Below are 57,671 nucleotides of genomic sequence, written 5' to 3' on the forward strand. Positions count from 1 at the left end.
TTTGCTGCACGTGCTCCTGAAGCGTACGAGTACTTCACTAAGCGTGGCTTTACTAACGCGAAAATGAACGAATTGCTAGCATGGATGGAAGACAATCAAGCTGATGGTGAAGAAGCGATGCAGTACTTCTTAACTGAATTCCCTGAAATTTGGCACCCTTGGGTTTCAAAAGAAGTGGCGATGAAAGTTGATGCGGCACTTTAGTTGATACCACTTTAAATAGCACAGTCTATTCATAATTGCAGTAACGCCACGGGATGTGGCGTTTAATTTAGGTATCAAGCTTTAAACATAGCTTGCTACAAAGGGATATAAAAATGGCTGACAGTAATTGGTTAACGAGCTTTCCAGAAATGGAGCGCACAGATTTAAGGGCAATAAAAAAAGCGTTAGATGGAGGGTATCGAGAGTTTTCCCGTGAATACGGTGAAATGATCGAGTCTTTCTTTGACCCTCTTCTTTCCTTCCTCGTTTGGTTTGAAAAACTTCTCATCTCTACCCCTTGGTTCATTGTACTTATCATCTGTACGGTGCTTGTGTATTTAGCAAGCCGTTCTTGGAAACTCGCACTGGGTTGTGTCGGTTCACTCTTGATGATCGGTTATTTTGGTATGTGGGAAGATACCATGCGAACCTTGAGCATCATTACTGTGTGTACCATGGTTTCCATTGTGCTCGGTATCCCAATTGGCATCGCGATGGCCCGTTCTAATCGGGTACAGTCCATTGTCACGCCTATGCTTGATATTATGCAAACGATGCCGGCGTTCGTGTACCTTATCCCGGTTGTTATGCTGCTTGGTATTGGTAAAATCCCAGGCTTGATTGCGGTTGTTATTTACGCCATTCCACCTGTTATTCGTTTGACTAACTTAGGCATTCGTTTAGTTGATAAAGAGGTACTCGAAGCGGCCACCGCATTTGGTGCCAATAAAGGTCAACGCTTGTGGGGTGTGCAGCTTCCATTGGCAATGCCAACGATCATGGCTGGTATTAACCAAACGATCATGATGGCGTTATCTATGGTTGTAATAGCGTCGATGATCGGTGTTAAAGGACTGGGTCAGCCAGTACTTAAATCGATTACTAACCAATATTTCACCTTAGGGCTAATGAATGGCTTTGCCATTGTCGCGCTGGCTATTTTGTTCGACAGAGCATCACAAGCTTACGCAAAACGTACTAATGCTCATCTAGGAGATTTCAAACATGACTAAGCCGTTGATTGAAATTAGTGGTCTGTATAAAGTTTTTGGCCGCAAACCTCAAGAAGTGATGAAGCGTGTCAAAGCCGGTGAAACCAAAGATCAAATTCTAGCGGAAACCGATCATACCGTTGGTCTTAAAGACATTAACCTATCGATAGAGAAAGGTGAGATCTTCGTGATCATGGGGCTATCTGGCTCTGGTAAGTCGACTCTTATCCGTCACTTTAACCGTCTGATTGACCCGACAGAGGGGAAAATCATGGTTGAAGGCATTGATGTGATGAGCCTGAATACGAAAGAGCTGGAAGAGTTTAGACGTAACAAAATGTCGATGGTATTCCAGCGCTTTGGCTTGATGCCGCATCGTACCGTTATAGAAAACGTTGCTTACGGCCTTGAAATTAAGGGCATGCCAAAAGACGAAAGACTGGAAAAAGCGAATGAGTGGCTTGAAACCGTAGGCCTCAATGGCTATGGCTCTCAATATCCAGCTCAGCTTTCTGGTGGTCAGCAACAACGCGTAGGGTTAAGCCGTGCATTATGTACGGATGCGGAAATTCTACTGATGGATGAAGCGTTTTCTGCTCTTGATCCACTGATCCGTAGTGAAATGCAAGATCAGCTCATTGAGCTGCAAGAAAAGCTGCACAAGACGATTGTTTTCATTACTCATGATCTCGATGAAGCACTGCGTATTGGCGATCGAATTGCCATTCTAAAAGACGGACTTCTTGTTCAACAAGGTACGCCGCATGAAATTTTGCTCAACCCAGCCGATGATTATGTAGAAGCGTTTGTAAAAGACGTGAACCGAGCTCGAGCACTAACGGTAGAAACGGTGATGAAGCCACCTGCGCTGCGTATTACCGCTGAAACTATCGAAGGTGCACTCGCCGAGATGAAGAAATCAAAGCATGACTACGGCTACCATGTGACTGAAGACGGTTATCAAGGCTTGGTAACGCAAGAGAGCCTACAAGATGCAGTTGAAGATGTAACGGTTCATGATTTCAGTGATGAAATGTATGAAGAAGTCCCTGCAGTCCTACCTGATGCGGTGATTGAAGAAATCATTCCAGAGACGATGTCTTCAGAGTATTCACTTCCTGTTGTCGATGAAGAGGGTAACCTTAAAGGTGAACTTGAACGTAGTGCAGTAGCGGATATCTTTACTGAGGGCAATGAAGCGCCTTCGGAAGAGGAAGAGCCACAGGCAAAGATGGTCGATAAAGCCTCTTAAGCAACGGATACTTGTAACGGCACTTAGACTTTCAAACCTGATTCCGCTGGATTAGGTTTAAGCTCAGTGCCGTTTTTCGTCATATTCCCTCAGCATTTTCTATCGAGTCCTTCAACCATCATTTAGTCCTTAATTGATGACGTTAAGTCCTTTCTGTTTTCCAATGTAAGAATATTCAATTTGCATAATATGAAGCTTTATTAATAGAGTGCAATTGCCTACGTATGATGTTTGAATGGTACTATGAATGATTCGGTCGTATTAATGTTTGAAATGGAGTGTGTTTGATGTTGAAGAAGCTAATAGCGTTAATGACAGGGCAGTCTGGCGTATATTTTATTATCAATGGCTTAACAGCATTGGCTTTCGCATTTTTAATGCCAATTATGAGCTTGTTTTTGGTTACCGCTTTAAAAACAGAACCTATTTTTCTAGGTTTGTATACCGCGACAGTTTCATTGATGACAATTTTCATTAGCCAAAAATTGACTGGCATGATCGACAAAGGCGTGTCGAGCAAAAAGTTATTTTTAATGTCACTGTCAGGCATTGTTGCTGCTTCATTTGGCTTTTCTCTTGCGACTGAATTCTGGCATGCATTGGTCGTTGGGGCGTTACTGATGCCCTTTGCTTCTTCATCCATTCCTTTGATCTTAACAATGATACGAAATTATGCAGATTCGACAGGAAAAGACAGCGCGAAAATAAACTCTCAGATGCGTTCATCCGTCTCCTTGTTGTGGATTTTTGGCCCTCCTTTGGCGTTCTTATCGGTAGATACGTTTGGATTTGATATCAATTTCTATCTTTCAATGGGGATCGCTAGCCTCGTGATGGTTATCGTCGCAACAAAGCTTCAAGTTGAAGGGAGTAAGAATAAAACTCAGTCTGAAGATAAGGGAAAAAGTATCATCCCCACAGAAGTATGGGTTCTGTGCGCCATTATGATGATTGCCAATATGGCCAATGCAATTTATATCAATTCTATGCCTCTGTTTGTTACCAATGATTTGAAATTTCCGACGTCGTATCCGGGTCTTATGTTAGGCATTACGGCTGCAATCGAGATTCCAGTCATGCTCCTTGCTGTTAAGTGGTCAAAGCGATGGGGAAAGACAGGAGTCATGAAATTGGGCTTTGTCGCGGCGGCCACATTTTATATCGGCATGTTTTTCGCAGAAACGTTGCCTATGTTACTGGCCTTACAAATCCTCAATGGATTGTTCTTTGGCGTATTTGTCGGTTTGGGTATTACTATTGTTCAAGATTATGCGCCGAGTAGTATTGGCAGAGCGTCTGCTTTATATACTAACGCAATGCTAATTGGCACTATGCTTGGAACAAGCTCTATGGGATTGATTTCTCAGTACTACGGGTTTAAAGCGCCATTGCTCTTGAGTTTCATTGCGGTAATTACTGCCGGTATTGGCATGTGGGTACATGAGGCAAACTTAGCTAAGAAGACGAAAGCCAAAGAGGTTGTTACCGCTAAGTAAACCGAAGTATGGTTGGTTAAAGGCGTCATTTTGATGGATAAAAATAATAATGAATACTCGGCTAGTTGCCCCTTATAAAACGGCGTTGTATACGTTTTTGGCTTTGCTAGCGTTTGCCGGTAACTCTGTTCTTTGCCGTCTTGCATTAGGCAATGGTCAGATAGACGCGGCCAGTTTCACCGTTGTTCGTTTGCTGGCAGGTATCTTGGTGCTGTTTTGTTTGCTTGCGGTTAGCAGCGGTTCAGATTCGCCAAAGTCAAACTCAACGGGCAAAGGAAGCTGGTGGGCTGGGTTAATGTTATTTGTGTACGCCGTCGCCTTTTCTTTTGCTTACGTTACGTTAGAAACGGGCATAGGTGCGCTTATTTTGTTCAGTGCGGTGCAAATTACTATGATACTGGCCAGCCTCGTGAGCGGAAATAAATTGCACAAACGAGAGTGGGCAGGGATGCTTATGGCGTTCATTGGCTTTGTTTACTTGGTGCTGCCAACTCTGTCGGCTCCTTCTTGGTTCGGCTTCGTTTTGATGACACTATCCGGCGTTGCTTGGGCGTTTTACACATTGGCGGGGCGAGGTTCGACATTCCCTTTAAGAGATACCGCATTTAATTTTCTTCGTACCGTCCCTTTGATCGCAGTGTTACTGGTGACGACCATTTACACCTCAGCTTTAACTCATGAGGGGATCGTGCTAGCGGTTTTGTCTGGCAGTGTTGCTTCGGGCGTCGGTTATACACTTTGGTATAGTGCGCTGAAAGGGCTGTCGACCACACAAGCAGCCGTGGTTCAATTGCTGGTGCCGGTTATTGCCGCGATAGGTGGGGTGGTGTTTGTTGATGAACCGTTTTCTTTGCGCTTACTGATTTCCACGGCTCTGATTCTGGGAGGAATTTTAACGGTTGTCTTAAGTAAGCATCGTTCTTCCTAAACATTTCTTCTTGAGCGCTGTTCGGTATCCTTTTATTTTCTTGATTGAAATCATGAATTAATTAGAGGAATCTTGATCCTTTGACTCGAAGTATGCCTATACTTTAAGTACTGATTCCAGAAAACAGGCGTAGAAATGCCCCTGATCCCAATAGTATTAACCCCTATCATCGCCGTGTTGCTAACCTTGGTTAGTTTACCTGTACTGGCTTTGGAGCGGCTTACCTATCTGACCGAAGAATATCCACCTTATAATTTTTTAGATAACGGTGAACTGAAAGGGATCTCGATTGATCTCTTGCTTGCGGCTTCAACGTCAGTCGGTAGTCCTATAGAGAAGGGCCAGATCAGGCTGCAACCGTGGCCTAGAGGCTATCGTTCTATTCAGGCTGATAAGGATACCGTCTTATTTGCAATGGCTCGAACGCCGCAAAGAGAGGACAAATTCAAGTGGGCAGGTCCAATTGGGGATACTCGAATTGTGGTTCTCGCAAAGAAAAGCGCACGAGTAAAAATTACCAAAGGACAGGATTTAAAAAAATACAGCATAGGCGTGATTTCGGATGACGTCGGCCATCAACTCGTTTTAAAAGCCGGAGCCGGCGACGAGAACATTGAACGAGTAACGACAGCGATCGCGCTCGTTAAAATGCTCGATTTTGGACGTATTGACTTATGGGCCTATGAAGAGAACGTTGCGGCGTGGACAATGTCGAAGGTAGGAGTAGATAAAGATCAGTTTGAAGTGGTTTACGTGCTAAAAAACCTGTCAATGTACTACGCATTTAACGTCAATACCGATGACAAGTACATAAGCAAACTGCAACGCGGGTTAGATCTCATCAAGCAAAAAAACAACGCCGATACCAGTGAATACCAAAAGATAATGCAACGTTATTTGAGTAATTAGCTGGCGGTTCTAAACTGGCACTTTCCTAGCATTAAAGCGTTATTTCCCTCCAACTTCTCAGTTTTTCGTAGATTTACCTTACGATTTCGATTTATAGCCTACTATGTTTAATCATCATAGAAAATGGAATCGCTATGAAATTCTCCCATCGAATTAAGGTCTACCAAGCCTACATGAAAGCGCTTAAGCTTGCCGCAGCGGTGATCCCCATGCCCAAGCCCATCTTATTTCTTGGTCAAGATTCATCGTTAGAGTTGTGCCAAGCGATTGCTCATGTGGGTAAGCGTAAGGTTTTGATTGTGACTGATAGCATGCTCGCGGAACTCGGCTTGTTAGACGGTATTGTTCAGGTATTGAATCAAAACGGTGTTGAAAGCGTTATTTTTGATGGTGTGCTGCCAGACCCAACTTACGACCAAGTCGAGAAGGGATTAAGCATTTATCAAGAACACGCTTGTGATGGGGTTTTGGCTGTAGGTGGAGGATCGCCAATTGATGCCGCTAAGGTTATCGCTGCGAGAGCGACGAATTCTAGACCCATCCGTAAGTTAGCTGGCCTATTTAAAGTTTGGCGGACACCGGCGTCTCTTTTTGTTATTCCAACGACGGCCGGAACGGGGTCGGAAGTGACCATTGCGGCTGTTGTGTCGGATCCTATCAGCCATCAAAAAACACCGATCATTGACCCTAAATTAGTGCCGATGATGGCGGCATTAGACGCCAAATTAATGCAAGGTTTGCCTGCTCACGTTACCGCAGCAACCGGAATGGATGCGCTTACTCACGCCATTGAAGCCTATATCTCACGTAATGCCAGTCAAGAAACCAATGGCTACGCAATAGCAGCAATAAAGTTAATTATGCAAAACCTTGAAAAAGCAGTTGAACAAGGCAGTAACTTAGAAGCAAGGCAGAATATGGCGTTAGCGTCTTATTACGCGGGGCTCGCTTTTACTAAGGCGAGTTTGGGGTATGTACATGCAATCTCACATAATGTCGGTGCTAAATATGGCACGCCACATGGGCTTGCTAATGCCATCATATTGCCTTATGTACTTGAATATTCGAAGGATGCAGCAATAGATAAACTAGCAGAAATAGCGGTGATGTCGGGGTTGGATTCAACAGGTTCACAGCAAGTTAAAGTGGCAAGACTCATTGCGCATATTCGTGGCATGCTTGAACGGATGGGAATGCCTGAAAACTTGAAGGCTATTCAAAGCAGAGATATACCTAATTTAGCGCAGGCTGCGCTGAAAGAAGCGCATTGGAATTATCCTGTACCACTTTATATGGATCAAGGCGAGTGCGAGCGTCTTATCGCAAAAGTGGCAGGGAGTGAATAAAAGAAAACGTTGATGGGTCTTATTGCCAACGTTGTTTTTGATAAAGCATTGGTGACTAATGCTTTAATCACGTTAGCTATAAAAACCCATCTGTATGCTTAAACTTCGAAGCAGACTTGGTTACGCCCTCTAGCCTTCGCTCTATATAAGGCTTTATCTGCACGATAGAAGGTACGTTGAGTATTTTCGCCATCTCTATGATTGGTGACGCCAATACTTACTGTAAGCCCGCGTTCGCCAAGAATGTCATGCCAGCCGAATTGAAAGATACGCTCACGGTAATTTTCTGCGTGAAGCATCGCTTGATCAACGTTGGTGTTCTCCAGAATCACCAAGAACTCTTCACCACCAAAGCGCACACATGACGCGCCTCGGAAACGGAAGTGGGAGGCCAGTTCATGGGAGACGTTCACGATCGCTTTGTCGCCAACCAGGTGGCTTAACTCATCATTGATGGATTTAAAATGGTCAATATCAATGACTAATAAAGCAAAAGACGTTTCGTGTAGCAGAAGATCTTTAAGCTTTACATCCAGCCAACGCCGGTTGTGTAAGTTGGTTAACGGGTCGGTAAAGACATCTTGTTGCAGTTTCGCTACCGTGTCTTTTTGGTTTTCTGTTGTCTCTTTGAGTTCACGGTTTTCTTGCTCAGACATGATGAGTTTTAGCTGCAATTCAAAGCGAGAGAGTCGGCGCAATTGAAAACCCGCTAAGTCACTAATTGGGATGTTTTTAACAAGATCTGAGTTGAGTCGAAATGCGCGTTTTTCAAAATGCAGCGCTTGTTTATAGTCATTCTGAGCGGCTGATACATCGCTTAATGAATCAAATAGGCTTTTTAGTAATACTGGCGAATTAGTGGACTTGATTCGCTGTACCGCTGACGACAGCGTGTATTCCGCTAAGTCTGTACGGCCAATACCGTTTAAGCTACGTGCGAGTTCTAGTCGCACCATATTTGAAAGCCATATGGCACTGGTATTGTTGAGTGAATAGCGAGCTTTTGCGAGCGTAACGAGTGCATCGTGATAGAGCTTTTGTTTACGCTGAATGCGAGCGTGGTAGAGAATAATTTGGCCAGCTAAAATTTTGTCGCTGACTAAAATGCTCAGTTCTTCGCATTCGCTGAGTAACTCGTCGGCGTTGGTTAAACGACCCAATGAAATTAAACAAGCGACGAGATACAGTTTGTATCGTAGCCTTAACGATCGACTGGTAATCGCGTGATCAATACCATCAATTTTTTGATAGTACTTAAGCGCTCGCGAGAAGTCGCCGTAGGCATCGCACAAGTTGCCCATGCCGAGCACGGCGGTCGCATAAAAATCAATGCTGCCAAATTCTACTGATAGCGAAGATAATTCAACGAACTCTTTGAGTGCGAGTGCGTAATCACCATTATCAAATAGTCTGTCGCCCAAGGTTGCCTTTATATTTAGAATATCTTCAATATCGTTAGGCAAGGCTAATAAGTTAAGCGCCTCTCGGAGCTCATCAATGCTGGCTTTGGGCTGTTTTAATTTGGCTCTGTATTCAGAGCTGATCAAAAAACAGTGAGAACGCTCTTGATTGGTCGTGGCAATATGTTGCCTGACGTGATCCCAAAATATGATGGCGTTTTCGCCTTTCACCGAGGCTGGGTCAAGACCTGCTTCGGAAACTTTACTTAGTAGTGCTTCCATTGCCTAGCTCCAGTGGTTGATCGTCTAATTGATCGATGGTGTATGGGAATGTCAAAATATCATGTAAAGATAGAACCGGTGCATCGCCTTTCAGGCCTTTTCTTTCCCACGGATAAGATGCCATCATGTTCTGTAGGATATCGAATACTCGGCGGGCTCCGTCGTCTTTTTCTGAAATGATCATGCCTAGACGCTCTTGGTCAAGTTGAGATATAAGGTCATCTCGACCACAAAAGCAATGCGCTAGCTCGATAGAAACATCGAGGAAGTTATTGTCGGCGTGTCTAATAATGATCACTGCATGGTTAGACTTTTTCAGTTCAGATTTGTAGAGAACCAGTTGCTCCCACCAGTAGGTTTCAGAGACGGCATTTGAGAATCGCTTTTCACGATTGAACTCCATGTAACCGCGAATTCGGTTAATGAGCTTTCTCGCGCGTTGTTCTAATTGGCGTTTTGAGCCTCTGGCTTTATCCATGCCAATGCGGTTAGTTTGTTCTTTTTGCATCACGATGGAATAGCGACGGTATTTTTTAAACGCTTGTAGTGCTAATTCATAGTCTTGGCTTTCTTCGGCGACAACAGACTGCTGGAAACAAATTTGTGACAACAGTTCACCGTTATCAAACGGTTTGGCGGCTTCTTCCGCTTTTTGCAGAATATCACCCGCAGACGTGAAGTTTTTTCTAATGAGTTCTAGACGGGCGCGGCTGATAAATGAGTGCGCTTTCATCCATTTAAGATCGTGCTCAACGGCAAGGGTATGCGCTTCAAGTGTGGCGAGCTCTGCATCTTCTAAGCGCTCTAGGCCGATTAAAGCAAGGCCTCTAAAATCGAGTATTTCTGCTCGCCAGGTTGGGTCTTGGTGGTATTTTAGTGCTTCTTCCGCGCCATCGAGTACCGAGAGCATTTCAACGTAATTGTTGAGCAGGTAGTAGTCCCACGAAAGCAATATCCGAGCTTTACCTTCTAACCAGTCGATACGAGCATTGTTGGCAACTTTTACCGCCAACTCATGAGTCGACTTGGCCAAGTGAACGTCGCCGGTGATGCGCCAAACATTGCCTAACCCAATTAAAGACTCAATCTCAATCGTAGATTCGCCCACCAAGGCAGATTGCTCTAGGGCATTAATCCAAAATTGTTGAGCAGAATAGTATTTAGCTTGTCCCCAGTATTGGAGCGCGTGAACATGGAGTATTTCTGGCAGGTAGTTATCGTTGTCTTCACGTGATTGAATCGTATGGGCAAGCTTAATGGATTTCATGCCTTTTCGATAATCCATTAGGCTCCAATAACAGCGAGCAATAACAATATGAGCTTGGATTTCCCCTTCGTGGTGAAGGATTTGTTCTGCACGAGCTAGGCACTGCTGAGCCATAGGCAAAACATCGGATGGGTCCGACTCGCCCCGAGCTTTGAGCTGTTCTAGCTCATTTTCTATAACGATTTGGGCTTTATCCAATGTTCAATCCAAGTAGCTGAGTTATTTACTATTAACATATTTATTATAGGCCAGCATAACTCGATGTGGCACTAATAATATAATGATCATAGCCGCATTTTCTTGAATCGTTGCGAGACTTTATATTGGTTTAATCAATAAAGTGGGGCAATTGGTCGTGTTTGATTAAGAAAGCAACGATTTCAGTGTCAATGGTTTGTCAGTTAACCCGAGCTGTTGAGCAGGCGTTAACCCTGTCTTATCTTGGTAGCATAAATTGTGCCATGCTTTGAATATATCAAGCATAGGCAACAACCCGCCAGGACGCAATTTTCGTCTCGGCTCATTGATAAAACTCTCAAATAGTACTTGGAATCGTTGTTGGAAAAACGAAGCTTGGTATGTAGAGGCATGATCAATCCAATATTCCGGATCGATCTTGCTGCCTGCTAAGTGGCAAATACCCTTACTGGCGTTTGGATGGTTTTTGATGGCCCAGCGATCGCGCCACCAACCCATATGAACAATATCAACTTTTTGTTGATCGAACCCTTTGTTCCATGCCTTATCTTCTTCGACATAGACTAAATCAACATTGTCCTGTTGAATTCGTCGCTTACACACACTTAAAGCAGCCGAGCGTAATACGGGGTCTTGTGGCATAAATATGGTGACGTGTTTGTTGTCATCACACATTTCCAGTACGTGTAAGTAATGAGCATAGGTTGTATAGGGTGGGCGGATCAGTGCCCCTTTCGATGGATATTTAAATTGGGATAGGTTACCCATAGGATCTTCAACATTCCCACGAGCTAATATCTGTTGGTATTTGTTGTCAATTCTTTCGTGCAAGCTCAATTCTTTTTCAGAGGCAACCCGAGAAGAGTTAGGGTTACTGACGGATGAAAACCCATGTGGCCCAATACTTTCAGGCTCAAAGTTCTTAGGGACAAATCGAGCCGGTGTTTCATACGGGTTGTGGTCATCACTGCCATCGGCTTCTTCGTCGAAAGAGTAATTTACATGCTGAGTAAGCACATATCCGCTTTGTGCATCACAGGTGACAAACCAATAAACGGCATTATCACTTCTTGGTTGCAGGGATATGTAGTTAGAAGCAAACGTGTACGAACTTGCGTGTTTGGTCCAACGTGCATCAAACATAGCGAGTTTGCGGCGGCAGCGGCTTGAAATCTGCTCAACGTGATCGTAGAACGTTTTTGGATTAATGCTGAGTTTTCGGCAGATCTCTCTCACCGAGTAGCCAGTGAATAAATAGCCTAAAAGGGATTCTTGCACAGAAAGTTTGGCATTACTGCCGGACCATTTATCAACGAACGTCGATTGACAGCATTTGCAGCGGTATCGCTGTCGATCACCACTGAAGCCAAATGCATGATAGAGGTGTTTATGTGTGTGAACCGTTTTACCGAAATTATCGCAATCATTATTACGACAAGCAGGTAAACCATCACTGTGAACTTTGCGCAGGCGGCGAAGTTCGTTCAACACTTCTTGGTTGTTAAGTAAGGGGGGGAAAGCGCCACATTCACGACAAACCATCGCTGGACGTTTAGGGTTAGCATGTTGCAAAACGTAATGCTTTGCATCACTCAGTCCAAAGTTGTCACACGCCAATGTTTTACAAAAGTTGAGTTGTAACCCATCTGCGTCCTTTGGCAATTCGCCGTAAGACACGATCTCCCCCTCGGGATAAACTTGGGTCGCCAGAGCGATGATTAGAAAGCAAAATGCTTAAAAAGCTCATTGCTTAAAATCTAACGCATAAGGCGACGAATTATTCGATAACGCTAAATTACAGGTTTACTGCTGTTTCTAGAGCAACAGTCATCATTTCGTTGAATGATTTTTGACGCTCTTCTGAAGACAGTTTTTCGCCACGAATAATGTGGTCAGATACCGTAAGGATAGTTAGGGCTTTTGCACCTAAGTCTGCAGCTACGCCGTAGATACCAGCGGCTTCCATATCAACACCAAGGATGCCTAGCTTTTCCATTTTCTCGAACAGATCGGCTTCTGGTGTGTAGAAAAGGTCTGCTGAGAATACGTTACCGACTTTTACTTCAACTTCTTGAGCACGCGCTTGTTTTACTGCTTCTTCAAGAAGACCGAAATCTGCGATTGCTGCGAAGTCATGGTTAGCAAAACGAATGCGGTTTACTTTTGAGTCAGTCGACGCACCCATACCGATAACAACGTCCATCAATTTAACGTCATCACGTACTGCGCCACAGCTACCAACACGGATAACATTTTTAACGCCGTATTCAGCGATAAGTTCGTGTACGTAGATGCAGCAAGATGGGATACCCATACCGTGGCCCATCACAGAAACTTTCTTACCTTTATAAGTACCGGTGTAACCGAACATATTACGAACGTCACAAACTTGTACTACATCTTCAAGGAAAGTCTCGGCAATGTATTTAGCGCGAAGTGGGTCACCTGGCATTAGAACTGTTTCTGCAAAGTCACCTGGGTTAGCGTTAATGTGTGGGGTAGCCATATCGTCAAACTCCGAATTTTTTGGTAATAAAGTAATCAATTACCAATTCTGTTGAATTAAGTTGTTTTGTTGGGAGCAATATTAGCCTTGATTAACGGTAGTCCATGAGAGATAAGTCACAAAAAAACTCATAATGTACATATTTGCACGCATATATAACTAAATCTGTTGAAAGAGAGATGGCAATCGTTTCGTACGTAAATACACAGCATTAGTAAACGTTTGTATAGTGATGGAACACGCATTTTTCGCTACAAAAAATAGGGATTTGTGTAAACTCAATGAAAAATGACCTTCATTTCGTGAGTTCCGAAACAACAAAAAATGGTTTTTTCTGATGAATGTTGTGCCAATCGGCTTAAATGAGAGAACAAGCGTTGATCTGACCCTAACATAGGGCTTAGCCTTAACCATTACGCAGTCGTAGAGTGATAGATATGAAGATAAAGTGGAGTGGACTGATCATGACGGCATTGACGCTGTTTTGCCACGTCAGCACAGCGGCTACGTTCACATTACCCGAAGAAGGCAGTCGCTTAGCCGGTAAACTACAACGTTATATTGTTGAAGAAGGCGATACCTTTGCATTAATAGCAAAACGTTATGATGTCGGCTTCTTGTCTTTGATGGCAGCAAATAGAGGTATTGACCCATTTTTGCCAACTGCAGGATCAGTGCTGATCATCCCATCTCAGTTTGTTCTACCCGACGCACCATACGAAGGGATTGTGATTAATCTCCCCGAACTGCGCCTCTACTACTTTCCTAAAGACAGTGGCGTGGTCCATATTTTCCCTGTCGGCATTGGCCGAGTAGGGCGTGATACCCCGGAAATGCTGACTAGAATTTCAGTAAAAATTCCTAACCCCACCTGGACGCCACCAAAATCTATCCGCAAAGAGTACCTTGAAAAAGGCATAGAGCTTCCTGGTGTGGTACCCGCTGGACCCGATAATCCCTTGGGTAATTACGCACTTCGTTTGGCGTATGGGTCGGGTGAATACCTGATACATGGTACGAATAAAGAGTTTGGTATAGGGCTACGCGTTAGTGCCGGTTGTATCCGTATGGAACCAAAAGATATCGAGTGGTTGTTTAGCCAAGCCCATAAGGGTGAAAAAGTCCGAGTGATTAACCAACCGATTAAAATGACATTGGAGCCAGATAGAAGCGTGTTTATGGAAGTGCATGAACCTCTGACCAACAGCAAAGGAGTGCAGGAGCCCTTGGTTATGCCTTTAGAGTTAGGTTGGTGGTTAGACGAATTTGGAATGTCAGATGCGAAAGCACGAGCGGCAATACAGGTACAAAATGGCGTGCCAATCGAAATTGCCACGCCACCTAATCTTTGAGTTTATTTGCTTAACCTAGTTGGTATTTAAATGACTCAGTTTTACGTTATTTAGTGTATGACTGTGCGATGTTGTCAATACGGTCATTGGCACGACTGGCTTCTTGCTGAGCAGACATCGCTGCATCTTTTGCGCTCATAGCAGAAGACGCGGCTTCTTTCGCTTCCATTGTGGCCGTCGTTTGGCTGGTTTGAAGAGTCTGTACCTGCTGAGATAATTGCTCAACTTGGTTAGTCAGCTTATCAATTTTCATTTCAGTAGAGTCTGGGCTACCAGAACAACCGGCTAGAAAAACGACCGAAGAAACACCCGCTGCTAAAATTAACTTCTTATTCATCGTCACTCCTTGTTGAGGTAGAGCTACTATTAGGGACTACCTTATGATTACCTACTTCCGCATTGCATCGCATTTTGCGACGTGGTACGAACTATCTAATTACATAATATGGCACATTCCAGCACTATTATGTTGCATCTATAAGAAAACTGAACAAAAAAGTCTGCAACTTTATAGATAACTAACAAAGACAATATGCAATTCAAGGATATTTTTGTGTGATCTATACCCATTTTCAGTCAAAACAGGGTAGAATGACGGGCTAGATAAAATTTATCTAATGTCATTGTTTTTTATAACGGAGAATCCTTTGCAATTTAAAGAGTTAGGTCTTGATAACCGCTTATTGAAGAATCTTAAGCATTTTGGCTTTAATAAGGCTACTGACATTCAGAAGCAAGCTATCCCTGTAGCGATTGCCGGGAAAGACTTGATGGCATCGTCTAAAACCGGTTCTGGTAAGACGTTAGCTTTTGTTCTTCCGCTGTTGCACAAGACTTTAAAATCCAAAGGATTCTCAGCTAAAGATCCACGCGTAGTGATCTTAGCGCCAACACGTGAGTTGGCGAAGCAAGTGTATGGTGAATTACGCACTATGTTGGCTGGATTGTCTTACGACGCGACGCTGATCCTTGGCGGTGAAAACTTTAACGACCAAGTTAAAGCACTGAAAAAATATCCGAAATTTGTCGTCGCGACACCAGGACGCCTAGCCGATCACTTAGAACATCGTTCATTGTTTCTTGACGGCCTAGACACATTAATTCTTGATGAAGCAGACCGTATGCTTGATCTGGGTTTTGCTCCTGAACTGCGTAAAATTCACAAAGCAGCAAAACATCGTCGTCGCCAAACGTTAATGTTCTCGGCAACGATGGATCACGCTGAAGTGAACGACATTGCGAATGAAATGCTGAATGAACCAAAGCGTATTTCGGTTGGTGCATCGAACGAGCAACACAAAGACATTACGCAGCGTTTCCACTTGTGTGATCACCTAGATCATAAAGAAGCGATTCTTAAGCGTGTATTAGAAGAAGCAGAATACCGTCAGGTGATGATCTTCACCGCCACACGTGCTGATACCGATCGCTTAACAGAGATCTTGAACGAAAGTAAGTTAAAGGCGGTCGCTCTGAGCGGTAACCTAAACCAAACTCAGCGTAACGCGATCATGAGCCAGTTTGAGCGTCATGTTTACAAGATTTTGGTGACGACTGATGTTGCTTCTCGTGGTATCGATATTGCGGCAGTAACGCACGTAATTAACTTCGATATGCCAAAGCACACGGAAGAATACGTTCACCGCGTTGGCCGTACTGGCCGTGCGGGTAATAAAGGCGAAGCGATTTCTTTGGTTGGTCCAAAAGACTGGGACAGCTTTAAACGTGTAGAAACCTTTTTACAGCAAGACTTGCCATTTACCACCCTTGAAGGTTTGGTTGGTAAGTTCAAAGGCATTAAACCGCGTAAGCCTGCGTTTGTTAAAGGTAAGGCTCAAGCGAAGAAAAAGAAAGGCCCTCAAGGACCTAAAACGGCGAAGAAACCAGTTAAGCGTGATAAGACGTTCCACAAAACAGTTGCAGTGGGCGAGCAAGTATTCATGGTTAAGAAGAAAAAGCCAACCGCACCCGTTGAATCTTCTACTTCAGTAGATGCTTCCTCTGAAGATTAAGTTATTTCGCTGGGGTTATCATTGGTAGCCGCATCAAAATAGAAAGAAAAGCCCCAGCTATTATTTAGTTGGGGCTTTTTTTTAACATCGTGTTTTGAATGGTAGGTAGAAGCGTAACTTTTGTTAATAATATAAATACGGACGATAATGACTATCGTTAGTGGTTTGATAATAAACCTTGTGGTATAAGTTTTTCAGATTTAAGTCATCGAGCATTTGATGGCCAATACTTACCCTGAAAAATTAAGGTTATTTGACGTGTTATATATTAAAAAATCGCATTTCCTAATGATGGCGGCCATGTATGGCACGTCGGTTCATGCTACCCCACAGCATGACGAGGAAATTGTTATTGTTGGTCAGAAAAAAGGTTATCAAGCTGAAACGACGTCTTCGCTTAAGGTCGACCTCGATCCGTTGGATACTCCGGGCTCAGTAGCGATTTACGATGAGAGTTTGATGGACGAGCAAAATGTGTCGTCTCTAGGGCAAGTATTACAAAATGACGCCAGCGTATCAGCGGGTAATACGCGCCGAAATCGTGAACGTTTTTATATGCGCGGCTTCGAGTTAGAACCGGATCAAAGCTATATGAGAAATGGCCAATTTCATTTAGCCAACTATATGTTACCGATGGAGCTTTATGAGCGGGTGGAAGTGCTCAAAGGCCCAGCTTCTTTGCTGTACGGAAAATCCACACCTGGCGGCATGATTAACCTGACGACGAAACGCGCGCAAGCAGAATCCCACCTTTCTTTAAAGCAAACATTTGGCGCGAACAACGAACTTAAAAGCACAGTAGATATGGGGGGTGCTTTGAATAGTGCTGAGAGTATTCGTGCTAGGGTTATTGCCTCAAAAATGAGTAAAGAGAGCTGGCGTAGGCACAAAAATGGCGCGCCATTAAAAAGTGAGAAGTTGGTCGGAGCGTTAATCGTAGAGGCAGATCTCGGCTTTAATGGCACCGTTTCCTTCAACTATGACCGCACTGAAGACAACGGACACGTTGATCTGGGTTCGGCGTTTTTTGAAACCGGTGAGATTATTGGCCGTAAAGATTTTGTTTGGGATATGCCTTGGGCAAGACGCGACAGCCATATCGAAAATGCTGGTGTAAACATTAACTACTTACTTAATGATGCATGGGCAGTCGACATGGGCTACAACCAGCAATACGTGGAAAGACGCACGATCGAAAGTAACTGGGGGAAAATCTATAACGAATCTTCAAGTACTCCTAACTACGATCCTGCTACGGGCAACTGGAAGGTTCACGCTCGTGATACCTTTGACACTTTTCAAGTGAAGACGGCATTTTTAGATTTTAACGGCGATTTTTCACTAGGGCGCACCGAGCACAAATTACTGTTTGGTGTCAGTCATGTTGATTATCGTAAAACGGAACAACAGCACACCAAAATGAACGTCGGCACGGCGAATATTGGTGATACCACCATTGTTAATAAACCAAGCGATTTAGATTATAACAAGGGCGACGTGTCTGAGTTTTCTCGTCGTTCTGTTGGGCTTTATGTACAAGATTACATTGAATTCAGTCCACAATGGCACGCTCTAGCTGGGGTTCGTTTTGATCAAGAGAAAACACAACAAGCGACTCATAACAACGTATTGCCAAAACTGGCTCTAATCTATCACCCAAGTTCTGATTCATCCATTTACGCAACCTATTCACAGAGCTTTGAACCCAAAGATCCTGTAAAGAAAGGAGATGTTAATGAGGGGCAAATATTAGACGCAGAGAAAGGTGAATTGTATGAACTGGGCGTAAAGCGAGAGTTTTTGTCTGGTCGAGTACTGGCATCTGGTGCTCTGTTTAATATTGAAAAAAACAACAAAGTTGTAACCGACAATAATGAAACGACCCAAGGCGGTAAAGTTCGTCATACTGGGCTTGAAATGGCACTAGACGGCCGAGTATCGGATTCACTTAGCTTGATGTCTAATGTCATGTTATTGGATGCGCGTTACGTCTCTCACCCAACATTGGAGGGGAATCGTTCAAAAGATGCACCTAACTTTGCAATGGGTGTTTGGGCTAACTATAACCTGAACGACTTCAACAATTTCCACTTAGGCGCTCGTTACGAAGGGCAAAAATACGGAGATTCGATTGAATCATTTTCTAAACCCGCTCATACGCTGGTGGACTTAGGCTATAGTCATCGCGTGCCGGTAGATGGTGCGTTAAATGCGCTAGTCAGAGTGAACGTTAAAAACGTGTTTAACGAAGAATACCTGAGAGGCGGTTGTAGCCACAATGCCATGTATGGCGAAGGCAGAACGGTCAGTGCCACATTCCAACTGACATGGTAGCGTGACCCTCTAAAAAAAAAGCGGAATAGATACGTCTATTCCGCTTTTTTTATGTTTGCACTGTTCTGGTTTACAGAGCACGCTCTATATCAACACTAGGTGCTAAATACAGGTTCGCGCTGCCATTCATGTTAAATCTCAAAGAAGCTCAGTTGAGATTTTTGTTCTTCAGCAAGCTGAGAAAGCTCTTGGCTTGCCGCTGCTGATTGAGTAATACCGGCTACGTTTTGGCTGACAAGCTCATAGATATTGGTGATGTTGCGATTAATATCAGCCGTTACTTGGCTTTGTTCTTCAGCCGCCGTTGCCACTTGGGTATTGATCCCCGCCATGTTATCAACAGACTGAGCAATGCCTTCAATCGCATCGCTAACCTGAACAGACAGCTCTTGGTTAGTCATTAAAGTATTTAGGCTAGATTGCATGCTGTCGTTCGCCACACCAGATTGAGTTTGCAGCTCTTCAATGATGTTTTGAATTTCCTGAGTCGAGTCTTGAGTACGAGCTGCTAACATACGTACCTCATCCGCAACTACCGCAAATCCTCGACCACTTTCACCCGCACGTGCCGCCTCAATTGCAGCGTTTAATGCCAGTAAGTTGGTTTGCTCAGAAATGCTACGAATCGTCTCGATAACAGAGCCAATTTTTTCTGATTGAATTTGTAAACTGGTGACGACGGTTGCGGCTTCGTTCAGTTGAGAAGCGATTTGCAAGTTGGCCTGATCATTCTTCTCAAACATTTGAAGGCTTTGAGCCGCCATTTCGTTAGCTTGACGCGACGCGCTGTCTGCTTCAACCGCATTAACATTGACGTTTTCAGCGGTACTGGAAAGTTCAGTCACGGCAGAAGCGACTTGTTCCACTTCGTGTTTTTCTTGATCCGAATTGACGTTAGCTTGCGTCATGACTGCGGCAAGTTCAGTGGAGGCAGATGCCACATCGACACTGATACGTACCAAGGAATCAACGGTATCATGCAGTTTGTTTACGGTTGTGTTGACGTCCTGGCTGAGGGCTGAAATCTCGTCTTGGCCGCTAGTATCCGCTTTAACCAGTAAATTACCACTCGCGACTTCTCGCATGGTTTCTTGTAGGCGAGAAATAGGAGCAACGATCATACCCGCGATTAGCCAGCAGCTCACTAGTGCCAACCCAAGAAGGGCAAACATACCGATCGTTGAGCGGCTCAATACTTGATCATGACGTGCTTCGCTTACGGTAAGGCTTTGAGTTGTGAGCGTGTTCATTCGTGCCGAGAGCGAATCAATAGCAGCAATCATCGCTTCTCCCTTGGTACCAAACTGCGAAATTGCCTGATCGTATTGGCGCATAAAGTCGCGATCGGTCGGGTTTTCTTGTAAGTTTTTGCGAGCAGCAGGAACAACATATTGTTTAGCGTGGGTGATGTAATCCTTAATGACACTTTCTAATAGTCGTGTGTCTTTTTGTAAGTCTGAATGACTTAAAAGAGGACGTATTAGAGAATTGATGGTTTGTTGGCTCTGATCTAGGTGGCTAGGCAGTGTCTCAAGTTTTGATAACTCAGAAAGGCCGTAAACCGCGGCAATACGCATTCTAAAAGCAATGTCGTCGATATCTGAAATGATGTCTTTTTGTTCTGCTAACTCATCGGCCGAAACCGTGACTTTAACAAAGGCCTGTTTAAGTCCATTACTGCTTAACAACACACCAACGCTCATTACGATTAACGTCATGATCATTGGTATCATCACCTGGGTCTTCAAAGAGAAGCCTCTCAAATATGTGTTCATAGTTCACCCTGTTATTTTATAAATTATATATTTGGCTCAAGATCACTATTTTAATTATTTAATACTTTAATTTCAAAGGTTTATATTGATCAAATCTTGTGCGGAATGGTCAGGGAATCGTCAGGTCAATGGCTGTGGGATCTAACAAGCGCCATTTAAGTGTATCAATATGTAAAATTACTATTATTTTATAAAATATGAATATGAATATGAATATGAATATGAATGGGAAGGGAATCGGAGAAAAAGCACGTGCGGGGGCACGTGCTTGAAAGGTCGCGCTAAATTTTGAAAAAGCTCAGTTGAGTTCGTTGCTGTTCAGCGAGTTGAGAAAGCTCTTGGCTTGCGGTCGCTGATTGAGTAATCCCCGTTACGTTTTGGCTCACTAAGTCATATATATTTGAAATATTGCGGCTGATATCGTCGGTGACTTGGCTTTGCTCTTCAGCAGCAGTCGCAACCTGAGTGTTAATCCCTGCCATGTTATTGACAGACAGAGCGATACCTTCAAGTGCGCTACTGACTTGAGTAGAAAGCTCTTGGTTTTCAGTTAACGTTGTTAAGCTTGACTGCATACTGTCATTGGCAACACCAGACTGAACTTGCAACTCTTCGATGATATCTTGAATTTCTTGCGTTGACTCTTGCGTGCGTGCCGCTAGCAAACGCACTTCATCAGCTACCACAGCAAAGCCACGGCCAGTTTCACCCGCACGAGCGGCTTCAATGGCAGCATTTAATGCCAACAAGTTAGTTTGCTCTGAAATGGCACGAATAACTTCGATAACAGAACCAATTTTTTCTGATTGAACTTGAAGGGTGTTCACAACCTGAGCTGCATCGTTCAGTTGAGTTGCCATTTGATCGTTGGCACGTGCACTTTCTTCAAACATTTTCATGCTTTCATTTGCCATTTCGTCAGCTTGACGAGAAGCAGCGTCTGCATCTACGGCATTTTCATTGACGTTCGCGGCGGTGCTTGAAAGTTCGTTAACAGCAGACGCAACTTGTTCTATTTCGTGTTTTTCTTGATCTGAATTCGCGTTGGCTTGGGTCATGACCGCTGCAAGCTCAGTAGAAGCGGATGCCACATCAACACTGATACGTACCATTGAATCAACAACACCACGAAGGCCGTTTACGGTTGTGTTGACATCTTTAGACAATGCCGTGATTTCGTTATTACCGTCAATAGGCGCTTCAACAGTGAGGTTACCACCTGCGATTTCACGCATGATTTGTTGGAGGCGAATAATTGGCGCCACAATAAGGCCTGCAACGTAGTACGAGAATATCATTGCCGCTAATAGAATGATGGCCATACCAATCGTGGTGGAATCAAGTAGGCGGCTATGTTGTTCTTCGGTTCTTAATAGATCGGCATCCGCGATTCTGTTTAGCTCCTCAGAAAGCAGATCAATCATGTCAATCATGTGCTCGCCTTTGGCACGAAATGCACTAATGATCTGGTTGTATTCGTGGTTGCTGCTTGTATTTTCGTTCAAAAGGTTGTGCTTTGCAGCAGGGATGACGAATTGATTCGTGTAATTAACATAGTCGTTAAGAGAGTCTTCAAGGCTCGCGATTTCTTCTTTTAGCTCCGGCTCCTGTCGTAGCGGGCGAAGTAAATCCATGTTGTCTTGACGGCTTTTCTCTAATAGTCGAGATAGGTTGTTTAACTGTGACTCATCAAACAAGCTGTAAACAGAGGCGATACGCATACGAAATGTTACGTCATCCATTTCTGAAATTGCGTCTTTTTGATCAGCCAAATTGTGTACTGATACTGATACTGATACCTCGTTGAATGCTTTCTCTAATCCATTAGAACCATAAAACACACCTCCTGTGAGCAGAACTAAGATCGCGATAACAGGCACCATGATCTGAGTTTTGATAGATAGTCCGCTCATAAATTTGTACATACTTACTCTCTTTTCGTCTAAATATGAATTTATATTTGATGTCGTATTATATAGTTTGATATAAAACTCAATTGGAATTCATAACTTTGTGGAATGAATGGAAACGCTTAAGAGAAAGGGTAAGTTGCAATAAAAGGGGGGAGTCGTTAGAACGCCGATTTTTAGCCGCTAAAAATGGAATCTTGGGGGTGAACGTTTTTTGCGCTGTCATATAGGTTTCAAACTAGTGAAACATAACTGTCATATTAGCAGCCTAAAGTGAGCATCGTTCAAGTGAAACACAAAACACAACGGCAATAATGCCTCTTAAGGAAATTTGTGATGAAAAAGACAGTAATCGGTGCATTGGCTCTACTAGGCACACTAACAGTAACTCCAGTTTTGGCGAAAGAAACAATTTCTGCAGTTGGCTCTAGCAGCGTGACACCACTGATGGAAGTTTTCTCTGAAACATACATGAAGCAACACTCAAACGTATTTATTGAAGTACAAGGCCCGGGTTCTTCTGCTGGCGTAAAAGCGGCGAAAAACGGAAGTGCTGATTTGGGTATGTCTTCACGTAACCTAAAAGCGTCTGAAAAAGAGTCAACACTTAAGGAAGAAGTGGTTGCTCGTGACGGTATCGCAGTTGTTGTAAACCCAAAGAATGGTCTTAAAGGCCTTACTGCTGAACAAGTAACCGCTATCTACAAAGGCGAAGTGACTAACTGGAAACAAGTTGGTGGCGCAGACAAGCCTATCGTAGCAATCACTCGTGATACAGCGTCGGGTACTCGTGGTGCATTCGAAGACATCATGAAACTTAAAAAGAAAATTGGCGATGTGAAAGTATCTGCAATTTCACAGCGTGCGCAAGTTGCTAACGGTAACGGCGCTCTAAAAACGATGGTTGCAAGCAACCCATTTGCTATCGGCTACATCTCTCTAGGTACGGTTGATGAGTCAGTACACGCTCTATCAGTAGACGGTACGCCAGCAACAGTGGACAACGTTAAGAACGGCTCTTACAAAGTAGCGCGTCCTTTCCTAGTGCTTTACCGTGAAGGTAAGCCATCTGCTGAAACTCAAAAATTCCTAGACTGGATGCTTGAAGCAGACGCACAAGCACTAGTAGAGAAGAAAGGCTACATCTCAGTAAACTAAGTTAACTTTATCTTGCTCAGCCTGCGAAGGCTGAGCACTTTTCCATTTCGATTGCTGTCTTTAAATCAGCCTTTATTTCGATATGAGTATTTTATATGTCCATCGCGATTAATAGTGAATCTTCTATGAAGAGTGAAAATACCCAACAGCCACGTGGTCTTCGCCGTAAAAAAGGTGTCGACTGGAAAGAGCGTATCTTCCATTTCTTATTTCTAAGCAGTGCGGTTATTGGCATTGTTTCTCTCGCTACTATTGCTTACTTCATCGTTCTGGAGAGTATTCCAGCGTTTCGCGAAGTGGGTGTCTCTGGCATCGTATTAGGTCAGAATTGGTTACCGCCAGCCTTGTACGGCGTCGCAACCATGATTGTTGCTTCTGTGGTTTCTACGGTTGGAGCGGTGTTGGTTGGTGTACCTGTTGGTGTGTTAACTGCGATTTTTATTGCAGAAATTGCGCCCAAGCGTTTAGCCAATATCATTCGCCCAGCGGTCGAGCTTTTAGCGGGTATCCCATCGGTAGTTTATGGCTTCTTTGGCTTGGTTATCATCGTGCCATTGATTCAAAACGTTTTCCAAGTTCCTGCGGGTAACACGATTTTGGCCGGTATTATCGTATTGGGCGTCATGATTCTGCCAACGGTAATCACGGTATCAGAAACGTCGATTCGCGCTGTTCCGCATTCTTATAAAGAAGGCTCTTTAGCATTAGGTGCTTCTAAGATTTTCACCATCTTCAAGGTATTGGTTCCGGCGGCGCGTTCGGGGATCATGACGGGTGTTATCTTAGGTATTGCGCGTGCATTGGGTGAAACCATGGCAATCATCATGGTAATGGGTAACGCCCCAGCCATGCCAGAAGGCATTTTGGATTCAGCGCGTACGCTAACCGCCAACATCGCCATTGAAATGTCATACGCAAGTGGCATTCACGCCAATGCACTGTACGCGACAGGCGTAGTATTACTGGTATTTATTATGTCGTTGAATGCGATTCTACTATTTTTGAACCGTGAGAAGGCGAAGTAACCATGACTCAGTCAAACACGAATGCAATTAAGCTTAAAAAAGCGCGAGTAGTAAAAGATAACCTACTCAATGTATTTATTTGGGGCGCGGCCGCTCTAACGGTTGGTTTCTTATTTTGGATTATGTGGTACATCCTTTCGAACGGCTTACAGCACGTCGATTGGAACTTCATTACCGACGACTACACGAGAACAGGCGAAGAACACGGTATTTGGCCGATGATCGTCTCGACGGTTTACATGGTTATTGCCTCGATTTCTATCGCAGCACCACTGGGTATCATGACGGCAATCTACTTAACTGAATACGCCAAAGTAGGCAGTAAGTTAGTTAAAATCATCCGTTTTTGTACTGAATCGTTGGCGGGTATCCCATCGATTATCTTCGGTCTGTTTGGTATGACGTTCTTCGTTGCCATTCTTGGCCTTGGCTTCTCGATTCTGTCGGGTGCATTAACCTTGAGTATTCTTATTCTTCCGGTGATTATTCGTACCACTGAAGAAGCTTTGATGGCAGTACCACAAACATTCCGTGAAGGTTCTTACGGTTTGGGTGCTTCAAAAATCTACACTATCTGGCGCTTAATCTTGCCAAGCGCAATGCCAGGCATCTTAACTTCGGTCATTCTTAGTATTGGTCGTGTCATTGGTGAATCTGCTCCGGTATTCATGACCGCGGGTATGGTTGCACGTATTCCTGATTCGTTACTCGATTCTGGCCGTACGCTGACCGTTCACCTTTACAAACTAACCACCGAGCTGTTTACCATTGAAGAGTGGAATCAAGCGTATGGCACTGCCACGGTTTTGATAGTTGTTGTTCTGCTTATCAACACAGTAACCAAGTTGATTGCAGCGAAATTCAATACAGCGACTTACTAAGCGTTATACACGACAACGAATTTAAGAATTAAGAGAGTTTAAAAATGAACAAATTTTCAATCGAAAACCTAGATCTTTTCTACGGTGAAAACCAAGCACTTAAAAGCATCAACTTGCCAATACCTAAGCGCCAAGTTACCGCTCTTATCGGCCCGTCTGGTTGCGGTAAATCAACGCTGCTTCGCTGCTTAAACCGCATGAACGACTTGATTGAAGGTGTGAAGATCACCGGCCTAGTTTCAATGGACGGCGACGACATCTACGGCAACATCGATGTGTCTGATTTGCGTATTAAAGTGGGTATGGTTTTCCAAAAGGCGAATCCATTTCCAATGAGCATCTACGAAAATGTGGCTTATGGCTTGCGTGCTCAAGGCATGAAAGACAAAAAGAGCATTGATGCCATTGTTGAGAAATCACTGCGTGGCGCTGCGTTATGGGATGAAGTAAAAGATCGTCTTAAATCACACGCCTTCGGCCTTTCTGGTGGTCAGCAGCAACGTTTATGTATTGCGCGCACCATTGCAATGGAACCCGATGTGATTCTGATGGACGAACCAACGTCTGCGCTTGATCCTATCGCAACACACAAAATTGAAGAACTGATGGAAGACCTGAAAAAGGACTACACCATCGTTATCGTTACGCACTCAATGGCTCAGGCTCGCCGTATCTCAGACCGCACCGCATTCTTCTTGATGGGTGAACTGGTAGAGCACGACGATACCAGCGTCATCTTCAGCCAACCACGCGACGACCGCACTCAAGGTTACGTAAATGGCGACTTCGGCTAACCAACCAAATTCTATTAATAATTATAAGCGATGGTAATTCTTTGCCCCTCTAGCAGGGGCTTTTTTGTTTGCCCAGCGAAGCTGGCAAACCCATTAGGCTGAAAGAAGCCTAAATCACCCTGATTGAGGGGAAGATAATCCGAATCGCAAGGGCGTTGCTGGCCAACGGCAGGGTTTGAAGGAAGCGATAGGAAGTTAACAGTACACAACGAAAGTGAACCTGATTCGGCAATTTAGGTGGGTAAGCGTGCAAAATAGCGTGAAGCCCGATACTCAATCAGACCTAGATTGTGCTTGAGGGTGGCATTGTTAACAGGGGGCCAGTGCAGTAACTGGGGAAGCCTGACATCACATCCGAGCAAACGTCGGAAGCATAAACTCAAGGCGAGAGCCAAGATCTATGTTGGTGCGAGGTGGCAGATGAATCCGTAGTAGTGAGTAAAGCTCGGCCGGTGAAGCCCAGTAATGGTGTGGAGGATAAAACTGAGCTGACCATCAGTAACACGTCTGATGGGACAACATTTTGCCAAAAGCAATCTGGTGTTGCGAAGGGATGAAGTACATTTTAAGTCTGTGATGAGCAGATGTTTTTTTTTCAGTGGTATACAAGTTGATTAGCTATCGAGGTATTCCGTCTCGGTCTTTGTGAAAGCAAAGCACTGAAGCGAGAAACCGTACAAGGGAGTAACTCTGACTCACTCTAGTAAATTGCCATTGAGCTAGAAGGCTAGAGAGTGGAGTGAAATACACCAACACTGTGAGAGAGCATTTGTCCCCACACGGCACACAATCTAAAGGAAAAAGTTGAGAGTTTACTACAGTTTATATGGTCACTTGCTCCACAAAGAGCGACTCTATAAAGGATTTAAAAAAGTGTGGAAAGCGAAAGGCGCGGCCGGAATAGATAGGCAGAGCCTAAGCGACTACGCCCAAAATCTGAGTGATAACCTAGATCAACTTCTTCTGGAACTCAAAACCAAGCGATACACCCCTCAACCCGTCAGACGGGTAGAAATACCGAAAGATGATGGTGGGGTGCGATTACTTGGGATCCCAACAGTACGGGATAGAGTTGTCCAACAAGCTCTAAATGATCTATTAACCCCAATCTTCGAAGAGCAGTTTCACCCATCCAGCTTTGGGTATAGACTGAATCGAAGTTGTCACGATGCTATAAACAAAGCGACGATGTTCATCCGTCGATACGGAATGCAACACGTCGTAGATATGGACTTATCGAAGTGCTTCGATAAGCTCGATCATGAGCTTATTCTAAAAAGCATTAAGAAACGAGTCACAGACAGTAGCGTACTGGAGCTCATCAAACAGTTCCTGAAAAGTGGCGTAATGGTTGATGGAGAGTGGCAGCATACCGAGATAGGTAGTCCGCAAGGTGGAGTAATAAGCCCACTGATAGCGAACATCTATCTGGATGCGTTTGATCAAGAGATGCGAAAGCGAGGACATCGAATAGTCCGTTATGCCGACGACATACTGATCTTCTGTCGCAGCCGTAAAGGTGCAGAAAATGCGCAAGTACAGGCAACGAAGGTCCTGGAAAAACAGCTCAAGTTAACGGTGAACGAAACCAAATCACACATAGCGCACAGCGGCGAAGGTGTGAAATTCCTTGGAATAGAAATCGGTAGCCATTATAGCCGTATTCAGCCAAAGAAAATGTCGACGTTCAAAGGAAAGTTGAAGCGAGTGACAAGACGCAATGGCGGTAAGCCATTGTTAGAAGTCATTAAACAACTGAATCCACTTCTGAGAGGGTTCAGCCAGTACTTTCGAATAGCGAATGCGAACAGGGAGTTTAAGAAACTGGCCGCGTGGTTAAGGCGAAGACTTCGCAGCGTCCAATTACGATTATGGAAAAAACCGACCCGACTCCACCGCAGGCTAAGACAGCTAGGTTACGAAGGGTCATTCAGGTATATCTGTATGGATAGTTGGAGAAATGCTGCGAGTCCATTAGCCAGTTACTCGATGCCAAATCAATGGTTTAACGACCTTGGATTAGTGAATCTTGAACACGTTAGGACAGGATATGTGTTCAGCCATTATGCTGAATGGAAACGTGCATGAGCCGTATACGAGGTCCGTACGTACGGTTCTGTGAGAGGGATGAGGCGGAGACGCCTCACCCTACTCGATGTACCTGTAGAAAAGAGAAACCTCCAATAGGCAGCGTTCAGCTTTTTGATAGCAATGTATCCAAATAAGTAACTCTTGTTACTGACTTTGAGGTTATTTTGTTGATCTTATGTTGTGTTTTTAGCGAGTGCGTAACCCAAATAAAGCGATTACAGTTAGTAGCACGTTTGTTTCACCAAGATGGAAATAAAATGAAAGTACTCGTTCAATACATTCAAGCTGGTAAGTATAAAGACCAAGCATGGGAAGCGCTGACAATTAAAGTGAAAGGTGAGGTTCAAGCGGTCACCCCTTCATACGCAGTGCGACTGATAGAGCAAAATAAGGCCATTCTGGTTACCTCAGAAGATGAAGATATCATCATTCATGCCTAGCGTTTTTGTCGTTCTGGCTTGAAAAGCAACGTGAAGCGAAAGGTTTAGAATAGTATAGAAAGTGTCGATTGGGCTTTCTCATCAACAAAAAAGTGCGCCAATCTGCATTGGCGCACTTTTGTCATTTAGGTCATGTTATTCACACGACTATGTTCTGCCTTAGTTTATGGCCTGGTTGGATTTATCGTCATCGGCTCAAATGTAGCGACGGCGTTGCCGCCTGCTCCTAGATCTAGTGAGGACACACACCTAAAGTAATAAAGCCGGAGCTACAACGGTGGTTGTCTAAATCGAAGAATGGAGTGTATGTCCTTTTAATGCGTTCATTCTCTAGGTATGTACCTAAAATATTGCCTTTTTTTGACCATTTTTTGCTTAACTGAGCTTCCCTTGCTTTCTGATTGCTGTCACGAGAATAGCTGTTCAGCTCACCATGAGCTTGCCACGCTACACTACTGCACATACTTAAGCTTCGTAGCTCATCTGCGACTTACAAAAGATCAGAAGCTTGTGTTACTCCTGACGCGACAGCGCATAACAGAAGAAGGGTATGTTTTAAATTATTCCTAAAACTAGTCGCTAATAAATACAGGTATCGTCAATTGTAAGTACGACATGATATCATATTGGGCGCATTAGTAGGTGAGTCGGTACATAGCGCCTTGCTAAGGTGCGGCTAAATCGACGAAAATCAAGCTAGGCCACTGTAATCACTAAACTTAACCGAACCAAAAATGCCCAAAGTTAGCCATCACTCTTGAGAATTTGGTTATGTAACGTTATCGACTGAGTCACAACCCTTGTTACTTACATTTCTAGTAGTTAATAACTTTTATATCGAATATAATTCATAAAAAGGACACCATATTGGACACCACTAGGGAACAACATATATATTGTTATAGGGCAAGCATGCCTAGCAGGTAAACATGAACATAATCAAATCAATTTCAACAACTATCGTTGTTATCCTGTCAATTACTCTCTCGACTCCTATCCACGCGAAGAGCCAGAATTTTGATAAATGTGGTTACATTGAGCAAGTGCGCTCTACTAGCAATGCTCTATTTATTAACCTCGATGGTAAATACCCTGTACAAAGGTTAACAGGTGTAATGTTTAAATTTTCAGCATCTGATGCTTATTGCATGAAACAGTATATTGGTGATTATGCTTGCTTTACCGGCGACATCACTTACTACAAGGGAAAACCACAAATTGTCATCAATGATATTGACCAAATAGAGATTCCCCACTAATACACCGTAAGAACGTAGTAGGTAGCATTGTAGTGGCATAGTTAATTTGGCCACCTGATTAGAGGTGTTAAAGTACACCTCCTACACAACAGGTGACACTATGAACAAACGTACAAGAAGAACTTATAGTTCAAACCTACCACCACTAGAAAAGATTATTAAACACAATAATTATGAATGTATATAAGGTTTATCATGGATAAATTAGTATGGCTGTTGCCTGATTTTATGGCATTTAGCTCGTTATCTTTTGAGTCACAATTAAGTACTATCTTTGTAGGTGTGTTACTAGCGATCACATTCCTATTTTTGTTCAAGTCATTCTATTCCGGTGCTAAAGCGTGGAAGCGGATCAACTGGTTGAAAGACACTCTTACTGCTATTCGCGCAGAAGACATCGCAAGTAAAAGAGAATACTTATACTCTTTGGCTAAGGAAAAAAAAGACAGTGTTGGCCATTTATGGTTAGAGTTTGATGAAACGCTAATCGAAGAGCGAAAAGATAATAAAACGACCTTATATAACACGTTTGACGCAGCCTATTTTTTCAATACAACAACGCTAGCGAAAGGCGTGACTGAAAACCGTCTAATAGCTGCTGTACCTGGTTTTCTAACAGCAATTGGTGTAATTGGTACATTCGTTGGATTGCAAATAGGCCTGTCAGAAATGAATATATCAGCGGATGTATCTGTTGATGAAATGAAATCTGGTGTTGCTGCAGTCATCGGTGGGGCGAAAGTAGCATTTATGACATCTGTATGGGGTGTATTCTTGAGTGTTGTTTTTAACTTTATCGAGAAGCTACTTGAACAGGCTATTCGTCGAAAAGTTAACGATTTGCAAAAGACCATTGATGAAATATTTCCTCGATTGAGTGCAGAGTCTCAGTTACAGACAATCGCAGAGAGTAATGTTGAATCAAGAGACAGTTTACAGGGATTAGCAGAGCAAATCGGTGTGAAGATGCAAGAGTCGATGATGACGGCAACTCGAGGCATCAGTGAAGCATTAGAGTCTAGTTTAAATGAAATCATGGCTCCTGCTATCAATAAGCTTGTAGAAGATACCTCTGAAGGTAATCAAAAAGCACTTGAAGAACTACTGACAAAGTTTATGGATGGTTTTGGTGCTCAAGGTCAACAGCAAAGGCTGGCGATGGAGGGAGCGTCTGAACAGGTGAATGAATCTATCGCAGATATGAATAGAACGATGGAGTCATTTATAAATAAAATGGAATTTTCTCAGCAACAGTCTGGAGAAAGAGAAAGAGACTTGATGTCTTCAATCTCAGTTCAAGTAGGGCAACTTGTGGACCAAAGTAATCTACAAGTAACTCAAATGAATGAATTGATGAGCAGTCAATTAGCTAATTTGAATAAAAACTTTGAAAGCGGCCAGCACAATGCTGCTGAAAGAGAAAAACAGTTAATATCCGCAATATCTTCTCAAATATCCCAGTTAGTCACCCAAAATAGTAAACAAGTGAGTAAAACCACCGAGCTAATGGGGAGCCAGTTGGAAAGTCTTAACAATAGCTTTGATGAAGGTAAAAAATCTGCTGCACAACGTGAAGAAAAACTCATTGAAGCAATGTCAACGCAGGTGACTCACCTTGTAAACCAGGGGCATGAACAAGCCGAAAAAATGAATAACTTAATGGGTAGCCAGTTAACTCATTTAAGTAACAGTTTTGATGAAAGCAAAAAGTCTGCCGACCTACGAGAAGAAAAACTAATCGAATCAATCTCTGCACAAGTAACCTATCTCGTTAACCAAGGGCAGGCACAATCTGCGAAAATGAATGAGCTTGTTGAAAGCCAATTAAGCAGTATTAATGACGGCTTTGAAGCAAGGCAGGCTAGCGCTGCACAACGAGAAGAAAAATTAACCAGTAACATTGAGCAACAAATTGAAAGCCTTACTTCCGGGATTTCAGCGCAAAGTAATGTATTAACTGAATTTGTAAATAATCAAATGACCAATTTACAAAAGTCCTTTGAAGATAGGGACCAAAAGTCAGTACAAATAGCAGAACAACGAAATCAAGCGTTAGCACAGCAAACATCTTCTATTTCAAACACTACACAAGAGTTAGTTAAACAGATTGATGTGAGTATGAAAAATCAGCAAACCAGTTCAGAGCAGATAATACAGCAAGGTAAAGCACTTCAACAAAGTGTTGAGTCAACTATGCTCGCAAATGCTAAGGCGACGGATTGTATGAGGGAGTCAGCTTCTGAATTGAAATCGGCAGCAGATAGCATGAATGTGTTTGGTTCTCATGTTCGTGATGCGGGGAATAAATTATCAGGTGCTGTTACGGCAGCGGTTGAATCAACAAAAGACCTTGCTCAACAAAACCAATCTAGTGCGAAAATGATGGAAACACTAAGGGATAACATTGTTACAGAAGTCAACAAATTTAGTGACGTTACAGATAGCATGAACGGTATGGTGTTGAATGCTGGTAATACATTCACAGAGCTTAAGTCATCTCAAAGTGATTATTTACATCAGTTAAAGGGCAATGTTATCGAGCTATCTAAGCAGATGACTGAACTACTTTCTGAGTACTCCACACAAGCTAATGCACAAACAACTAACCATCTAAAAATTTGGGCTGAATCGTCGACACAATATGCTGAATCAATGAATAATGCAGCTAGAGCTTTATCTGGTGTTGTAGATGAAATACAAGACAAAGTGGGAGCTTAACCATGCGCTTTTCTCGTCATGCTCACCCCTCTGTTGATGAAGAAAATCCATACTGGATCTCTTTTTCTGATTTAATGTCTGCCATTCTAGTGATATTTATTTTGGCAACGCTAGCACTAATTATCGAGCTAACACAAAGAACAGAAAATATTGATGCGGGTATTGATCAATTAAAACAAGCTGAGCAAGCAAGGCAAGAAATTCTGCAAGAGGTGAAGTCTGAACTGGCGAAAATTAACATTAAAGTTGAAATTGCCGATAATGATACCGTTATTCGTATACCAGAATCGACACTGAGTTTCCGATCCGGTCAAGATACGATACCAGATAGTATGCTGAGTTCTGTAAAAAGTATAGGTGAAGTCTTACACTCAGCCATTACTAAAAATGAGCGTTTTAAGTATCTCGATACTGTTTTTATTGAAGGTCACACTGACAGCGTACCTATTGCATTTGGCAAATATAGAACTAAGGGGAATTGGGGGTTGAGTGCTGATAGAGCGATCACTGTGTGGAAGTTATGGAGTAATGAACTTAGCCTAATGCCGTCACTAAATGACTTAAAAAACCATACGCAGCAGAACTTATTTTCTGTGAGTGGTTATGCTGCAACACGTCGCGTGGAAGCAATAGAAGAAACTGCAACCCAACGAGCTAGAAATAGGCGTATAGATATTAGGTTTACCGTTAAGATGCCATCGATTGAAGACTTAGAGCAGATAAAGTCTTCCACGGATAATAAATGATGCAGGATTTTATTAAAATAAAATTAAATCGCTTAGCTGTTAATATTCCAGAGAGGCCATTTGGGAATAGTATCAATAACTTAGGGAAAATAACGGCTGACTTAAACCGTTTGTCCACTGAAGCGGGAACAGACAATGAAAAGTATAAAACAGCCTGGAAGCAAGTTATTACCACATTAAAGGTCAAACAATCACTGCTTGATGTTATTAAGAGTAAGCTAGAAATTCGTGCACTTAGCTTTGCACTTTCAAGTCCAATGAAAAGTGCTATAAAAGTAACGCCAGCTTTATTAGAAAGAATTGATCAAATAACCCACAATAAGCCCGGAAATTTGTTTATTGAATCACTATTTCAATACTATTTGAATGAATTCAATAGTATTTATGATCTGGAATTAGTTTCCAATTGGTTAGTCGATGCAAGAGAATTTCGAGATTTAAATAGCGCAAGCGATAGAGATCTAATCTCACCGTCTGGTCCTAAATGGTTAGCAGAATCAGCTATAAAAAGAGGACTAGACTTTGACCAACTGGTGAGTCATTTAAATCTAGACAAATTCAAATCTGGGCAGTTTATGGAGTTGGCGCAACGAACATATTATGTTGAGCAGCTAAAGACGATCCCCTTGAACGAGCCAAATGATTTATTAATTGAAGTGCAAAAGCCGGAAGTGTTCAATGCTCGGTTCAATGACACCGATTTACTTGGTCATCAAATTCTCAATATATTGATTGAGAGATCTCCTACGGACAATATCCATGAATCTTGGCTAAATGTTATTATGGCTATTGCCGGTGACCCTCGTATACCAACAACCCATCACAGATATATAAAGTGGTGGAGTAGAATAGCCAGCTCCCATATAGCTAGAGTGAGAGGCTGGTTATCACGGCTCGATTTAAAGTTATTTCTTGAAGCACTGGAAGATTTCTCAAATTCATCGTTTGACCCTGAAATGAAGCGTATGTACCCGTCAAGAAAACGTTTTTTAGAAGGTTTATACGATAAAAAATTGATTAGTAATACTCGCTTGTATATGAGTCGGCAGATGTCAGAGTACTTAAAAAGAAATTATAAAGCAGAGCATTTACCTAATTTTTCGATCATAAAGGACAATGATAAATCAATCATCTATGTTGATTTAGGTTCTGCGCACCTAGTAGAAGGAAGTCATAGTTGTTACTTGTGGGTATATGATTCATTAGACCCATCTGCAACTGTATACGACTACAATAAGAACCTAGAAACATATAGTGGCTTAACAGCGGGCTTAAATCGCAAAATGCAACTAATGGGTCATGGAGCAACAGCAAAAATTACTCATTCCCCTGCGAATTTTAGTTGGCAACGTAAAGCTATTGATGAACTGAATTATCTTGATGTTGATGTAAACATGAAAGATGTACTAATAAATAAAGATTATAGTCGTTACGTCAGAATGTTTGGAGTGGATTAATGGGTTTTACGAACTTTATCAGTCAATTTTTTAAAGACACAGATCGTTCTGTGTCATTTAAATTTATACCAGATGCGAACGAAGGTGGTTTTTTTTCAGTTGACAAAAAACAGTTTGAAAACATTTTATCTGGTACGGCAAGTGAATGGCTAACACACCAGTATGTCACGCTAAAAATGCTAGAAGAACAGGGAGAGGCCGAGAGTATACCTAATGGTTTTATCGTTTCTGCGGAAGTGCTTGCGCGATTAGGTGAAAACCTAAGAGAATCACTCGAGCTACCTGAACGATGGCAAGGGCAGATCACTGCTGATATTAAAGGTACAACCGGCCGTTCAAGCTTTGCTGTTGAGTTAGCTGTTACCGGACAAAGTGGACGTGATACGTATAGCTACAATGTAGAAGGAGCAGTACTACGTTTTGGTGACACAACTAGCTATTTGATGTCTCAACCGCAGTGGCTGGTATTTACTGCACAGCAAAAACATAATGAATCAAAAAAACAAGAGTTTGATAATTTAACGTATCTACACAACCTACAATTAGCACAACAAAATGGTGCTTCAATAAAACTAAGCCACTTTGACAAATTAAAAATACACAGTCCTGAAAAGATCTCTGTAGAAGCAGGCTTAGATGCAAGTGGAAACTTGATTTTAACGCCACATATGGGCCAAGAAGCAAGTCATGATGATATTCAGCGTGTACTAGGGCAAATGATGGCACCTAATGCTAATACATTAAAAATAGGTAAAGAGATCATTCTATTTACCGAGGAGAAAGTAAAAGCAGTTAAAGAGGTGCTGAACAATCGTGTTGTACCGAAAACCAAAGTAAAAGAGTTTTTAGAAAACCCAACCGCTTTTATTGATGCTTCTTTAGTTGACTTAGACCTTGGTTTCTCATTAAGGGTGCGTGGGGCAACGGCATTCAAACACGCGTATTTTGGTGAAACAGACGATTCAGGTGTAGATTGGTTTGGCAAGGATTTTACAGCCGAACAAGTTAATCCGATTTCTAAAGTTGTTGCCGATGTAAAAGATACAGAAACATTAATACAGTTAGAAAAGATCATATCAGATGCTAAACAAATAGGTGCTTCTGAGATAACTTTTGAAGGTAAAAACTACGATATTAATGATAGTGAAGTAGTCAGTAACACCATCGATAAAATTAAGAGTAATATCTCGCAAAATGGATCTCCTGATGAATTACCGGAAGAGCTTAAAGATAAAACCGCTGGTAAGGTTGACTTAGAATCAGACGAGACCATCGTTGTAGATATTGACTTAAATGATGAAGATTTATCAGAAAGTTCACCATTGATAGAATCTAAAATTCATGAAGTAAGCCGTAGTGGAGAGCTAGACTGGAGCAACCATATTAGAACACCATTTAAACACCAAGATGTTGGTGTGCGATGGATTTTAGGCTTGTTAGACCAAAGCTATCAAGATGAAAAAATCAATGGCGCGCTCTTAGCTGATGACATGGGGCTTGGCAAAACATTTATGGCGCTGTCTGCTGTAGAGCACCACTATCGAGAAGTTGTACAGTCTCAAGAGACGCAAAAGCCCACTCTTATCGTGGCTCCATTAAGCTTATTAGAGAATTGGAAAGATGAAGTCGCGAAAACCTTCGACAAGTCACCATTCCATGACATCGTTATTTTGCAATCTGACGGTGAATTAAAACGTTTTAAAAATGGTGGGGTAGAAATTAAAGCAAACTCCGTAGACGATGGTGAGTTTGAACCTCGATACTCATTAAATGTTGGTAAAGGTAGTGCAGATCGCTTGGATATGCCAGGACGTTTGGTAATTACAACTTACCAAACCCTAAGAGACTACCAATTCTCATTATGTTTAATAGATTGGGGAGTGGTTATCTTTGATGAAGCACAAAATACTAAAAATCCTAATGCACTGCAAACAAGGGCTGCTAAAGGGTTAAAATCCCAGTTTAAATTGGTTGCTACAGGTACGCCCGTTGAAAATAGCTTAGCTGATTTTTGGTGTTTAATGGATACTGCATGTCCAGGCTACTTGGGTGCATATCAGGACTTCAGGTCAAATTACATTACGCCAATCATACAAGCTGCTGGTGATGAAGTTGAAGAGATAAGAGGTAGAGTAGGGCGAGAATTACGCATTAAAGTTGGAGCGTTAATGTTGCGTAGAATTAAAGAGGACAACTTAGAAGGACTACCTGAGAAAAGAATGTATGTTGGCGTTCAAGATGAGCAATGGAAATATCTACCAGAGCTTGGTAAGACTATGGCTGGTTATCAATTAAAAGTTTACGATGGTGTGATTGAGCAATTAGAAGAGTCCGAAGAAAACCATGTATTAGGCACATTACAACGATTAAGAAATGGCTCTTTACACCCAAGGCTAGCTGATGGTGGTCGATTGGATGCACCGAAGTCGAAAAAAGAGTTGGAGAATATATTCAATGAGTCTGATAAATTTAAAAGTCTATTAGAATTATTAGATAGCATTAAGTTACGTCAAGAGAAGTGCATAATTTTTGCTGTTAATAAGCGGTTGCAAACATTCTTGAGTTTAGCTCTGGGGTTGAAGTATCAACTGGGTCCGTTGTCAGTGATTAATGGAGATGCTAAAGCGGTTGCCAAAAACAAAGCAACACCAACACGAAAAAGTATGATTTCAGACTTTGAAGCGAAAGATGGGTTCAACATTATTATCATGTCTCCTGTTGCTGCTGGCGTTGGTTTAACTGTGGTTGGTGCTAACAATGTTGTGCACTTCGAACGTCATTGGAATCCAGCCAAAGAAGCGCAAGCAACAGATCGGGTATTTCGTATAGGACAAACAAAAGATGTAAACATCTATATTCCTATGGCCCTGCACCCCAACATGGAATCTTTTGATGTTAACTTGCATCGTTTACTCAGCAAAAAAACGCAGTTGAAAGATGCTGTCGTCACGCCTGAAGATGTACTGCCTATGCCAAGTGGTATAGGAAAAAGCAGCCTTTTGGCATCAGATAAAATAATCACTCTAAAAGAAATAGAGAAGTTAAGCTGGCAACAGTTTGAGGCACTAACCGTAGAAGTAATAGCCAAAGAGTATAATGCTGAAAGCGCTTGGCTAACTGCAAACGGAGCAGATAAAGGCGCTGATGGTATTATTGATTCGGGCAATCAACTGATCTTGATTCAAGCTAAACACACTAAAGGCAGTTACGATGGTTATGCAGCTATTCAAGAAGTCGCTGGAGCAAAAACTCCTTACGAAAAAGTGATGAATAAAAAGGTGAATAGCTTGTTGTTTATGACTAATGCAAAAGTGTTGTCGAAAAGAACGAGAGAGATGGCAAAACTTTCAAATGTAGAGGTTATTCACGGGGAAGAATTAGCCAAATTAGTTAGTAAACACAAAATAGACTTTAAGCAGGTATTGCAACGTTTAGATAAAAGAAGAATGACGCTCTAAATAGCGGCTTTGTTACTGGGTTGTAAGTTATTATAGAATTAGTAGGTGAATAAATATTGTCACTAGAGGTTGATACAACTATCTATATATCATTTGTTAGTGATTGGAGAGGCGCAAACAAAAGTCGCTTCTACACTGAACCACAATAAAGCTAGCTTTAAAAAGTGCCACTTGTTCATGTCGATGGAACCTCTCATCATCGAAATGATGAACAAAGCCTTCGATGTGTAGTGGTCAACGTTCAGTTTTTTGACGGTAATGTATCCAATTAAGCAATCCTTGTTACCTCAGAAGATGAAGACATTATCATTCATGCCTAGCGTTTTCGTTGTTTTGGCTTGAAAAGCAACGTGAAGCGAAAGGTTTAGAATAGTCGAGAAAGTGTAGATTGGGCTTTCTCATCAACAAAAAAGTGCGCCAATCTGCATTGGCGCACTTTTGTCATCTAGGTCATGTTATTAACACGACTATGTTCTGGCTGGGTCTATGGCCTGGTTGGATTTATCGTCATCGGCTCAAATGTAGCGACGGCGTTGCCGCCTGCTCCTGGGTGATCGATGTAGGGTGTGTCTTGTTGCAAAGTGTAGAACACATCAACATGGTCATCATCGTTAACCAATACGCCATCAGGGATAGCTTGTATCAGCTTATTAGTGATCTGTGGGATCACAGCATAAGCTTGCACTTCTGGATCGGGGATCGCTTTTAGCACTTCTTCCGCTACCTGAACCAATAAAGAAGCCAGTTCTTTATAGTCGGTACCATCGTCTTGCTCCATTAGAATAATATCTGCGGCGCCCCAGCGATAACGTGCCCAGTGGATCATGATTTGGTTCGGGTAGTAATCTTTCTTATCATAATCAAGGTATGGCATCTCGACGAGATCGATGGTCGGCTTGTCACGGCTTGGGTTAACACCGGTGACAATCGCATAGACTTCTGCTTTACCAGAGATCCAAGGTTCTTGGTCGTCGGCCAGTCTAATTTTCTTTAACGCGGTCGTAGAAAGTGGGGCTGCGGGTGCCGACATGGTAGAAAAAGCGCTATTCATAGCCGCGACTTGCCCATCAGACGGAGATTCAAGCAGGGTATCTTGGCCTAAGCTCACCATTTGTGCACGCATTGCTTTAAGGCCCGCTTTTAGTTCTTTTTCGCTGTTGCTGTCTACCACCAGTACTGGCACATCTGGCATTTCATCAACGCTTAATTGATGCAGTTGTCCGTACACGTCGTACGCTTCTATATATAACCAAGATTCATCATCGCCTTTTGGCTCAAATGCAAACAGTGGGCTTTGACCGTCTTTCCAGTCTTTAACCATTGAACCATCGGCAAGCCTTAACTCTAATAGCTCATCGGCGAACTGTTCAATGCCTTTGATACTTCGAATTTCGGTATCTGCCATTGCCATTGTCTGACTGAACTCAGAGTTTGGCTCCGATACTAGCAAAGTAGACAAAGGAACATTGAGTTGTTGTTCAGAAATAGATGTTTTTAGTGTGCCTTCAATGTTGCTGTAGCTTTCACTCAGTTGCTTCGCGAGATCGCGTTTTGCCTGTGTGATGGCTTCTGCTTTCATGGCGGAGAAGCCGCTGGTGTTGGTATCGGTTTCAGATTGGCAGCCAATTAGCGCAAAATTTAGCATCAAAACCATGGGTATTATTTTTTTCATATTTTCACCCTTAACGTTGTTATCAATTAGCATAGAGTTATTGCTCTACCCTATCGATGGTAGCACTTAGTTTTGCTTCTATATATGGCTCAAAAATGGAATTTATAAAAAATGCTCAGAAGGTCAAATAACACGTTAGCAAGTCATAATTTACTAAAGGCTAAAGATAGACGCTGTTTATTGACGTTCGCAGGTGTCATTCATGTGAATAAAAGGGCGGGGGAGAGTTGTCTGTAAAGTTCATTTTTGTTCGTTATTTCAGACGTAAGCAGGCAATGAAACGGCGCGAGATTCATTGCCTTTCTACGCTACTTAATGACCTTAACCCGGCCTACATCACCGCTCTCAAGGCGAACTTTGATGCCATGAGGGTGAGTCGGGGACTTGGTTAAAAGATCTTTGACGATACCAGAAGTCAGCGTTCCTGTGCGTTGGTCTTTTTTAAGTACGATTTGCACTTCTAGCCCAGGGTGAATATCAGCTCTGTTGGTTCCACTCATGCTTTATTACCTTGCTGTTTAATGTAGCGAGAAGATACACGGTATCGAGTGTTTCGTCGAATACCATGAACCGAGTTACGCTGTTTTTTTCGCTATTACCAAACCGTGGTTACTTGACCCTAAAAGAGAGGGCTCGTCGCAGGTTTTTAAATGATATTGAAGCCATGTTTGATATTGCTCTTCAGTAAAATTGTTGATTCCTGACGAGAGGTAACGTCCAAAGCCGTCCGTGGAGACATGGCGAAGAGTGGTAAATTTATGTGCTTCGACCAGCTGTTCAATTTCAGACGGAGTTGCAAAATAGCCAACGTTAAAAAAGCTGTCGGCCAATTGACTTGGAACCAAACCAGATTCAAGTAGTGTGCTAAGCACTTCTGGTGTAATCAGTTCAGGTTCTTGCTGAGCAAACATCCCGGCAACAAAATACCGAGAGATATAGGCAATCGCTAAAATACCGTTAGGTTTTAAGACTCGATAAGCTTCTGTAAGCGCTTGATCACGTTGCTCTTGTGTTTGTAGGTGATAAAGCGGCCCCAAAATAACACAAACGTCCTGTGAATCACTTTCAACGAAGGGAACGGAACAGGCATCGCCTTGGTGAATCGAAAGTGTTAGGGCTTGCTGATTGGCTTTTTGTTTTAAAATATCTACTTGCTCGGGGGCTAATTCAACGGCGGTTGTGGTGCAGCCCATTTTGGCAAAATTCAGAGAGTATCGGCCTGTAGCTGCGCCTTGTTCTAGTACGTTGGCGTGTGGGTGTAGATACTCGGCCAATACGTGCATGGTGGTATCAAATTCTATTTGAGTAATACGTTGTCGAGTTAGGCGGTTGTCTTCATCAACACCCGTATATTGATCAATGAGTTCTTGCATTGCGATTTCTCTTTTTATGAAAATGAGCGTGTTAAGCTAATTTTTGTTTTAACTGTTCAACTTGTTTTCTGAATAGCGCTGCGTCTTTTTTGGAGTAGGATTTAGTGACATTTATCCACTGTATGCCTGTTTCATCAATGTGCCTAAATTCAATTTGCAATGCGAAGCGAGCGCATCTTAAAAGAGCAAAAATAAAGCCTAAACTGGTAAAACTATAAAGTATGACTTCCCACCAAAAAGGGAAGGAATCAAAGAGGGTGCTTGCCCACCAGAGCGCCCCTGAAAATACCACTAACCAAAATACGATTTGGAACAGGTTGTCTAGCAGCGAGAGGCTCTTTACTCGTATGTTATTGATCTTTGAGATTGGGTACGCGTCTTTCTTAAAGTGAAACTCATGCTGAGTAATCATGAAGTCAGATTCTTTTAACATGTTGTCCTCTGGTTTGGATGTCATGGCCTGAGAATTTAGTAGTATGCATACTAGCTCATTTGTAATGATGAATGTATAGGTGGTAAGTACATTCATCGTAGCAATGTGTGATTAAAGTATCATCCTGATAATTAACTGACGTTTTCTACTTACTCTCGTTTTTCTTATATTTAATTAACACTAAGTTGCTAATTTTAATGCGTAAATCAGATTTTTTAAGTTTGGTTAGGTGTTTGAAATGGAACTGTCGTGAAACTGTAGCGTGTTTGACATGTTATTAAACTAGTGTGTTCGCTTATAAAAAGTAGTTACTCATAAACTAACATCATAAAAAGTCAGATAAAGGAAAGCACTGTGAAGCTATTCAAAAGTGAAGATCAACGCACGCTCGATCAAGAACCTGAATTTAACCGTTTTGTAGAATCAGCCATGTCTCGTCGTAAGTTCCTAAAAGCCAGTGGCGCAGCAGGTACGGTTGGCTTTTTTGCGGCAAGCCCATTAAGCCAAGCGATGGCAAAAGGCATGGCGAGTCACTCTACTCTATTGGGGTTTGAAGCGCTTCCAATCTCGACGGCTGACACGGTGACTGTACCAAAAGGCTACCAAGCGGATGTGTTGATTTCTTGGGGTGATGCTGTATTAAAAAGCGCACCTGAATTTAACCAAAACAATAACTCATACGCTCAAGAACGACAGTTTGGCGACAACAACGATGGCATGACGTTTTTCCCTTTATCGAATGATAGAGCGGTGCTTGCGGTAAACAATGAATACACCAATAACGAATATCTGTATGCGCACCAAGGCGACAAGATCAATGCAGACGACGTTCGTAAAGCACAAGCGGCGCATGGTGTTTCGATCATTGAATTGAAGAAACAAAACGGCAAGTGGGAAACGAACATCGACGGTCGATTAAACCGCCGTATTACGGCTTACAGTCAAATGGAAATGACAGGGCCTGCTGCTGGTCATGATTTGTTAAAAACCGCAGAAGATCCATCAGGCAAGGCGATTTTGGGCACGTTTAATAACTGCGCAAATGGGTTAACACCATGGGGTACATACTTAACGTGTGAAGAAAATTTCAATGGGTATTTCGCGACTTCTAAAAACACTGAATTAGGTGAAACATATCAACGTTACGGGTTAGAACAGGAAGATCGTGGATACGATTGGTTCAAGCATGATGAGCGTTTTGATATGGCGAAGCACCCAAATGAACCACACCGTTTTGGCTGGGTCGTTGAAATTGACCCAATGAACCCAACATCTAAGCCGAAAAAACGCAGTGCGCTGGGTCGTTTCAAGCATGAGAATGCGGCATTACTGATTAATGGCGATGGTCACGCGGTTGTGTATCTTGGTGATGACGAACGTGGTGAACACCTTTATAAGTTTGTCTCTAAGAACAAATACGTTGCGGGTGCAGACTCTAACCGAGATTTACTCGAAGACGGCACTTTATTTGTCGCGAAATTTACGGGTACTGAGGGCGAAATCAGTGGCACTGGTGAGTGGTTGGAATTGTCTTGGGGCAAAAATGGTTTAACGCCTGAAAACGGCTTTAAAGACCAAGCGGCCGTGATGATTTTTGCTCGTCAAGCAGCGACACAAGTTGGCGCTACAACGATGGATCGCCCGGAGTGGGTCGCGGTACATCCAGACAATAAGTCAGTATTTTGTACCCTGACTAACAACAAATATCGCGGTGTTAAAGAGTCCCAACCGCTTAATCCAACCAACCCTCGCGTTAAAAACCCTTATGGCCATATTGTACGCTGGCGTCCGACGAATGCCGATCATAACAAGGCCACATTTGAGTGGGACATCTACGTTATGGCTGGCAACCCAGAAGTGCACAGTGGGTTGATGGCAGGAACAGACAACATCAATAAAGACAATATGTTCAACAGCCCAGACGGTATCGGATTTGATAGAGCAGGCCGCCTATGGATCCAAACGGACGGCAAATACTCGAATAAAGGGGACTTTGCAGGAATGGGTAACAACCAAATGTTATGCAGCGACCCTCAAACTGGCGAGATTCGCCGCTTCTTAACAGGCCCAGTTGCTTGTGAGATTACGGGGCTTACGTTCTCTGCGGATTACAAAACCATGTTCATTGGTGTGCAACACCCGGGTGAAGATCTGGCACCTTCTCATTTCCCTGATGGTGGAAACAAAATTCCACGCTCTTCGGTAATGATGATCACCCGTGAAGATGGCGGTGTGATTGGTGCGTAATGCATTGTATCATTAAGATAATAAAAGGCGCCTAGTGCGCCTTTTTTAGATCTTACTCTGGCAGCTGATTACATCTGTACTTTTCCGCGCATCTGCTTAGTTTGACCGCGCTGAGTTTTCTTATCCATGCGCTTACGCTGCGAGTTTCGGCTTGGTTTGGTGTCTCGGCGTTTTTTTTGCACTTGTGTCGCACCGACGATCAGCTCTCGTAAGCGGTTAAGAGCATCTTCTCGGTTTTGCTCCTGAGTTCTAAATTGCTGAGCTTTAATGATGATCACGCCTTCTTTTGTTACGCGCGAATCTTTTAGTGCCAATAAGCGTTCTTTATAGAAGTCGGGCAGGGTTGAATGGGCAATATCAAAGCGTAGATGAATGGCGCTCGATACTTTATTGACGTTTTGCCCGCCAGCACCTTGAGCACGAATTGCCGTTAGGGTGATTTCCCAGTCGGCGAGTTCTACGTTGTTTGAAATTTTCAGCATTAAGCCACTCATGATTTGCGATAAGGTTTTTCTGGGCGACACCTTACCTCATTACACTGAATTGAGAAAGTAACCCATGGCTTTGAATAGGCGAGAGTGGAAAATTGTGGCACTCTGGTCGGCGTTACCTACCATAATGGCCGTCGGCTCGATTTTAGGAGAAGCAGTTTGGATTTATCTCGTTACCAAGGTTTGATTTTTGATATGGATGGCACCTTAATCGATACGATGCCGTCTCACTTAGATGCATGGGCACAAGCGGCGGCTCACTTTGATATTCCGTTTGATCGGGAGTGGGTCCACAGCATGGGCGGGATGCCAAGTGGCAAAATCTTGCTAGAGATGAACAAACGTTATGGTCTGAATCACGATGCAAAAATCGTCGCGGCAAAGAAAATGGCAATCTTTGCAGGTATTGAAGATTTTGGTGAGTTGATCCCATCAACAAATGAAATCTTGAACCAATACCAGGGCAAAAAGAAGATAGCCGTTGGTACGGGCAGCATGAGCCGCAGTGCCTCCCGTTTACTCGAAGGGCGAAATTTAACGCCTCTGCTTGATGCCGTTGTGACCGCCTGCGATGTAGAAAACCATAAACCCGCACCTGATACCTTTTTACTAGCGGCAGAAAAACTTGGGCTCACTGCCAAGCAATGCGTTGTGTTTGAAGATACCGCGTTAGGGAAAAGTGCGGCACATGCTGCGGGCATGGACTGCATCATGGTAGAAGGCGACAAATTGGTGTTTTATCCAGTGTAGAGTGCCTACCTGCTGATATTTAAAAGCCCCTTAACGTTTTTCACGTTAAGGGGCTTTTTGCAATCCGTAGCTTTATGCTATTTTTCGATCTTTTGTCTTCTAGAACGAATAGGTTCTAAAGAGCGCCAGCCCAGAAAAGAGCATTGGTCAATGTTAGTCCAAACATGATAGAAAGCAGGACTAAAAAGCCAGCAGCAGCGCGAAGTTTCTCTATGATCATCGTAATTTACTTACAGTTGATTATTAATTCAGCGCTATTCTCGCTAAAAGTGTGATGGTGGTCAACTTTTATTGTTGGTTAATTTCATATATCCAAAAGTAGTTAAGTAAATGAAAGGATTTTAACCGTTACCGTACAATGTGAGTAAATTGACATTGCGCTAGGGTTAACTTTGCATTGCTTTACGTAAGGGTGACAGTACTTTACATAACGATTGGTAATATAAACCTCGTCGGAACACATAACTAAAAGCGAGATTATTATGAAAAAACTACTTATTATTGCAGCAACGGCACTTATCAGCTCAACGGCTTTCGCATCAACGAACAATTTGAATGGCAGCACTGATATAGCAACAGATGGCTATCAAACGAAAGATCAAGCCTACAGCGCTGGTTATTCCCAAGTTGAATCGGTCAATAAGATGAACTCTCAAGAGCAAGCGCTCAAACTTGGCCTAGTCAATACCGAGATCGTATACAACAGCGTTGGCGTTGACGAAATGGAAGTTAAAGTAGAAGAGTACTCTCCTGAGCGTGGCATTATTGCTTACCGAGCGATTGTGAATATCGACTATCACTACTCAGAAAGAGATAACGGCTAATAATTCGTATAACGAGCGGCTATTTACCGTAAGCGATCTTACGAATAGTGTATAGCGGCAAGCGTTCATTGGTGAAGATGGCCAAGGATGGTCATATTTTTCCTATAACAGAGAATAGCCGAAATAAACGGGGTAACTGAAGCCCTGAACATCGGTTTAATTTGAAATTTCATATTGATCACTATATGTTTGTTTTCTTTTCCAAATAAGCGCGTTCTGATACTTGCAACGCCGAAATGAATAAAGGATAACAAATGAACGTGATGCAGCTTTGTCGAGAGTCGTGGTACTTTTTCCGACAGAACCTTACCGCCATTTTTTCAGTCTTAATTCCATCCATTGCAATTGGCGAGACATTCACAGCCTTTGTGGACTTTGATTCCACCTCCCCCCTACAATCATTGTTGATCTGGGGGCCTTTGTTGTTACTGCCGATTTTCCAAGCCGCCTTAATCATGATGTTGAAATCTCAAGTAACAGGCGAACGTCTTTCCGTCTCTGACTGCTACCGACTGGGTGCGGCCGCTTACTTACGATTGGCGGCAATATACTTGTGCGCAGGGTTAGGCATTATGTTTGGTTTCATTTTATTGGTGATCCCAGGCCTAATCATCATGTCACGCTTGTGCATCGCTGAGTATTACTGTTTATTTGAAGGGAAAACGGCTATGGATTCGTTGCAGGCCAGTTGGCAGAAAACGAAAGAGTACCAGTGGCCAATTTTAGGTGGATATTTGCTTGTGATGATTGTGCAAGCATTACCGATTATTGCTATTGATCAACTACTAGAAATTACGCAGTTGATGAACCCAATAACTCGTTTTCTATCCGGTGCGTTTGAATCTGTTTTGATTTCGGTACTGACGGTATTTACCTTCAGGCTGTATTGCGAGTTCGAACAAAAGCCTGAAGCCAGCTCCCATGATGATTCTATCGTGAGCTAGCATTAGCAAAGTTTCGTGATTGAAACCGCCGAAAGGCGGTTTTTTTATGGGCAAAGCGAAAGAGATAGCAGCAACAGCGTCTAGGTGGGGCTCTTTATTACCGCAAATGTATGCATGTTTATTAGTAAAACCTGATTTGACTCCTACACTTTATCAAAAGAGAAATATAAAGAGCGACTCAGTTGATAAGGAAAATGCGATGCAATGGTTTAAAGATCTAGCGATTAGCCGAAAAGTGTTGGTGCTGATCACTATTATGCTGGCGCTATTAGCGATAACGGCAGGGTACGCTGTGTCCAAAATGAGCCTTGTGGGTCATGAAATAGAGGGTATTGCTAAAGAAAATATGCCGTTGGTACAAATCACCAGTGATATTACTATCAAGCAATTGGAAGCGGCATTGGTTTTAGAAAAAGCGTTACGTTACGCCCAGATTAGTGGCGACCATTCCCAAGATGAAATCAAGAAGCTTGAACAACAAAACCATCGATTGGGTGTCGAGGTTGAAAAAGAATTTAAGCAAGCAAAAGATATTTTAATCAAGGCAATGAGTCATGCATTAACACCAGAAATCTTAGCGGTTGAGCAAAAGTTGCTCAATGACCTAGATCGCCTCATACAAGAGCATAAAGATTACGAGCAGCATACGTTTCAGGTTTTAGAATCCATATCTCTTGGTGACACGGCATCCATTAATAGTGAAGTCGAGCAGTTAGAAGGTGAGCAAGATGAGTTGAACCATGAATTGACCTCATTTTTATTCGCGTTAGAAAAAGTGACTGAAGATTCTATTTTATTCACCCAACAGGAAGAAGAGATGGCCTTACAAGGAATGATGGTCATTGCCAGTATTTCAGCTTTGTTGGGCTTAGGATTCGGATTCTTACTGAGCCGAAGTTTGTCTGTTCCGCTTAAACAGGCGGCGAATTTGGCTGACTATATGGCGAATGGAGATTTTAGTCGTGATATTAAATCCACGAGTAAAGATGAAGTGGGTCAGTTGCTCAGTTCCATGAGTTCTATGACCGTGACTTTAAGAAAAACAATGCAAAATGTAACGCAGAGCGCAGAACAGATCACGGACTTGGTGGAAGAGGTCAATCAATTAACGGAAGCCAACAGTAAAGCAATTTACAGCCAGCAACAAAATACCGAGCAAGTCGCAACGGCAATGAGTGAAATGGCGGCGACGGTTAATGACGTCGCGTCTAGCGCAAATGGCGCGTCGACTGCGACAGATCAAGCGGATGATCAATTACAAAAAGGAAATTTAACGGTCGTCACCACGGAAACGGCGAATGACAAGCTGGCCAAAATATCGGTCGCATCTTCAGAGAAAATGGACACAGTAAAAGAAAGCACGGCGGAAATTGGCGGGATTGTACAAGTAATAAATAGCATTGCAGAGCAAACTAATTTATTAGCGCTTAATGCGGCGATTGAATCGGCTAGGGCGGGTGAGCAAGGGCGAGGTTTTGCTGTGGTAGCTGATGAAGTGAGAGCGTTAGCGGGGCGAACCCAAGATGCCACCCAAGAAATCCAAAAGTTAATTGGTGAATTGCAAGTGCACGCAACGTCTGCGGTCGAGTCGATCCAAGAGAGTACGGATTGTGTCGCTGAAAGTGTTAGTCATGCAGTAAAGACCAAAGAAGCCTTCGCCAATATTACCGATGTGGTGAGCGAAATTAGTAAAATGAACACTCAAATAGCGACTGCGAGTGAAGAGCAGTCCGTGGTGGCGGAGCAAATCAGTCAAAACCTTGAGGCGATTAAAGAATCCGGTGCGGAAGTCTTACATAGTTCGGAGGTGACATCACAGCGAACCGATAACTTAAGCGGTCATGCGAAAGATCTCAAGCAGTTGATGGGCCAGTTCACAGTCTAATTTATGATAACGTTTACACTTGGGTGGATTCCTAATCGGTACGATTACTTAATGCTTTATTAACAATATTCAGTGTAAAAAAAGGGTCTCATAATAACGCCTTAAATCACATCATAATCGAGTCATAGAGCGTAAAAAGGGCAACTCAATAGCTTAATGCCGATCGTTTAGCTACTTGAACGATCCTCCAGAGGCCTCATAATCGGTCGTAACGTAAGTTACGGCCGATTTTTTATGTCTGAGTTTTCAAAAGAGTTACAGGTTACCGCAGAGTTTTGCCACGAACGTCCAATCGATGTGTTTAATAAACACATTCCTTGGGAATGGGTTGAAGAAGCTGTTCAACAAACTGGACGAGTATCGCTCAGAAAGCGACGCCTCCCCGCAGAGCAAGCTGTTTGGTTAGTATTAGGGATTGGGCTCCAACGTAATCGCTCCATTCAAGATGTCTGCGACAAGTTGGAGTTAGCATTCCCTGATGTAGATGGTGAACTCACACCTATGGCAACAAGCAGTATTATCAAGGGGAAAGAACGCCTCGGCGATAAACCTATGCGTTACTTATTTAAAACTACAGCCCAACAGTGGGAGCAACAATCAGACTTTGACGAAGTTTGTGGCTTAAAGCTTCTTAGTGTCGATGGAACGTATTTCAAAACTCACAATACCGAAGAAAATCAGCATTTTGGGTTTGCTCAAAAAGGTGCATCATTTCCAAGCGTGTTGGCAGTAACATTAATGTCTACACGTAGCCACCTTGTGTCCGATGCTGCTTTTGGACCAGTAACAAACAGTGAAATATCATATGCCCAACAACTTGTGGGGTCAGCACCAGATGACTCATTAACACTTTTTGATAGAGGGTTCACTTCTGCGGAGTTATTTACCAGCTGGCAGGGTGCTAGCAGTAACAGCCACTGGTTAACACCAATCAAAACCAAAATGCGCTATGACATAATCGAGAGTTATACTGATTATGATCATCTCATTGAGATGCCTGTTTCACCACAAGCTCAAAAGCAGACTCCCTATCTTGGCAAGAGATGGCAAGCACGCCTTATTCTAATTCCAACCCCTAAAGGTGAAATCAAAGGCTTCATTACTTCGTGCTTATGCCCTGAGCGCTATCTGTTTGATGACTTAGTTAAAGTGTATTGGGAGCGTTGGGAAATCGAACGCAGTTACGGCGAACTAAAGCAGTATCAGTTACAAAACAAACCAACATTACGAAGTAAGAAAAAAGTCGGGATATATCAGGAGCTATGGGGAATATTAACCAGCTATAACATCGTGAGGCTGGAAATGGCTGAGATGGCTAAACAACATGAAGTTGAGCCTCTACGGATCAGCTTCATTAATGCCTTATTTTTGATTATGGATGAGATGATTTGGGCGAGCGACACTCGAAGTCCAGGAGCGATACCAAAAAACTTAAAAGCTCTCAGGGACAATGGGAAGCGGCTTATTCTCCCCAAGAAACGGAAAAGGAAACCATACCCCAGAGCGGTTTTAAAAAAGCCAGCCCGATACCCCAATAAACATGCCACTCGCTCTTAAGCGAGTGGCATTAAGCGCTAGGCTCCGATTTTTCTATCTGTGTTTTGCTCGTTAGAGACGGCGATGGTTAGGAGGTCGGGCACTTGTCTACAGAGACACGTCTTACCAATGTTGGAGAGAAAATCATCGGTTCTGGTTCTGGTGGATTACCTTGGGCTAACGCAAGGGCAAGGTTCGCTGCCTTTTCTGCCATCATTTTAATCGGGTAACGTATGGTGGTGAGTTTTGGATGAACATAGCGAGCGATTAAACCATCATCAAACCCGATAATCGACATTTGGCTAGGTACCTTAATGCCGTTTTCTTCCATGATCGAAAGAGCCCCCGCTGCAATATTATCGTTATAAGCCACGATGCCGGTAATCGGCAGTGATTTCGTCAATAAATTGGTCATTGCTGCTTCGCCACCTTCACTGTTTGGCTCTCCGTACTCTATATAGCTAGAAGACAGTGAAATATCGTTATCTTTCAATGCGGCTAAATAACCAGCAATACGTTCGTCAGCATCTTCTATTTTGTGAGAAGAGCCAATGCACGCGATTTGGCGATGACCGTTACGAATTAAGTACTCTGTCGCTAGATAAGCACCACGGTAGTTATCCAGAGAAATACAACGGTGTGCAAGCTCAGGAATGTGGCGATTAACTAAGACCAACCCTTTAACTTCATTGGCATAAGCGATGAGTTCTTCATCTGATAATGCTTTGGAGTGAATAATGAGTGCTTCGCAACGGCTGTTGATCAGCAGCTCAATGGCGCTACGCTCGTCGTTTTCATCGTGGTATCCGTTACCAATCAGAATGTGCTTACCTTGTGAGTGAGCAACTTCATCAACAGATTTTACCATGGTACCGAAAAAGGGATCAGAAACGTCACTGACGAGAACGCCCACGGTGTTGGTACTTTGGCTGACTAATGCACGTGCATTGGCGTTAGGGCGGTAACCAAGCAGTTTCATCGCTCGACTAACAGATTCGATGGATTTGACACTTGCTTTAGGAGATTTATTGATCACGCGAGACACGGTGGCAACAGATACCCCAGCTTCACGAGCCACATCTTTGATGGTAGCCATAATGTTCCTTATTCTAATACTCAATCTATTAAACTACGTAAATACGATGATAGCAATCGGCGTTACACTAATAGATGATAACTGACATTAAGTTATTATATTTTAAGTAATAAAATCAGTGTAAAGGTTTACCCAAAAACAAAAAAAGAGCGGACTGGCCGCTCTTTTCATTGTGAGATAACAAGCACTCCTATTAGGAACTAAACAAGTGGCCATTAATCATTAGGTGGGCGCCAATACTGACGAAATAACCGATGGCAATCACCGGGGTCCATTTTAGGTGGCCAAAGAAAGTGTATTTACCGTGCGCCGCGCCCATTAACGCGACACCCGCAGCGGAGCCAATGGATAATAAACTGCCCCCAACGCCTGCGGTGAGAGTGACCAATAACCAGTTACCTAAATCCATTTCTGGCTGCATGGTTAATACTGCAAACATCACGGGAATATTATCGACGATGGCGGATAAGATCCCGACAACGGTATTGGCTAAAATTGGGTCCCATTGAGTGTACATCACCTCAGAAATAACACTCAAATAGCCAATTAGGCTTAAACCGCCCACACACATCACAACGCCATAGAAAAACAGTAATGTGTCCCACTCGGCGCGAGACACCCTTTGAAATACATCGAATGGGACTACCGAACCAAGGCGTTTTAATGCGGCTTCGTCATGAATTGCTTCTGCCCGCGCTCGTTTCTTAGCAAGCGACCCTCCTAATGTCTTACGTAAGAAGTAACTAAAGAACTGCAAGTAAGCCAATCCCATCATCATGCCTATTACTGGCGGGAAGTGCAGTACGCCATGGAATGCGACAGCGGTGCCGATAGTGAGTAGGAACAAAAAGACAATTCTCTTCGCGCCACGTTTTAATTCAATGACTTCGCCTGAAGCGGATGGGTGTCCTTTGGGAATAAAAAACGACATGATCAAAGCTGGCACTAGGTAGTTAAGTACCGAAGGTAAAAACAGACTTAAGAATTGATTAAAGGTCACTAAGCCTGTTTGCCACACCATTAAGGTAGTGATGTCTCCAAATGGGCTAAATGCACCGCCAGCATTAGCTGCGATAACAATATTGACACAAGCTAAGTTGATGAAGCGGTCGTTGTCACCGCCGACTTTCATAACAACAGCACACATCAAAAGGGCGGTGGTTAGGTTATCGGCGATAGGGGATATAAAAAATGAAAGTATGCCGGTAATCCAAAATAATGAACGTAAATCGAACCCTTTGTTGACCATCCAAGCTTGTAAGGCATCAAATAATCTTCTCTCTTCCATGGCGTTGATGTAGGTCATCGCAACAAGTAGGAACAACAGCAGCTGAGCGTATTCCAATAGGTTGTGCTCAATCGCATGTTTGGCTACTTCTATTTGCCCTGCTTCTTGATAAGCAAAGCCAATGATCATCCAGATGAATCCAGCCGCTAGCAGGACGGGCTTAGACTTTTTCAGTTTGAGATATTCTTCACCCATGACCAATGTATAGGCAAGTGCAAAAATGATCAGTGCAGAATATCCAACCGGTGAGGTTGTGAAATCTAAAGATGGCTCGGAGGCAAAAACGGGCCCAGAGAAGAAGGCTAAACAGGATGCAAATAAGATTAAAACGACATTCATAATATGACTCAACTCCTTGAGAATATGAAAAGAATAGGGGTATTACAGTTGGAATTGTTAGTAATGGTTAAATTTTATTTAAAACTTTGATAAATAAACGTGAGCTATTGCATGTCTCGGTTGGTTTTCTTAACGGAAGAGAGTTTTTGCGAAGTAGGGAGCGTATAAAAGCCTCTGCGTATCGCTATTCAGAGGCTTAATTTTATAAGGTGACGTTAGTCTTGATTACTCAGGTGCTGATTCCGCTAGGTTCATCTCTGTTTTACGATTAAAGCTTATTGCGTATAAGCAAGGAATGACAAGTAACACGACGGGCAATGAAAACAGCAAGCCATAACCCAGCGTCAAGGACATTGGCCCCATATAAACGTCTGTGCCACCAATGCCATAGGCCAATGGCAACAGCCCCACAACGGTAGTAATAGAAGTTAACAAAATGGGCCTTAGGCGGCTTGTCGACGCGTTAATAACGGCGTCTAGTGTTGTTAACCCCTCTTGACGCAATTCGTTCATGCGGTTGATCAGCACTAAAGAATTATTTACCACAACCCCCGTCATGCCTAATACGCCAATCAGAGCAAATAAAGATAATGGCTGCATGTGGACAAACAACGCCATCAATGCCGCAACGACAGCAAACGGAATGACAGCCATGATCATCAAGGGTTGCAGGAGCGAGCCAAACATAATGGCGAGCACAAAGTAAATCCCAACCATGGCGGCAGGAAAGGCGACGAGGAACCCAGACATAGTTTCGTCGGTATTTTCTGCCTCGCCACCAATTTCTAAACGAACAGTATTGCCGACTTTGCTAGCCAGAGCGTCGGTTAGTTGGCTGCTCAATAAACCTGGGCTGAGATTATCATCAACTATCTGAGCACTAACCAAAACCTGACGATCGCCGCCATAATGCAGTATTTCTCGGGGCGCTTGCACTTCTTGTACTTTTGCAAGACGACTCAGTGGGACTTGCGCTCCACTTGGCGTTGATATTTTGGTGGTCTGTAGTTTCTCTAGGCTACGGTGCTGTTCGTCTAGCAATACACGAAGGTTGACTTCTTGGTCACCAATCCATGTTGATGTGACGTTTTCACCATCAAACGCGATACGAAGTGTGACCGCCAAGTCTTGCACTGTGAGGTTATAACGAGCTAACCATTCGTGCTGAGGCAAGATCTGCAATTGGGGGTCGGTAAGTGCTTCGTTATGTTTTACTTTATCTATGCTTGGCTGCTGCGCCATCCAGCCCGTCACCATCGCGAGTGCTTCGTTTCGCTCGGCATGGTTGTTGCTGATCACCCTGATTTCGACTGGTTCACCAGGGGGCGGCCCCCCTGCATCGACGGTGAATTTCACAAACGAAATAGCGTCTGTGGAACCCAGTTTAGCGTTGAGATCTTGAGCAATGTCATTGGCCGTGCGTTCTCTTTGTTTAAAGTTGGTCAGTGATATCAATCCATTACTGGCTGGATTTCCATAGGTCATTTGGAAGGCGGCCAGTTCATTTTCGCTCAGTGAAGCGACCGCTTTTTCCAGCTCGTCGTGGGCGTTACGAACGAGCTCTAGTGGTGTGCCGGGCGCAACCTCGGTGTATACCTCTATGTATTTTGCCGATTCACTTGGAAATAAATCTAACTTGATGGTGCTTAACAGCGTGGCGCTACCAAGTAAGGCCAGAATAGATAACGCAAGTACACTTTTCTTCCAGTTAAGGCACTGCGTTAATAACGCTTGATAGCGGCGAGTAACCGACTGGAAACGATCTTTTTTGTCCGTTTTGAGTGGCGCTTTTTCTAGTGACTTAGCAAGGTGAGCGGGTAGCGTAAATGTACATTCGGCTAATGAAAACAGCAGCGCTGCAATCACGGTTATCGGAATCACCATCACGGCTTTGCCCATTGACCCCGGAATAAAAAACATCGGGATGAACACTAAGGCTGTTGTAGTTAGGCTGGCGATGATTGGTATGATTACCTTTTGCACGCCTGACGTTGCAGCGTCTAGTGCCTTTTTGCCTTTTTCTTTTTCTTGGTAGATGCTCTCGGCAACAATGACAGAGTCATCCACAATGATGCCTATTACTAATAGGAGCGCCGCAAGGGTGATGCTGTCTAGGTTCATCCCCATCATAGGCAACACGGCCATCACCCCAAGCGCACAAAATGGAATCGAGACCGATACCCAAAAAGCGACCTGACGTTTTAACACCATGCTAAGAACGATCAATACCAATATTAGACCCACGCCGCCATTGGTGGTGACGATGGAAAATTTGTCGCTCATGTCATCTGCAAGGTTGAGTGATATAGGGAATGCAAACTCGCCACTTAAACGGGCTTCTTCGTTCTCTAATAGGGCTTTTATTCGGTCAATGGTGGCGATGATGTCGGCATTCGCGCTTTTTACAACGGAAAAAACAATGCCACTTTGCCCGTTTACCATGCCCAATTCGGTGGCTTTTTCAAAGGTATCCGAAACCGTGGCAACGTCGCCAATTCGAATGATTTCACCGGTAGGCAGTACATCAACAATGGTTTGCTCTAGCTCTTGCACGGAATGGATTTGAGTCAGTGTGACGATGCGTTGTTCGCTGTTCCACGATTCAACCACACCACCTGATAACGACAAATTGCGAGTGTTAATCGCGGAGGTAATATCGGAGAAAGTCAGTTGATAGCGAGAGACTTTACTCGGATCGACTTCAATCCAATACTCACGCTCTGTAAAGCCTGTCATGGTGACGTTGCCAACACCGGCGACACTACGCAGTCTTTTTTCAAGATCTCTTGCGTAGTTTTGTAGTGCGCTATTGTTATTGGCCATTTCAGCTTCGGTTAAGTCAACGTCGCTTACTGGCATCACAACACCAAAGGTCATCACTTCAAAAGAGGAGGTACTGCGCTGTGCAACTAAAGGGGGGTCGCTAATGTCTTTGGGTAGGCCTTTTACGCGATCGACGGCCTGTTGAATGTCAGCCAAGACTTTTACGGTATCGTAGCTTTCGTTGAGCTCAAGGCTTATTGAAGAGCGGCCGTCAGCGGAGGTAGAATTGTATTTTTTAATCCCCTCGACGGACTTAAGTTCCTTTTCTATCTTATTGGTGATATTAAGCTCAATATCTTGCGCCGATGCCCCCGGGTATTGCGTCGTAATGTCGACTTCTGCGAACGCCACGTCGGGCAGTTCTTGCATTTTCAAGGTGCTCATTGCGGCAAAGCCAATCAGCAACACCATTAAGGTGATAATGCGCGCTAAAAAGCTACGCTGGGCAAAGTAGGCCAATAGTGATTTCATGATAACCCTTACTTATTGGTTTCAAAGGTGGTGGTGGCGTGAATAGACATCCCTGACTTAAAACTGTGATTCTCATTATCAATGCTGACTTCGACAGGGTAGGCGTAGGTGTTTGGGTCGAGTTCAACGCCAATGCGCTTGATGTTGGTAAGGATTTTATTGTCCGGGTTGGATTCAGACCATATTTGAATCGGTTGACCTATTTGTAGAGACGCTAGGTCAAATTCACTCGCCAGTAAACGCACATTGAGTTTGTCGATATTGATAAGCTGGTAAAGCAAATCCCCTTGGTTAACCCAAGCTCCAGCTTCTACTGGCCTAGCCACCACATAGCCATCAATACTTGAAAAGATGGATGTGCTGTCTAAATCTAACTGCGCTTTTTCCAGCTCAATTTTGGCAAGCGATAACTGAGCATTCGCGGCATCGTAATCCGCTTTAGCGATGTCGAGTTCATTTTGCGACAAGCTATTTTTTTTGCGTAACTCGACATAGCGTTTGTACAAAGAGTGTTTAATAGAAAGATCGGCTTTAACCAAAGAAACGTTGGCTTGTTGCTTACGCACTTCAATTTGAAAATCGATAGGGTTAATTAACGCCAATGGGGCTCCGGCTGTGATGCTGTCGCCTGTGTACCAACCAACCTGTTTCAGCACTCCGCTAACCTCAGAAACGACATTGATCGGGTCGATGCTGGTGGTTTTACCGATTAAGTCGACGGAATAGGCGTGAGTCGAAACGACTTGCAGCAATGCCAGAGAAAGCAGAAGTGATTTGTTCATGAGAAATTCCTAAGTGTTCAAGTTGCTGTTAGTTTGAGCGAGGGCGTGTCGAGTTTTTGTCGAAACTAGATCGACAGGCACTTTATCGACAGGTACTTCATTGACAGAGCTTCAGAATTGGCGAGACATACGTTAAGGTTTTATATGACGTCGACTTTTTTTCGACAGAAAACTCGTAAGATGGAAAGGAAAGTGGCAATACAATAGAAACGAGTACAGGGGATTGGAATGCTAGCGGGCCGACAGATTTTAGTAGTAGAAGACAATGAAGAGCTGCAAGGCATACTGGCGGATTTCTTGGAAGTAAAAGGCGCCGAAGTCGATTTCGCCGATAATGGCGAACAAGGATTACAACTTGCCTTAGAGAATGAATTTGATGTGATCATTTTGGATGTGATGATGCCAAAGAAAAATGGCATGCAAATGGCGCAAGAACTCAGAGACAGCGGTTGTACCACGCCAATTCTCATGCTTACTGCATTGAACGGGCAGCAAGACTTGTTGACCGGTTTTGAAAGTGGCGTCGA

Annotated in this window: 44 protein-coding genes and 2 pseudogenes (2 of these 46 only partly in view); 28 read left to right on the top strand and 18 right to left on the bottom strand. The window is 43.2% G+C overall.

What is annotated here, in order from left to right; genetic code table 11:
- The 7 genes from VTAP4600_RS21210 to VTAP4600_RS21240 all read left to right on the top strand — a co-directional run.
- Positions 1–204, top strand: partial view of an ABC transporter substrate-binding protein gene (locus VTAP4600_RS21210; protein ID WP_102524747.1) — the final stretch only. 786 nt of this gene lie to the left of the window's left edge; the window shows 204 of its 990 coding nt (coding positions 787–990); its start codon lies beyond the left edge, outside the window; its stop codon occupies positions 202–204.
- Between the two features lie 113 nt (positions 205–317).
- Positions 318–1,217: an ABC transporter permease gene (locus tag VTAP4600_RS21215; RefSeq protein WP_102524748.1), complete on the top strand. Its 900-nt coding sequence runs from the start codon at positions 318–320 to the stop codon at positions 1,215–1,217.
- Positions 1,210–2,448: a quaternary amine ABC transporter ATP-binding protein gene (locus VTAP4600_RS21220; RefSeq protein ID WP_102524749.1), complete on the top strand. Its 1,239-nt coding sequence runs from the start codon at positions 1,210–1,212 to the stop codon at positions 2,446–2,448. Before VTAP4600_RS21215 ends, VTAP4600_RS21220 begins: the two co-directional genes overlap by 8 nt.
- 287 nt (positions 2,449–2,735) lie before the next feature.
- Entirely contained in the window at positions 2,736–3,944 is a 1,209-nt protein-coding gene (locus VTAP4600_RS21225) for a sugar efflux transporter (protein ID WP_231897991.1), read from the top strand.
- 49 nt (positions 3,945–3,993) lie between these two features.
- Positions 3,994–4,872 (top strand): DMT family transporter, encoded by an 879-nt coding sequence (locus tag VTAP4600_RS21230; RefSeq protein ID WP_172443199.1) that lies wholly within the window; start codon positions 3,994–3,996, stop codon positions 4,870–4,872.
- 135 nt (positions 4,873–5,007) lie between these two features.
- Positions 5,008–5,781, top strand: a complete 774-nt coding sequence (locus tag VTAP4600_RS21235; protein WP_102524750.1) for a substrate-binding periplasmic protein — start codon at positions 5,008–5,010, stop codon at positions 5,779–5,781.
- Between the two features lie 134 nt (positions 5,782–5,915).
- On the top strand, positions 5,916–7,127 hold the full coding sequence (locus VTAP4600_RS21240; RefSeq protein ID WP_102524751.1) for an iron-containing alcohol dehydrogenase: 1,212 nt from the start codon (positions 5,916–5,918) through the stop codon (positions 7,125–7,127).
- A gap of 98 nt (positions 7,128–7,225) precedes the next feature.
- Here the strand turns inward: VTAP4600_RS21240 and VTAP4600_RS21245 are convergent, their stop codons facing one another.
- From VTAP4600_RS21245 to deoD, 5 genes and pseudogenes are all read right to left on the bottom strand, one after another.
- The gene (locus VTAP4600_RS21245) at positions 7,226–8,809 is read right to left on the bottom strand and encodes a GGDEF domain-containing protein (RefSeq protein WP_102524752.1); all 1,584 of its coding nucleotides are present in this window, start codon (positions 8,807–8,809) and stop codon (positions 7,226–7,228) included.
- Positions 8,790–10,274: a hypothetical protein gene (locus tag VTAP4600_RS21250; protein ID WP_102524753.1), complete on the bottom strand. Its 1,485-nt coding sequence runs from the start codon at positions 10,272–10,274 to the stop codon at positions 8,790–8,792. Before VTAP4600_RS21250 ends, VTAP4600_RS21245 begins: the two co-directional genes overlap by 20 nt.
- Positions 10,275–10,439: 165 nt before the next feature.
- Positions 10,440–11,105: pseudogene (locus tag VTAP4600_RS26810) on the bottom strand (lactate dehydrogenase); the annotation flags it as partial.
- Between the two features lie 72 nt (positions 11,106–11,177).
- A pseudogene (locus VTAP4600_RS26815) lies at positions 11,178–11,951 on the bottom strand (transposase); the annotation flags it as partial.
- A 118-nt stretch (positions 11,952–12,069) separates the two neighbouring features.
- A complete protein-coding gene (deoD, locus tag VTAP4600_RS21260) occupies positions 12,070–12,780 on the bottom strand; it encodes a purine-nucleoside phosphorylase (RefSeq protein WP_102524755.1) in 711 nt (236 codons plus the stop codon).
- A 464-nt stretch (positions 12,781–13,244) separates the two neighbouring features.
- On the opposite strand from deoD, the gene VTAP4600_RS21265 reads away from it, so the two are divergent.
- The gene (locus tag VTAP4600_RS21265) at positions 13,245–14,132 is read left to right on the top strand and encodes a L,D-transpeptidase family protein (RefSeq protein WP_415239705.1); all 888 of its coding nucleotides are present in this window, start codon (positions 13,245–13,247) and stop codon (positions 14,130–14,132) included.
- A gap of 46 nt (positions 14,133–14,178) precedes the next feature.
- Here VTAP4600_RS21265 and VTAP4600_RS21270 read toward each other — a convergent pair whose 3' ends face one another.
- Complete coding sequence (locus VTAP4600_RS21270) at positions 14,179–14,469, bottom strand: Lpp/OprI family alanine-zipper lipoprotein (protein WP_102524757.1); 291 nt, start codon at positions 14,467–14,469, stop codon at positions 14,179–14,181.
- Between the two features lie 280 nt (positions 14,470–14,749).
- Here VTAP4600_RS21270 and VTAP4600_RS21275 point away from each other — a divergent pair, with 280 nt between their 5' ends.
- Together VTAP4600_RS21275 and VTAP4600_RS21280 are read left to right on the top strand one after the other, a co-directional pair.
- Positions 14,750–16,144 (top strand): DEAD/DEAH box helicase, encoded by a 1,395-nt coding sequence (locus tag VTAP4600_RS21275; RefSeq protein ID WP_102524758.1) that lies wholly within the window; start codon positions 14,750–14,752, stop codon positions 16,142–16,144.
- 219 nt (positions 16,145–16,363) lie between these two features.
- The gene (locus tag VTAP4600_RS21280) at positions 16,364–18,478 is read left to right on the top strand and encodes a TonB-dependent siderophore receptor (protein ID WP_102524759.1); all 2,115 of its coding nucleotides are present in this window, start codon (positions 16,364–16,366) and stop codon (positions 18,476–18,478) included.
- A 131-nt stretch (positions 18,479–18,609) separates the two neighbouring features.
- On the opposite strand, the gene VTAP4600_RS21285 is transcribed toward VTAP4600_RS21280, so the two are convergent.
- Both VTAP4600_RS21285 and VTAP4600_RS21290 read right to left on the bottom strand, forming a co-directional pair.
- Positions 18,610–20,253 carry a methyl-accepting chemotaxis protein gene (locus VTAP4600_RS21285; protein WP_102524760.1) on the bottom strand — a complete coding sequence of 548 codons (1,644 nt, stop codon included), beginning with the start codon at positions 20,251–20,253 and terminating at the stop codon, positions 18,610–18,612.
- Between the two features lie 281 nt (positions 20,254–20,534).
- On the bottom strand, positions 20,535–22,178 hold the full coding sequence (locus VTAP4600_RS21290; RefSeq protein ID WP_102524761.1) for a methyl-accepting chemotaxis protein: 1,644 nt from the start codon (positions 22,176–22,178) through the stop codon (positions 20,535–20,537).
- A 321-nt stretch (positions 22,179–22,499) separates the two neighbouring features.
- Between VTAP4600_RS21290 and VTAP4600_RS21295 the strand changes: the two genes are divergently transcribed.
- The 6 genes from VTAP4600_RS21295 (at position 22,500) to VTAP4600_RS21320 (ending at position 28,552) form a co-directional block, all read left to right on the top strand.
- Complete coding sequence (locus VTAP4600_RS21295) at positions 22,500–23,321, top strand: phosphate ABC transporter substrate-binding protein (protein ID WP_102524762.1); 822 nt, start codon at positions 22,500–22,502, stop codon at positions 23,319–23,321.
- 95 nt (positions 23,322–23,416) lie between these two features.
- Positions 23,417–24,346 (top strand): phosphate ABC transporter permease subunit PstC, encoded by a 930-nt coding sequence (gene pstC, locus VTAP4600_RS21300; protein ID WP_102524763.1) that lies wholly within the window; start codon positions 23,417–23,419, stop codon positions 24,344–24,346.
- Between the two features lie 2 nt (positions 24,347–24,348).
- Positions 24,349–25,227, top strand: coding sequence for a phosphate ABC transporter permease PstA (pstA, locus tag VTAP4600_RS21305; RefSeq protein WP_102524764.1), 879 nt, complete (start codon positions 24,349–24,351; stop codon positions 25,225–25,227).
- A 44-nt stretch (positions 25,228–25,271) separates the two neighbouring features.
- Complete coding sequence (gene pstB, locus VTAP4600_RS21310) at positions 25,272–26,021, top strand: phosphate ABC transporter ATP-binding protein PstB (protein ID WP_102524765.1); 750 nt, start codon at positions 25,272–25,274, stop codon at positions 26,019–26,021.
- Between the two features lie 804 nt (positions 26,022–26,825).
- Positions 26,826–28,109, top strand: coding sequence for a group II intron reverse transcriptase/maturase (gene ltrA / locus VTAP4600_RS21315; RefSeq protein ID WP_102524766.1), 1,284 nt, complete (start codon positions 26,826–26,828; stop codon positions 28,107–28,109).
- 260 nt (positions 28,110–28,369) lie between these two features.
- Positions 28,370–28,552 (top strand): hypothetical protein, encoded by a 183-nt coding sequence (locus tag VTAP4600_RS21320; RefSeq protein ID WP_102524767.1) that lies wholly within the window; start codon positions 28,370–28,372, stop codon positions 28,550–28,552.
- Positions 28,553–28,784: 232 nt separating this feature from the next.
- Here VTAP4600_RS21320 and VTAP4600_RS21325 read toward each other — a convergent pair whose 3' ends face one another.
- Complete coding sequence (locus VTAP4600_RS21325) at positions 28,785–29,015, bottom strand: hypothetical protein (RefSeq protein WP_102524768.1); 231 nt, start codon at positions 29,013–29,015, stop codon at positions 28,785–28,787.
- Positions 29,016–29,481: 466 nt separating this feature from the next.
- Between VTAP4600_RS21325 and VTAP4600_RS21330 the strand changes: the two genes are divergently transcribed.
- The 5 genes from VTAP4600_RS21330 (at position 29,482) to VTAP4600_RS21350 (ending at position 38,190) form a co-directional block, all read left to right on the top strand.
- Complete coding sequence (locus tag VTAP4600_RS21330; RefSeq protein ID WP_102524769.1) at positions 29,482–29,811, top strand: hypothetical protein; 330 nt, start codon at positions 29,482–29,484, stop codon at positions 29,809–29,811.
- Between the two features lie 195 nt (positions 29,812–30,006).
- A complete protein-coding gene (zorA, locus tag VTAP4600_RS21335) occupies positions 30,007–32,529 on the top strand; it encodes an anti-phage ZorAB system protein ZorA (protein WP_102524770.1) in 2,523 nt (840 codons plus the stop codon).
- 2 nt (positions 32,530–32,531) lie between these two features.
- A complete protein-coding gene (locus tag VTAP4600_RS21340) occupies positions 32,532–33,275 on the top strand; it encodes an OmpA/MotB family protein (RefSeq protein ID WP_102524771.1) in 744 nt (247 codons plus the stop codon).
- On the top strand, positions 33,272–34,732 hold the full coding sequence (locus VTAP4600_RS21345) for an EH signature domain-containing protein (RefSeq protein WP_231897926.1): 1,461 nt from the start codon (positions 33,272–33,274) through the stop codon (positions 34,730–34,732). The genes VTAP4600_RS21340 and VTAP4600_RS21345 overlap by 4 nt, the downstream gene beginning before the upstream one ends.
- A complete protein-coding gene (locus VTAP4600_RS21350) occupies positions 34,732–38,190 on the top strand; it encodes an SNF2-related protein (RefSeq protein WP_102524772.1) in 3,459 nt (1,152 codons plus the stop codon). Before VTAP4600_RS21345 ends, VTAP4600_RS21350 begins: the two co-directional genes overlap by 1 nt.
- A gap of 484 nt (positions 38,191–38,674) precedes the next feature.
- Here the strand turns inward: VTAP4600_RS21350 and VTAP4600_RS21355 are convergent, their stop codons facing one another.
- The 4 genes from VTAP4600_RS21355 to VTAP4600_RS21370 all read right to left on the bottom strand — a co-directional run bounded on the left by VTAP4600_RS21355 (position 38,675) and on the right by VTAP4600_RS21370 (position 41,668).
- Positions 38,675–39,862 (bottom strand): DUF3103 domain-containing protein, encoded by a 1,188-nt coding sequence (locus tag VTAP4600_RS21355; RefSeq protein ID WP_102525481.1) that lies wholly within the window; start codon positions 39,860–39,862, stop codon positions 38,675–38,677.
- A 308-nt stretch (positions 39,863–40,170) separates the two neighbouring features.
- A complete protein-coding gene (locus VTAP4600_RS21360; protein WP_102524773.1) occupies positions 40,171–40,362 on the bottom strand; it encodes a YwbE family protein in 192 nt (63 codons plus the stop codon).
- A 75-nt stretch (positions 40,363–40,437) separates the two neighbouring features.
- Positions 40,438–41,235, bottom strand: a complete 798-nt coding sequence (locus tag VTAP4600_RS21365) for a class I SAM-dependent methyltransferase (protein WP_102524774.1) — start codon at positions 41,233–41,235, stop codon at positions 40,438–40,440.
- Between the two features lie 31 nt (positions 41,236–41,266).
- Positions 41,267–41,668 carry a hypothetical protein gene (locus tag VTAP4600_RS21370; RefSeq protein ID WP_102525482.1) on the bottom strand — a complete coding sequence of 134 codons (402 nt, stop codon included), beginning with the start codon at positions 41,666–41,668 and terminating at the stop codon, positions 41,267–41,269.
- A 429-nt stretch (positions 41,669–42,097) separates the two neighbouring features.
- Here VTAP4600_RS21370 and VTAP4600_RS21375 point away from each other — a divergent pair, with 429 nt between their 5' ends.
- Positions 42,098–43,915, top strand: a complete 1,818-nt coding sequence (locus tag VTAP4600_RS21375; protein WP_197708695.1) for a PhoX family protein — start codon at positions 42,098–42,100, stop codon at positions 43,913–43,915.
- Positions 43,916–43,983: 68 nt separating this feature from the next.
- Here VTAP4600_RS21375 and arfB read toward each other — a convergent pair whose 3' ends face one another.
- Complete coding sequence (gene arfB, locus VTAP4600_RS21380) at positions 43,984–44,397, bottom strand: alternative ribosome rescue aminoacyl-tRNA hydrolase ArfB (RefSeq protein ID WP_102525483.1); 414 nt, start codon at positions 44,395–44,397, stop codon at positions 43,984–43,986.
- Between the two features lie 168 nt (positions 44,398–44,565).
- On the opposite strand from arfB, the gene VTAP4600_RS21385 reads away from it, so the two are divergent.
- The 5 genes from VTAP4600_RS21385 (at position 44,566) to VTAP4600_RS21405 (ending at position 50,366) form a co-directional block, all read left to right on the top strand.
- Positions 44,566–45,156 carry a beta-phosphoglucomutase family hydrolase gene (locus VTAP4600_RS21385; RefSeq protein ID WP_269459950.1) on the top strand — a complete coding sequence of 197 codons (591 nt, stop codon included), beginning with the start codon at positions 44,566–44,568 and terminating at the stop codon, positions 45,154–45,156.
- 482 nt (positions 45,157–45,638) lie between these two features.
- Positions 45,639–45,980 (top strand): DUF3316 domain-containing protein, encoded by a 342-nt coding sequence (locus VTAP4600_RS21390; RefSeq protein ID WP_102524776.1) that lies wholly within the window; start codon positions 45,639–45,641, stop codon positions 45,978–45,980.
- Between the two features lie 254 nt (positions 45,981–46,234).
- On the top strand, positions 46,235–46,924 hold the full coding sequence (locus VTAP4600_RS21395; RefSeq protein ID WP_102524777.1) for a hypothetical protein: 690 nt from the start codon (positions 46,235–46,237) through the stop codon (positions 46,922–46,924).
- 199 nt (positions 46,925–47,123) lie between these two features.
- Positions 47,124–48,809: a methyl-accepting chemotaxis protein gene (locus VTAP4600_RS21400; RefSeq protein WP_172443200.1), complete on the top strand. Its 1,686-nt coding sequence runs from the start codon at positions 47,124–47,126 to the stop codon at positions 48,807–48,809.
- A gap of 234 nt (positions 48,810–49,043) precedes the next feature.
- Positions 49,044–50,366: an IS4 family transposase gene (locus VTAP4600_RS21405; RefSeq protein WP_012397019.1), complete on the top strand. Its 1,323-nt coding sequence runs from the start codon at positions 49,044–49,046 to the stop codon at positions 50,364–50,366.
- A 67-nt stretch (positions 50,367–50,433) separates the two neighbouring features.
- On the opposite strand, the gene VTAP4600_RS21410 is transcribed toward VTAP4600_RS21405, so the two are convergent.
- The 4 genes from VTAP4600_RS21410 to VTAP4600_RS21425 all read right to left on the bottom strand — a co-directional run bounded on the left by VTAP4600_RS21410 (position 50,434) and on the right by VTAP4600_RS21425 (position 57,144).
- Complete coding sequence (locus VTAP4600_RS21410; RefSeq protein ID WP_102524779.1) at positions 50,434–51,441, bottom strand: substrate-binding domain-containing protein; 1,008 nt, start codon at positions 51,439–51,441, stop codon at positions 50,434–50,436.
- Between the two features lie 193 nt (positions 51,442–51,634).
- Positions 51,635–53,068, bottom strand: a complete 1,434-nt coding sequence (nhaD, locus tag VTAP4600_RS21415; RefSeq protein ID WP_102524780.1) for a sodium:proton antiporter NhaD — start codon at positions 53,066–53,068, stop codon at positions 51,635–51,637.
- A 225-nt stretch (positions 53,069–53,293) separates the two neighbouring features.
- Positions 53,294–56,362 carry an efflux RND transporter permease subunit gene (locus tag VTAP4600_RS21420; RefSeq protein WP_102524781.1) on the bottom strand — a complete coding sequence of 1,023 codons (3,069 nt, stop codon included), beginning with the start codon at positions 56,360–56,362 and terminating at the stop codon, positions 53,294–53,296.
- 8 nt (positions 56,363–56,370) lie between these two features.
- The gene (locus VTAP4600_RS21425) at positions 56,371–57,144 is read right to left on the bottom strand and encodes an efflux RND transporter periplasmic adaptor subunit (protein WP_102524782.1); all 774 of its coding nucleotides are present in this window, start codon (positions 57,142–57,144) and stop codon (positions 56,371–56,373) included.
- Positions 57,145–57,372: 228 nt separating this feature from the next.
- Here VTAP4600_RS21425 and VTAP4600_RS21430 point away from each other — a divergent pair, with 228 nt between their 5' ends.
- Positions 57,373–57,671: the start of a response regulator transcription factor gene (locus VTAP4600_RS21430; RefSeq protein WP_102524783.1), read on the top strand. Its footprint extends 385 nt past the window's final position; 299 of the gene's 684 nt are visible here — the first part of the coding sequence; it begins with the start codon at positions 57,373–57,375; its stop codon lies beyond the right edge, outside the window.

Source organism: Vibrio tapetis subsp. tapetis, assembly GCF_900233005.1.
Lineage (GTDB): Bacteria > Pseudomonadota > Gammaproteobacteria > Enterobacterales > Vibrionaceae > Vibrio > Vibrio tapetis.

Bases quoted from the DNA above. Each gene is read 5' to 3' on its own strand.
- VTAP4600_RS21215 (WP_102524748.1), top strand. From the start codon at position 318: ATGGCTGACAGTAATTGGTTAACGAGCTTTCCAGAAATGGAGCGCACA.
- VTAP4600_RS21220 (WP_102524749.1), top strand. From the start codon at position 1,210: ATGACTAAGCCGTTGATTGAAATTAGTGGTCTGTATAAAGTTTTTGGC.
- VTAP4600_RS21225 (WP_231897991.1), top strand. From the start codon at position 2,736: ATGTTGAAGAAGCTAATAGCGTTAATGACAGGGCAGTCTGGCGTATAT.
- VTAP4600_RS21230 (WP_172443199.1), top strand. From the start codon at position 3,994: ATGAATACTCGGCTAGTTGCCCCTTATAAAACGGCGTTGTATACGTTT.
- VTAP4600_RS21235 (WP_102524750.1), top strand. From the start codon at position 5,008: ATGCCCCTGATCCCAATAGTATTAACCCCTATCATCGCCGTGTTGCTA.
- VTAP4600_RS21240 (WP_102524751.1), top strand. From the start codon at position 5,916: ATGAAATTCTCCCATCGAATTAAGGTCTACCAAGCCTACATGAAAGCG.
- VTAP4600_RS21245 (WP_102524752.1), bottom strand. From the start codon at position 8,809: ATGGAAGCACTACTAAGTAAAGTTTCCGAAGCAGGTCTTGACCCAGCC.
- deoD (WP_102524755.1), bottom strand. From the start codon at position 12,780: ATGGCTACCCCACACATTAACGCTAACCCAGGTGACTTTGCAGAAACA.
- VTAP4600_RS21265 (WP_415239705.1), top strand. From the start codon at position 13,245: ATGACGGCATTGACGCTGTTTTGCCACGTCAGCACAGCGGCTACGTTC.
- VTAP4600_RS21270 (WP_102524757.1), bottom strand. From the start codon at position 14,469: ATGAATAAGAAGTTAATTTTAGCAGCGGGTGTTTCTTCGGTCGTTTTT.
- VTAP4600_RS21275 (WP_102524758.1), top strand. From the start codon at position 14,750: ATGTCATTGTTTTTTATAACGGAGAATCCTTTGCAATTTAAAGAGTTA.
- VTAP4600_RS21280 (WP_102524759.1), top strand. From the start codon at position 16,364: ATGGCCAATACTTACCCTGAAAAATTAAGGTTATTTGACGTGTTATAT.
- VTAP4600_RS21285 (WP_102524760.1), bottom strand. From the start codon at position 20,253: ATGAACACATATTTGAGAGGCTTCTCTTTGAAGACCCAGGTGATGATA.
- VTAP4600_RS21290 (WP_102524761.1), bottom strand. From the start codon at position 22,178: ATGTACAAATTTATGAGCGGACTATCTATCAAAACTCAGATCATGGTG.
- VTAP4600_RS21295 (WP_102524762.1), top strand. From the start codon at position 22,500: ATGAAAAAGACAGTAATCGGTGCATTGGCTCTACTAGGCACACTAACA.
- pstC (WP_102524763.1), top strand. From the start codon at position 23,417: ATGTCCATCGCGATTAATAGTGAATCTTCTATGAAGAGTGAAAATACC.
- pstA (WP_102524764.1), top strand. From the start codon at position 24,349: ATGACTCAGTCAAACACGAATGCAATTAAGCTTAAAAAAGCGCGAGTA.
- pstB (WP_102524765.1), top strand. From the start codon at position 25,272: ATGAACAAATTTTCAATCGAAAACCTAGATCTTTTCTACGGTGAAAAC.
- VTAP4600_RS21320 (WP_102524767.1), top strand. From the start codon at position 28,370: ATGAAAGTACTCGTTCAATACATTCAAGCTGGTAAGTATAAAGACCAA.
- VTAP4600_RS21325 (WP_102524768.1), bottom strand. From the start codon at position 29,015: ATGTGCAGTAGTGTAGCGTGGCAAGCTCATGGTGAGCTGAACAGCTAT.
- VTAP4600_RS21330 (WP_102524769.1), top strand. From the start codon at position 29,482: ATGAACATAATCAAATCAATTTCAACAACTATCGTTGTTATCCTGTCA.
- zorA (WP_102524770.1), top strand. From the start codon at position 30,007: ATGGATAAATTAGTATGGCTGTTGCCTGATTTTATGGCATTTAGCTCG.
- VTAP4600_RS21340 (WP_102524771.1), top strand. From the start codon at position 32,532: ATGCGCTTTTCTCGTCATGCTCACCCCTCTGTTGATGAAGAAAATCCA.
- VTAP4600_RS21345 (WP_231897926.1), top strand. From the start codon at position 33,272: ATGATGCAGGATTTTATTAAAATAAAATTAAATCGCTTAGCTGTTAAT.
- VTAP4600_RS21350 (WP_102524772.1), top strand. From the start codon at position 34,732: ATGGGTTTTACGAACTTTATCAGTCAATTTTTTAAAGACACAGATCGT.
- VTAP4600_RS21355 (WP_102525481.1), bottom strand. From the start codon at position 39,862: ATGAAAAAAATAATACCCATGGTTTTGATGCTAAATTTTGCGCTAATT.
- VTAP4600_RS21360 (WP_102524773.1), bottom strand. From the start codon at position 40,362: ATGAGTGGAACCAACAGAGCTGATATTCACCCTGGGCTAGAAGTGCAA.
- VTAP4600_RS21365 (WP_102524774.1), bottom strand. From the start codon at position 41,235: ATGCAAGAACTCATTGATCAATATACGGGTGTTGATGAAGACAACCGC.
- VTAP4600_RS21370 (WP_102525482.1), bottom strand. From the start codon at position 41,668: ATGTTAAAAGAATCTGACTTCATGATTACTCAGCATGAGTTTCACTTT.
- VTAP4600_RS21375 (WP_197708695.1), top strand. From the start codon at position 42,098: ATGTCTCGTCGTAAGTTCCTAAAAGCCAGTGGCGCAGCAGGTACGGTT.
- arfB (WP_102525483.1), bottom strand. From the start codon at position 44,397: ATGCTGAAAATTTCAAACAACGTAGAACTCGCCGACTGGGAAATCACC.
- VTAP4600_RS21390 (WP_102524776.1), top strand. From the start codon at position 45,639: ATGAAAAAACTACTTATTATTGCAGCAACGGCACTTATCAGCTCAACG.
- VTAP4600_RS21395 (WP_102524777.1), top strand. From the start codon at position 46,235: ATGAACGTGATGCAGCTTTGTCGAGAGTCGTGGTACTTTTTCCGACAG.
- VTAP4600_RS21400 (WP_172443200.1), top strand. From the start codon at position 47,124: ATGCAATGGTTTAAAGATCTAGCGATTAGCCGAAAAGTGTTGGTGCTG.
- VTAP4600_RS21405 (WP_012397019.1), top strand. From the start codon at position 49,044: ATGTCTGAGTTTTCAAAAGAGTTACAGGTTACCGCAGAGTTTTGCCAC.
- VTAP4600_RS21410 (WP_102524779.1), bottom strand. From the start codon at position 51,441: ATGGCTACCATCAAAGATGTGGCTCGTGAAGCTGGGGTATCTGTTGCC.
- nhaD (WP_102524780.1), bottom strand. From the start codon at position 53,068: ATGAATGTCGTTTTAATCTTATTTGCATCCTGTTTAGCCTTCTTCTCT.
- VTAP4600_RS21420 (WP_102524781.1), bottom strand. From the start codon at position 56,362: ATGAAATCACTATTGGCCTACTTTGCCCAGCGTAGCTTTTTAGCGCGC.
- VTAP4600_RS21425 (WP_102524782.1), bottom strand. From the start codon at position 57,144: ATGAACAAATCACTTCTGCTTTCTCTGGCATTGCTGCAAGTCGTTTCG.